Source organism: Streptomyces sp. NPDC050509 (assembly GCF_044457965.1).
Classification (GTDB): Bacteria; Actinomycetota; Actinomycetes; order Streptomycetales; family Streptomycetaceae; genus Streptomyces.
In genome coordinates, this window is the sequence record NZ_JBITHL010000009.1 from 1 (window position 1) to 57671 (window position 57671).

Sequence of the window (57671 nt, forward strand, 5' to 3'; positions counted from 1 at the left end):
GGCCTCCGCTGTCGATGGTCCGTCAGTACATCGAGCAGCAGAATCGCCCGCTCTAGCCTGCAAGTCAGAACACTTCTGAGAATCACTTCACCACCCGGCCAAAGCCCGGTGCCCTGCGATTAGTCCCGGTAGCGGAGCACGACGACCGCCCGCTGCCGCACCGGCAGGGACCGTACGGCCGCCGCCAGCGACTGCTCCAGGTCCACCCCCGCGTACGCGTCGGACGGCCCGGCCGCGTCCGGGAGTTCGCCGTACGGCAGCTCCCCGCGCCAGCGCCGCCGCCACCGGGAGGCGTGCAGGTGCACCATCGCCTTGCGTACGTACGCCTCCGGCTGTTCGGCCGCTATCCGGGGCCACTTGCCAGACCTTCGCGAGCGCGCTCTGGAGCAGGTCCTCCGCGAGATGCGCGTCCCCGGTGAGCAGCCACGCCACGCGCAGCAGCCGGGGCCCCCGGGCCGTGACGAACGCCTCGAAGTCGCCGTCGCCCGGATCCATCGGCCCGCCCTCGCCATCCTGTTCGATCCCTCACGTCAGTGGAACGCGATGGGACACCGATCAGGTTGCGTCCGTTCCTCTCGTCAGCCTCCGGCTGACCGTGCCGAGGCTGTCGGCGAGAGCGGCGAGCTGGTCGCGGTCGAGGACGTCGATGAGCAGTTCGCGGACGAGCGCGACATGCCCGGGGGCGGAGGCGCGCAGCCGCTCGCGGCCCGCGTCGGTGAGGGCGGCGACGACACCGCGTACGTCGGAGGAGCAGGCGCGGCGGCTGACGAGACCGGCCTTCTCCAGTTGTCCGACCTGGTAGGTGAGGCCGCTCTTCGAGGTGAGCAGCAGATCCGCCAGTCCGCTCATACGCAGCTCGCCGCCGGGCGCGTCGCCGAGGCGCGACAGGATCTCGTACTGCGGATGGGAGAGGCCCGCGTCCTCCTTGAGCTGCTGGTCGAGGCGGCGCTCCAGGAGGATGCCGGCGGCGATGAACCCGCGCCACGCGGCCATCTCGTGCTCGTCCAGCCAGCGGGGTTCGTCCATGGCGTTCATCCTAGGCTCCGGCGACCCCGGTTGTTCAAATTCAAATCACTGTGTACGGTCGAAAACGCGAGCCTTTGCTTAAACTTTCAAGAAAAACTCGTCGAGCTCATGCCTCCGGGTCCACGGCTCCACGGGCTCACGACTTACGACTCACGGGCTCACCGGAGCCAGGCACGGAACGGCCCCACCGAAGCGGCCCCCACCCCCTTCACCCCCTTCACCCGCCAGGAGAGAACGCACTCATGCCCTCCCCCACCAGCACCCCCACCCTCGCCCCGCTGTCCCGCCCCGGCTCCGCCCCCGGAGACCGGGCCCACGCCTCCACACCCCACGCCTACGACATCGGCCTCCTGCTGCTCCGCGTCGTCCTCGGCCTGACGATGGCCGCGCACGGCAGCCAGAAGCTCTTCGGCTGGTTCGGCGGCGGCGGCCTGGACGGCACCGGCGCGTTCTTCACGGCGAGCGGCTACCCCTCCGGCAAGGCGTTCGCCGTCGTCGCCGGAGTGACCGAGACCCTCGGCGGCCTCGGCCTGGCCATCGGCCTGCTCACGCCGCTGATGGGCGCGGCCGTGGTCGGCACGATGGTCAACGCCCTCGCCGTCAAGGGCACCGGCAGCTTCTTCGCCCCGACCGGCATCGAATACGAGATCCTGCTCACCGCGGGCGCCGCCGCCCTGGCCCTCACCGGCCCCGGCCGCATCGCCGTCGACCGCCTCCTCCCCGGCCTGAAGTCCCACCGCTTGGCCTACGGCGCATCGGCGGTGGCCCTGGGCCTGCTGGTGGCGGGCCTCACCCTGCTGCTGCGCAAGTAGGCAGCCGCGTTCGGCGTTCGGGCCGGAGATCTTGGGGCGCTAGGTTGGCCGCATGGTTGAGGGGGCGAAGGCCGAACTACGCGCTGTGGTGCCCGAGCAGCGGACAAAGGGGCGGCGTGCCGTCCGGGGGAAGAAGGACAAGGGCGGTCTGGCACGTTCGTCCCTGCTGATGGCTCTCGGCACGGTGGTGTCGCGGGCGACGGGCCTGATCCGTCAGGTGCTGCAGGCGGCAGCGCTGGGGACGGGCCTGCTGGCCAGTACGTACAACACGGCGAACACGGTGCCGACGAGCCTGTACACGCTGTTGATCGGCGGGGCGCTCAACGCCGTACTGGTACCGCAGTTGGTGCGCGCCCGCACGACGGAGCCCGACGGCGGGCGGGCCTACGAGCAGCGTCTGGTCACGCTCGTCGTCTGCGTGCTGGGGGTGGGTACGGCCCTGGCGGTCTGGGCGGCGCCGGGGATCGTCGGGCTGTACATGCGGGACACCCCGGGCAGCCATGAGGCGTTCGAGCTGACGGTGACGTTCGCGAGGTTTCTGCTGCCGCAGATCTTCTTCTACGGCCTGTTCGGCATCTACGGGCAGGTTCTGAACGCCCGTGAGAAATTCGGCGCGATGATGTGGACGCCGGTGCTGAACAACGTCGTCCTGGTCGGCATGTTCGCCGCCTATCTGGGGCTGATGACGATCCCCGCCCGGGTCGAGGACATCACGGCCGACCAGGTCCGCCTGCTGGGGATCGGAACCACGGCAGGCATCGCCTTGCAGGCCCTGGCGCTGATCCCCTTCGCGCGAGCGGCGGGTTTCCGGTTCCGGCCGCGGTTCGACTGGCGGGGCACCGGACTCGGCAGGAGCGTCCACGCGGCGAAGTGGACCCTGTTGTTCGTCCTGGCCAACCAGGTCGCCCTGACCGTCGTGACGAACTACGCCAACGCCGCCGACCAGAAGCTTCCCCACGCCGGAGCGGGCTACTCGGCGTACACCTACGCGCAGACCATCTGGCTGCTGCCGCAGTCGATCGTGACCGTGTCCCTGGTGACGGCGCTGCTGCCCCGCATGAGCCGGGCCGCCGCCGAAGGCCGGATGACGGATCTGCGCGCGGACCTCTCCCGGGCCCTGCGCGCCAGCGGCGTCGTCATCGTCCCCGCCGCCCTGTTCTTCGTCGCGTTCGGGCCGCAGATCGCCACTCTGGTGTTCGCGCACGGAGCGGCGGATGCCGCCTCGGTCCGTCCGATGGGCTACATGCTGCAGGCGTTCGGGCTGGGGCTCATTCCGTTCTCCGCCCAGTACCTGCTGCTGCGCGGCTTCTACGCCTTCGAGGACACGCGTACCCCGTTCCTCATGGCCTCCTGGATCGCCGGGGTGAACATCGCCCTGGCCACCGCCTGCCATCTGCTGCTGCCGACTCGCTGGGCCGTGGTCGGCATGGCGGGGGCCTACACCCTCTCCTACGTGGCCGGCCTCGCGCTCACCGCGTCTCTGCTGCGCAGGAGGGTGGGCGGCCGTATCGATGACGGAGCCCTGCGCCGTACGTACGGGAAACTGCTGTGCGCCGCCGTCCCGGCCGCGGGGCTGGGCTGGCTGGCCGCCCGTGCGTGCGCCGGGTCGGGGACCGGGACGTGGCCCACCGCCGTCGCGCTGGCAGCGGGGACGCTCACGACGGCGCTGGTCTACCTCCTCCTCGCCCGGTTGATGAAGATCAGCGAGCTGCGGCGCCTGCCCGGGATGCGGTAGACCGGTCGTCGGTCCGGCCGACGCCGACGTCCAGGGGTGGAAACACCGCGTCCCGCCCCTCGGCAGTGCGAAGGGCGGGACACGAGGCGGTACGCGGGGAGCGGGTGCCGTTACTCCGACGGCTTCGCCGACTTCGTCACCGGCTTGCGGAGCGCGATGTTCAGCTCGCGCAGCCGCGTCTCGTCCAGCTCCGTCGGCGCGCCCATCATCAGGTCCTGCGCGTTGCCGTTGAGCGGGAAGGCGATCGTCTCGCGGATGTTCGGCTCGTCCGCCAGCAGCATGACGATCCGGTCCACGCCCGGGGCGATGCCGCCGTGCGGCGGGGCGCCGAGGCGGAAGGCCTTGAGCATGCCCGCGAATTCGTGCTCCACGGTCTCCCGGTCGTAGCCCGCGATCTCGAACGCCTTGATCATCAGCTCCGGTTCGTGGTTACGGATCGCGCCGGACGACAGCTCGATGCCGTTGCAGACGATGTCGTACTGCCACGCCAGGATGTCCAGCGGGTCCTTCGACTCCAGGTCGTCCAGGCCGCCCTGGGGCATCGAGAACGGGTTGTGCGAGAAGTCGATCTTCCCGGTCTCCTCGTCCTTCTCGTACATCGGGAAGTCGACGATCCAACAGAACCGGAAGACGCCCTCCTCGAAGTGCCCCGCGCGCTTGGCGGCCTCGACGCGCACCGCGCTCATGATCTTGGAGACCTCGTCGAAGGCGCCCGCGCCGAAGAAGACCGCGTGTCCCGGGACCAGCGCCAGCCGCTCCGTGAGGACCTTGACGTCCGTCTCCGTCAGGAACTTGGCGATCGGGCCTGCCAGCGACCCGTCCTCGCCGACCCGGACCCAGGCGAGGCCCTTCGCGCCGTGCTCGACCGCGTACTCACCGAGGCCGTCGAAGAACTTCCGGGACTGTCCGGCGGTGTCCGGCACCGGCAGGGCCCGGACGTGTTTGCCCGCGAACGCCTTGAACTCGGAGCCCTCGAAGACGTCCGAGATGTCGACCAGTTCGAGCTGGGCGCGCAGGTCGGGCTTGTCGTTGCCGTACTTCAGCATGGACTCGCGGAACGGGATCCGCGGGAACGGCGAGGTGACGTGCCGGCCGCCGCCGAACTCCTCGAACAGCTCCGTCATGAGCTTCTCGATCGGCCGGAAGACGTCCTCCTGCTCGACGAAGCTCATCTCGACGTCGAGCTGGTAGAACTCGCCCGGCGAGCGGTCCGCGCGCGCGTCCTCGTCGCGGAAGCAGGGCGCGATCTGGAAGTAACGGTCGAAGCCCGAGATCATCAGGAGCTGCTTGAACTGCTGCGGCGCCTGCGGCAGCGCGTAGAACCTGCCCGGGTTCAGCCGCGAGGGGACGACGAAGTCGCGCGCGCCCTCGGGGGAGGTCGCGGTGAGGATCGGGGTCGCCATCTCGTTGAAGCCGAGGGCGGTCATCTTGTGCCGGATCGCGGAGACCACGGCCGTACGCAGCAGGATGTTGCGGTGCATGCGCTCGCGGCGCAGGTCGAGGAAGCGGTACTCCAGGCGCCGCTCCTCGTTGACGCCGTCCTCCGCGTTGACCGTGAACGGCAGGGGCCCGGCCGCGCCGAGGATCTCGACCTCGGAGACCTCGATCTCGATCTCGCCGGTCGGCAGCTCCGGGTTCACGTTCTCCGCACCGCGCGCGGAGACCTTGCCGTCGATACGGACGACGGTCTCCTTGGTGAGCTTGGACAGCTCCTCGTTGGCGGGCGTGCCGGGGCGGGCGACGAGCTGCACCAGACCGTAGTGGTCACGGAGATCGATGAAGAGGATGCCGCCCAGGTCTCGGCGATTGTGCAGCCAGCCGCTCAGCCGGACGTCGGCGCCGACGTCAGAGGCGCGGAGCTGGCCGCAGGTGTGGGACCTGTACCGGTGCATCGTCGTTTCATCCAGTCTTGGCAGTCGGAGTGGAGTGGGCGCCACCTGTTGGCCAACCCAATTCGGGAAAACTCGTTTGGCCATAACAGGCTACCGCCCGTGTCCGACACCGCCCTCAGTGGCGTTCGCTCCGCACATATTCATAAAGTGGGACAATGCGAACCGAGGATGTCCTGACCGCGATCGGCACCGGCCTGTGGCGCTGGGACCTGATCTCCGGATCGGTCACCCTCGACGCCGAGGCCGCCCGGCTCTTCGGCTGGCCCGCCGAGCCCCTGGAGACCACGAAGGCCGCCGTCCGCGCCCGGCTCCACCCCGTCGACTGGAACGAGATCGAGGGCGTCGTACGCCTCGCCGTCGCCGAGTCCACCCTCGCCGAGGTCCGGCTGCGCGTGATGGACGGCGACGGCCGGGTCGTCCGTACGGTACGGAGCCGCGCCAAGCCCGTCGTCACCAGCAGACCGGACGGCGACGAGGAATTCGAACTGTTCGGTACGGTCCAGGAGGTCAGCGAGCCCCGCCCCGGCACCGCCGTCGAGGGCAGCTCCATCACCGGCGACTGGCGCCGCTCCCGCGAGGCGTTCCTGCTGGACGCGGGGCGCGCGCTGGCCGAGGCGCGCTCCACCGCCGAGGTCCTGCGGGTCGCCGCGTCCCTCTCCATGCCCGGGTTCTCGCCGGACGGACTGGCGGTCTTCGGCGTCTCCGGGGGCCTCACCGGCGGCCCCTCGGGGCAGCGGCTGCGGATCATCGGGCACCACGGGCACGACGCCGGGGACGTGGGCCCCTTCGAGGAGATGTCGCTCGACACGGACTATCCGGCCGCCGAGGTCGTCAGGACCGGCCGCGCCGTCTATCTGCCGACACCCGAGGCGTACGAGCGGGAGTACCCCGCCACCTGGCAGTACGTCCAGCGCTTCGACCGCAGCTCCTGGGCGTTCGTCCCACTGGTCGTGGCGGGCCGCACCCTCGGCACCTGGATGGCGGCCTTCAAACACCGGGTCGCCTTCTCCCCGGACGAACGCTCCGTGCTGACCACGGTCGCGCGCATGCTCGCGCAGGCCCTGGCCCGCGCGGGCGTCGCCGAGTCCGAACGCGAACTGTCGATCGGCCTCCAGCGCTCGATGATGCCGCGGCTGGGGCCCGAGATCCCGGGGATGACGGTGGCGGCGCGGTACGTGCCGACCGGCGGCGGCCTCCAGGTGGGCGGCGACTGGTACGACATGATCCCGCTGCCGGACGGACGGGGCGGCGACCGGTCGGGCGGACGCTTCGCACTGGTCATCGGGGACGTGCAGGGCCATGACGTCCACGCGGCCGGCCTGATGGGCCAGCTCAGGATCGCGCTGCGGGCGTACGCCGCCGAGGGGCACCGCCCGGACGCGGTGCTCTCCCGCGCGTCCCGCTTCCTCGCCGGACTCCAGCACCACCCGGGGCAGGACGGCGCCTCCGGCGGCAGCCCGGCCGGCGAGCCCGGCGCCCCGGCCGGGCTGTTCCCGGGGACCGCGGGCTCCGACAGCGGTCCCGACGCCCTGGCCGGGCCCCGCTTCGCGACCTGCCTCTACCTGGAGGTCGACCCGGAGACGGGCACCCTCGACATCGCCCGCGCCGGCCATCCGGACCCGGTGATCCGTACCGCCGACGGCACGGCGGTCATCCGGCAGACCGCGGGCGGGCTGCCCCTCGGGATCGAGGCCGACTCCGACTATCCGACGACCCGGCTCCAGCTCGGCCCCGGCGAGCTGCTGATGCTCTGCACGGACGGGCTGATCGAGACGGGCGGACACGATCTCGCGACGGGCTGGGAGCGACTGCGCCCCGTACTGGAGGAGCCCCTGCGGGACGGCGTACGGCGCGCACCGGACGACGGCGAGTCGGATGACGGCGCGTCGGACGGCGGTGCGTCGGGAGAGGGCCGTACGGGAAAAGGCCGTACGGGAGAGGACCGCACCGGGGAGGGCCGTACGGAGGCGGGCGACCCGGCAGAAGCGCTCCCGGAAGCTCTCCCTGCGGGCATCGACGGCGCCGCCGCGCTGGAGAAGCTCGCGGACGCCCTGGTCCAGGCCGTGCACGGCCCCACCTCGTACTACACGACCGGGCCGCTCGCCGACCGCCGCGAGGACGACATCGCGCTCCTGCTGCTCTCCCGCGACCGGGACGGCGCGGCCTCCCGTACCGCCAGGACGCCCGCCCGCAGGACCGCGCTCACCATCGCGCAGGCCGAACCGGAGCGGATCGCGGGCGCCCGGCGCCAGCTCCGCGATCTGCTGCACGACTGGGCGGACCCCGAGCAGGTCGACTCGGCGGAGCTGATGGTCTCCGAGATACTGACCAACGTGCTCGTCCACACGGACGGGGACGCGCTGCTGGTCGCGGAGGCGCGGGGCGAGCACGGAGCGCGCCGGCTGCGGATCGAGGTCGCGGACACCAGCGACGACCTGCCGCACCGCCGGCGCCCCGGCGAGCTGGCGTCCAGCGGGCGGGGGCTGGTGCTGCTGGAGATCCTGGCGGACGCGTGGGGGGTGGACCCGCGGGGCGAGGGGAAGTGCACCTGGTTCGAGCTCTACGAGGACGGCGGAGGCGGGGCGGCGGTACCGTCCGGACCGTCGGATCCGGTGGAGGAGTCCGCGGCGTAACGTTTCCGCACCTCGGAGAGCACCCCGAACGCGGCGGCCGTCAGCGGTACGGCCAGCAGCATGCCCAGAATCCCGGCGACGCTCGCGCCCGCCGTGATCGCCAGCATCACCACGGCGGGATGCATCTGCACCGTACGGCTCTGGATCATCGGCTGGAGCAGATGCCCCTCCAGCACCTGGACGGCGAGCACCACCCCGAGCGCCCAGAGCCCGATCACCCACCCCCGGTCGACCAGGGCGACCAGCACGGCGACGGCGCCGGAGATCAGGGCACCGAGGTACGGGATGTACGCGCCGACGAAGACCAGCGCCCCCAGCCCGACCGCGCCGGGCACCCGCAGGATCAGCAGGCCGACGGTGATGCAGATCGCGTCGATGAGCGCGATCAGGGTCGTCCCGCGCATGAACCCCTCGACGGCCCCGAAGGCGCGGCGCCCCATCGCCTCGACGGCCCGCCCGGCCGCTCCCGGGGCGAACACCCGGAGCGCGCGGGCCGCCCGGGAGGAGTCCCGCAGGAAGAAGAAGACCAGCAGCAGGGCGAGGACGGCGGTGGCGATCAGCTCCCCGACCACGCTGATGCCGGTGAGCACCCCGGAGGCGGCGGTGGCACCGAACTTCCCGACGAGGTCCTTGGCGTTCTTCGCCAGGTCCTCCAGCGAGGTCCCGGCGGCCCCGCCGAAGTGCTTGCTCACCTCCTGGCCCGCCTGGCGCAGCGAGGCGACGATCTGGTCCCCGGTGTCGACGAGCGCGCTGACGACGATGTACGCGGCGCCGCCCACCACGCCCACGATGGCGACACAGGTCAGCGCGGAGGCGAGCGACGCGTTGAGCCGCAGCGCGATCAGCCGGCGGTAGAGCGGGCCGAGCAGCGCGGTGCCGAGAAGGGCGAGCAGGACGGGGGTGACGGCCGTCTTGAAGGTGACACACAGCCAGATCGCGACGGCCCCCACCCCGGAGACCAGCAGCGCGACCCCGCACCACGCGGCGAGGCGCCGGGCGCTCTCGGGGAGGAGGGGGTTCGGCGGCGTCTGCACGCTCCCAGCCGACCACGGCCGGGCGGGCTTGTCCTGCGCTGCCCACCGCCCGGGTGACGCACCGTCACCCGGGCGAACGGAAGAACCTACGCGCGTTCCGCCGGGACCGTACCGAGGCGGCCCGCCTGGAAGTCCTCGAAGGCCTGCTTCAGCTCGGCGTGACTGTTCATCACGAACGGGCCGTAGTGCGCCATCGGCTCCCTGATCGGCTGCCCGCCCAGGAGCACGACCTCCAGGTCCGGCGTGTGCGCGTCCTGCGTCGCGTCGGCCCGTACGGTGAGCGAGCCGCCCGCGCCGAAGACCGCCGTCTGCCCGGTGTGGACCGGACGGCGCTCCGCGCCGACCGTGCCGCGCCCGGCCAGGACGTACGCGAGACCGTTGAAGTCCTCGCGCCACGGCAGCGTCACCTCGGCGCCCGGCCGCAGCGTGGCGTGGATCATCGTGATCGGGGTGTGGGTGACGCCGGGGCCCTCGTGGCCGTCCAGGGCGCCCGCGATGACCCGCAGCAGCGCGCCGCCGTCGGGCGAGGTCAGAAGCTGGACCTGGCCGCCGCGGATGTCCTGGTAGCGCGGGTCCATCATCTTGTCGGAGGCCGGCAGGTTCACCCAGAGCTGGAGGCCGTGGAACAGCCCGCCGGAGGTGACCAGCGACTCCGGCGGCGCCTCGATGTGCAGCAGGCCCGAGCCCGCCGTCATCCACTGGGTGTCGCCGTTGGTGATGGTGCCGCCACCGCCCTGGCTGTCCTGGTGGTCGAATATCCCGTCGATGATGTACGTGACCGTCTCGAAGCCGCGGTGCGGGTGCCAGGGGGTCCCCTTCGGCTCTCCCGGCGCGTACTCCACCTCACCCATCTGATCCATCATGATGAAGGGGTCGAGGCGCTTGTAGTCGATCCCCGCGAACGCGCGGCGCACCGGGAATCCCTCGCCCTCGAAGCCGCCGGGCGCGGTCGTGACGGCGAGCACGGGACGGGCCACGGCGTCGGCCGGAGCCGCCACACGGGGCAGGGTCAGCGGGTTTTCGACGGTCACTGCGGGCATGACGGCCTCCTCAGGCTCTCCTGTACCAATTTAGTTGAACAGTGAACATCTCGCAAGGTGTGCCGCATTCCCGGATGCCTTCCAGATGCCTTCCAGATGCCTTCCGGACGGAAGAAGGGCCCGTACCGGTGCGGTACGGGCCCTCGTCAGGATCGGGAGACGGCGTGCTCAGCCGTACATGCGCCTCATCGCGAAGTCCACCATCTGCTCGACCGCCTTCGCGTCGAACACCATCCGGTGCTCGCCCTCCATGTCGAGCACGAAGCCGTACCCCGTCGGCAGCAGGTCGATCACCTCGGCCCCGGTGATCACGAAGTACTTCGACTCCTTGCCCGCGTAGCGCCGCAGCTCCTTGAGCGTGCTGAACATGGGGATCACCGGCTGCTGCGTGTTGTGCAGCGCCAGGAACCCGGGGTTGTCACCCCGCGGGCAGTAGACCTTCGACGTCGCGAAGATCTGCTGGAAGTCCTCGGCCTGGAGCGACCCCGTCGTGAACGCCCGCACGGCGTCGCCGAGCGACGGAGGCGACGGTTCCGGATACAGCGGCTGCTCGGCGTACCCGCCCGCGCCGGCGCCACCCATCGGCTGCTGCTGCGGGTGCGCGTACTGCTGCTGAGCGCCCATGTTCTGGTCGTAGCCGTACATGGACGCAAGAGTACTGAGGAATGGCGCCCCTGGGATCCCCGTCTACCACGTCACACATCGCCCGCGGGCCCCGGCGCGGGGTTGCATCTTATTACCGATGGGTAGCATCATCGGTAGCTACCAACCGGTACTGGCATACGCATGAGGGATCTGCCTCCTGCCTTTCCGCCTTCCCGATCCTTACGGAGTCGTCGCCATGGGGCACTACAAGTCGAATCTCCGCGACATCGAGTTCAACCTCTTCGAGGTCCTCGGGCGCGACAAGCTGTACGGGACGGGCCCGTTCGCGGAGATGGACGTCGAGACCGCCAGGAGCATCCTCGAAGAGGTCACCCGCCTCGCGGAGAACGACCTCGCCGAGTCGTTCGCCGAGGCCGACCGCACCCCGCCGGTGTTCGACCCGCAGACGAACACGGCGCCGGTCCCGGCCGCCTTCAAGAAGAGCTACCAGGCCTACATGGACTCCGAGTACTGGCGCCTGGGCCTGCCGGAGGAGATCGGCGGCACGACCTCCCCGCGCTCCCTGATCTGGGCCTACGCGGAGCTGCTGCTCGGCGCCAACCCCGCCGTGTGGATGTACTCCTCGGGCCCGGCCTTCGCCGGCGTCCTGCACGACGAGGGCAACGACGCGCAGAAGAAGGTCGCCGCGATCGCCGTCGAGCGCCGGTGGGGCTCCACGATGGTCCTCACCGAGCCGGACGCGGGCTCGGACGTCGGCGCGGGCCGCACGAAGGCCGTCGAGCAGGAGGACGGCACCTGGCACATCGAGGGCGTGAAGCGCTTCATCACCTCCGGTGAGCACGACATGTCGGAGAACATCCTCCACTACGTCCTCGCCCGCCCCGAGGGAGCCGGACCGGGCACCAAGGGCCTCTCGCTCTTCCTCGTGCCCAAGTACGAGTTCGACTGGGAGACCGGCGAGCCGGGCGAGCGCAACGGCGTCTACGCGACGAACGTCGAGCACAAGATGGGCCTCAAGGGGTCCAACACCTGCGAGCTGACCTTCGGCGACCGCCACCCCGCCAAGGGCTGGCTGATCGGCGACAAGCACGAGGGCATCCGCCAGATGTTCCGCATCATCGAGTTCGCGCGGATGATGGTCGGCACGAAGGCGATCGCCACCCTCTCCACCGGTTACCTGAACGCGCTGGAGTACGCCAAGGAGCGCGTCCAGGGCCCCGACCTGGCGCAGTTCATGGACAAGAACGCGCCCAAGGTCACCATCACGCACCACCCCGACGTACGCCGCTCGCTGATGACGCAGAAGGCGTACGCGGAGGGCATGCGCTCCCTGGTGATGTACACGGCTTCGGTGCAGGACGAGATCGCGTTCAAGGAGGCCGAGGGCGAGCCCACGAAGGCGCTGCACGGCCTCAACGACCTGCTGCTGCCCATCGTGAAGGGGTACGGCTCCGAGCGGTCGTACGAGCAGCTCGCGCAGGCGCTCCAGATCTTCGGCGGCTCCGGATACCTCCAGGAGTACCCGGTCGAGCAGTACATCCGGGACGCCAAGATCGACACCCTCTACGAGGGGACGACGGCGATCCAGGGCCAGGACTACTTCTTCCGGAAGATCGTCCGCGACCAGGGCCAGGCGCTGAACACCCTCTCCGAGGAGATCAAGACCTTCCTCGCGGTCGGCACGGGCGGTACGGAGCTGGCCCCGGCCCGCGAGGCGCTCGCCAAGGCCGCCGGTGACCTGGAGGCGATCGTCGGCGCGATGCTGGCCGACCTCACGGCCACCGGCGAGGACGTCAAGAACATCTACAAGGTCGGCCTCAACACCACTCGCCTGCTGATGGCTTCGGGCGACGTGGTCGTCGGCTACCTGCTGCTGCGCGGCGCCGCCGTGGCCGCGGAGAAGCTGGAGACGGCCGCGTCCAAGGACGTGGCGTTCTACCAGGGCAAGATCGCGGCGGCCAAGTTCTTCGCCGCGAACGTACTGCCGGGCGTCGCGACGGAGCGGGCGCTCGCCGAGTCGGTCGACAGCACGCTGATGGAGCTGGACGAGGCGGCGTTCTGAGCCCGGGGCTCCGGGCCACGGGCCCTGGGCTCCGGGTCACGGGCCCTGGGCTCCGGGTCACGGGCCCTGGGCTCCGGGTCACGGGCCCCGGGCGACGCCGCCCGCCCCCATCGACAGGGCACCTCCGCGCACACCACGCGGGAGGTGCCCTGCGCGCGGCGCTCCCGGCCACTGCCAGGGCCGGTGTCGGACCTCGTCGTTAGGGTTGGGCCCATGAGCACTTCCACCCGCTTCGACCGCGGCCTCACCGACGACCTCATGTCCTACCTCGCGGCCAGCCCGTCGCCGTACCACGCGGTGGCGAACGCCGCGGCGCGCCTGGAGAAGGCCGGCTTCCGGCAGGTGCGGGAGACGGACGCCTGGGACGGGTCGAAGGGCGGCCGGTACGTCGTGCGCGGCGGTGCGCTCATCGCCTGGTTCGTGCCGGAGGGCGCCGAGCCGCACACCCCGTTCCGGATCGTCGGCGCGCACACCGACTCGCCGAACCTGCGGGTGAAGCCCCTGCCGGACACCGGCTCGTACGGCTGGCGCCAGATCGCCGTCGAGGTGTACGGCGGGACGCTGCTCAACACCTGGCTCGACCGCGATCTGGGGCTCGCCGGCCGGGTCACCCTGCGCGACGGTTCGCACCGGCTGGTCAACGTCGACCGCGCGCTGCTGCGCGTCCCGCAGCTCGCCGTCCACCTCGACCGTTCGGTCAACACGGACGGCCTGAAGCTGGACAGACAGCGGCACATGCAGCCGATCTGGGGCCTCGGGGAGCCCGAGGAGGGCGATCTGATCCGCTTCGTCGCGGAGGAACTGGGCGTCGAGGCCGACGAGATCACCGGCTGGGACCTGATGCCGCACGCCATCGAGGCGCCCTCGTACCTCGGCAGGGACCGCGAGCTGGTGGCAGGACCGCGGATGGACAACCTGCTGTCGGTGCACGCGGGGACGGCGGCGCTGGCCGCGGTCTCGACGGACTCCGGCACGCCCCTGGCGTACATCCCGGTCCTCGCCGCCTTCGACCACGAGGAGAACGGCTCGCAGTCGGACACCGGCGCCGAAGGCCCCCTGCTCGGTACGGTCCTGGAGCGCTCGGTGCTCGCCCGCGGGGGCACGTACGAGGACCGCGCGCGGGCCTTCGCCGGCACGGTCTGCCTGTCGTCGGACACGGGACACGCCGTCCACCCCAACTACGGCGAGCGCCACGACCCGACGCACCACCCGCGTGCCAACGGCGGCCCGATCCTCAAGGTCAACGTGAACATGCGGTACGCGACGGACGGCAGCGGCCGGGCCGTGTTCGCCGAGGCCTGCGAGAAGGCGGGCGTGCCGTGGCAGACGTTCGTCTCCAACAACGCGATGCCGTGCGGTACGACGATCGGCCCGATCACCGCGGCCCGGCACGGTATCCAGACCGTCGACATCGGCGTCGCCATCCTGTCGATGCACAGCGCGCGCGAGCTGTGCGGCGCGGACGACCCGTACCACCTGGCGAACGCGCTGGTGGCGTTCCTGGCGGGCTGATCAGCGGCCCGATCAGGGGGCGTATCTGCCGGAGCGCCCCGCCGAGGCCGGCGCCGAGGCCGCGACCGGAGCGCCCCACGGACCGAACCGCCGCCGCCCGCATGCCTGTTCCGGTCAGGGGTACCCGATGCATGACCGACACCCGGCACGACACGACTCCTGTGAAGAGGCGGGCCCCATGGGCATAGGCGGATGCATCACCCTCATCGCGGTCGGCGCGATCCTCACGTTCGCGACCGACTGGGAACTCGACAGCGTCAACCTCGACCTGGTCGGCGTGATCATGATGGCCGTCGGCATCATCGGCACGGCCGTCATGACCAGCATCGCGCGCCGGCGCAGGGCGATCGTCACCCCGGTCGCACCGACGGTGGTGGACCGGAACGAGCGCTTCTGACGGGACGACGTGCGCCCGTACGACGCCCGCCCGAACGGCCTGCGCCCGTACGGGCTCCGGCCGGCGCTACGCGTCGAGACCGGCGAGCACGAGCCCGAGCCGGGACGTCCCCGCGTCACCGACCACGACCGGAACGCCCCAGTCCTGCTGGTGGACATGGCAGGCCGGGTACTCGTTCAGCGGGTCGTCGTCGCACGAGGCGGCCATCGCGGACACGTGCAGCACGCCCTCGGTGACATCCGGCGCCAGCACCAGGTCGCGGCCCAGATCCGTACCGGCGCCGCCGCCCTCCAGCAGCAGCTCCGGCGGGGTCGCCGAGACCAGCAGCCGGGTGGACGGGCCGTACCGCGTGTCCAGCTTCTGCCCGGTCGGCGCCGTGAAGACGACGTCCAGCCGCAGCGCGCCCGGCGCGACCTCGGTCGCGGCCCGCTGCGTGCGGTGGGCGACGGACTCCACGCGCACCGCCTCCTCGGGCAGCCGCAGCCGCGTCAGCCGGTGCCGCGCGGACTCGACGACGACGATGTCCTCGCCCACCAGGACGGCGTCGCTCGGCTCGCGCAGATCGGTGGCGAGCGTCGTCACCTCGCCGGTCGCCGGGTCGTAGCGGCGCAGCGCGTGGTTGTACGTGTCGCAGACGGCGACGGAGCCGTCGGGCAGCGCGGTGACCCCCAGCGGGTGCTGGAGCAGGGCCTGGGCGGCGGGGCCGTCGCGGTGCCCGAAGTCGAAGAGCCCGCTGCCGACGGCCGTACGGATCACGAACCCGCTACCGTCCGCGCCAGGGCCGCGCTCGACGTACCGCAGCGCGCTGGTCTCGGAGTCCGCGATCCACAGCCGGTCCCCGGCCGCCGCGAGCCCGGACGGCTGCGCGAACCACGCCTCGGCGGCGTCCCCGTCCACCAGCCCCTCGTTGGTCGTGCCGGCCGCGGCCTCGACGGTCCCGGTGACCGGGTCGTACGTCCAGAGCTGATGCACCCCGGCCATCGCGATCCACACCCGGTCCGCCCACCAGGCGACGTCCCACGGCGAGGAGAGGGCCACCTCCAGGGCGGGGCCCGAGGTCGGCGCCCCCTGCCACCACTGCCGGCCGGTCCCGGCGACGGTCTCGATCGCACCGCTGACCGGGTCGTACGTACGCAGCGCGTGGTTCACGGTGTCCGCGACGATCACCCGCCCGTCGGGCAGCGACGCCAGCCCCTGCGGCTCGCTGAACGCGTCGGGGCCGAAGCCGCGCTGCCCACTGCCGATCCGCCGTACGACCGTCTCCGCGTCGGCGTCCAGCTCCACGAGCTGGTGCCGGGTCGAGTCCGAGACGAGGAGACGGCCGCCGGGCAGCTCCAGCGCCTTGCCCGGGAAGCGCAGATCGGTCGCGACGGGCTCCGGCGGCACATACGGCCCGTCCCCGCGCCGCAGCGTCCCCTTGGCCGCGTGCTCGGCCTCCAGCTCCTCCACGAGCTTCGCGAGGGCGTGCGCGTGCCCCTCACCGGCGTGCTGCGCGACGACGTACCCCTCGGGGTCGATCACGACGAGCGTGGGCCAGGCCCGTACGGCGTACTGCTTCCAGGTGGCCAGCTCGGGGTCGTCCAGGACCGGGTGGTGCACCTCGTACCGCTCGACGGCGTCGACGACGGCCTGGTGCTCGGCCTCGTGCACGAACTTCGGCGAGTGGACGCCGATGATCACGACGGTGTCCCGGTGCTTCTCCTCCAGCTCCCGCAGCTCGTCCAGGACGTGCAGGCAGTTGATGCAGCAGAACGTCCAGAAGTCGAGAATGACGATGCGTCCCCGCAGGTCGGCGAGGGTGTACGAGGTGTCGCCGGTATTGAGCCAGCCGCCCTTGCCGATCAGTTCGGGGGCGCGCACGCGCGCGCGGCGGGAGGGGGCGGGGGTCGCGTCGTTCATGATTCAAGGGTGCCACTCCCGGACCGGCGCGCACGACCCGCACACCCGCACCACCCGCAGCAGAGGACGGGCCGTCGCTCAGCGGCGCGGCGAGGGCGGTGATGACGAGGACGGGGGCGGCGGCGGGGACGGCGGCGCGAGTCCGAGCCGCCGGTCCTTCAGCGCCGGGAACTGCTCGCGCGTCCGGGCGACCTTCGCCGGGTCGACCTCCACGACCAGCACCTCCTCCCCCGTGCCCGCCTCGGCCAGCACCTCGCCCCAGGGGTCCACGACGATGCTGTGCCCCGACTGCTCCACCCCGGCGTGCGTTCCGGCGGTGGCGCAGGCCAGGACGTACGCCTGGTTCTCCACGGCGCGCGCCCGCGCGAGCAGCGTCCAGTGCGCACGCCGGCGCGCGGGCCAGCCCGCCGGTACGACGAGCACCTCGGCGCCCGCGTCGATCAGCCCGCGGAACAGCTCGGGGAAGCGGAGGTCGTAACAGGTGGCGAGGCCGAGGGTGGTCTCCGGCAGCCGTACGGTGACGAGTTCGCCGCCCGCGTCCATCAGCGTCGCCTCGCCCCTGTCGAAGCCGAAGCGGTGGATCTTGCGGTACGTACGGACCAGTTCACCGGCGGGGGAGAGGACGAGCGAGGTGTTGAAGAGTTCACCCGAGGCGGCGGCCTCCACCACGGACCCGGCGTGCAGCCAGACCCCCGCGTCGCGCGCCGCCCCGGATATCGCCGCGAAGGTCGGCCCGTCCACCGGCTCCGCCGCCGCCGCGAAGGACTCGTACGCGAACGCCCCGACCGGCCAGAGCTCCGGGAGGACGACGAGATCAGCGCCACGTTGTTCCCGTACCAGGGTGGCAACGCGCCGCCTACGGGATTCGGCCGATTCGTCCGGGTCTACTGCGATCTGGATCAGCGAAGCGCGCACAGTACCACCGTCCTGGCATTCGAGCCGTCAACACGGGCCTACGATCGTCACACGAAAGCACTGCCGGGGTGCCATCGGGCAGCGTAACTTAGCTGCCGAACCTCCCACGCAGCCCGCAGCCGCCCGCCAGCAAGCCAGCCCGCGTACCGCAGAACCGCCGAGGGGTCCCGTGACCGTCCATCCCAGCCTTCAGAACTACGCCGATGCCTGGACCCACTCCATCGAGGCCATAGCCGAGCTGGTGCAGCCGCTCGTCGAGGGCGAATGGAACCGGCGCACCCCGTGCCCCGGCTGGTCCGTGCGGGACATCGTCTCGCATGTCATCGGTCTGGACTGCGAGATGCTCGGGGACCCGCGGCCGATCCACTCACTGCCCCGCGATCTCTATCACGTACGGGACGAGCACACCCGCTACATGGAGATGCAGGTCGATGTGCGGCGCCACCACACCGCGCCGGAGATGACCGCCGAGCTGGAGTACACGGTCATCCGCCGCAACCGGCAGTTGCGGAACGAGACGCGCGCGCCCGACACCATGGTCCGCGCGCCGCTCGGCGCCGAGCAGACCCTGGAAACCGCCATGCGGATGCGGGCGTTCGACATCTGGGTGCACGAACAGGACCTGCGCTCCGCGCTGAACCGGCCCGGGAACCTGGACTCCCCCGGCGCCCTGGTCGCCCGTGACGTGCTGCTGGCCGCGCTGCCGAAGGTCGTCGCCAAGGACGCGGGCGCGCCGCCGAGTTCGGCGGTCGTCATCGACGTGAACGGCCCGCTGGAGTTCCTCCGTACGGTACGGGTGAACGCGGAGGGGCGCGGTTCGGTCGACGGCTCGCCCTCGCTCGGCCCGGTCGTCACGCTCGCGACGGACTGGGAGACGTACTTCCGGCTGGCGTGCGGACGGGTGCGGCCCGCGGCGGTGGAGGACCGGCTGAAGGTGGACGGCGACCAGGAGCTGGCGGAGGCGATCCTGCGGAACTTCGCCGTCACCCCGTAGGCCCCGGGCCCCCGTAGGCCCCGGCCCGGCCCGTCAGGTTCGTTCAGACAGGAACGTGCACGGCCTCCACCCGGCTCGCCACCAGCCGCTCCCGCTCCCGCCGCGCGGTGCGCGAGCGCAGCCGCAGGATCTGGACGATCCCGATCGCCTGGAGGACGAAGACGGACGAGAACGCGATCCGGTAGTTGTCGCCCGTCGCGTCCAGCAGGACACCGACCGCGAAGAGCGTCGTCATCGAGGCCGTGAAACCACCCATGTTGACGATTCCGGAGGCCGTGCCCTGACGCCCGGGCGGGTTGGCGGGCCGGGCGAAGTCGAAGCCGATCATCGACGCGGGCCCGCAGGCGCCGAGGACCGCGCAGAGCGTGATCAGCAGCGACATGGGGGCGTGGTCGCCGGGATACGTGACGATCGTCGCCCAGACCAGCGCGGTCGCCCCGACCGTACCGAGGGCGAGCGGCACCCTGGCCGCGTGGTGCCGGGCGATGACCTGGCCGTACACCAGCCCGACGACCATGTTGGAGAGCACGATCAGGGTGAGCAGCTCCCCCGCGACGGCGCGGGACAGGCCCTGCGCCTCGACGAGGAACGGCATCCCCCAGAGCAGCAGGAAGAACATCGCCGGGAACTGGGTGGTGAAGTGCACCCACATCCCCAGCCGGGTACCGGGCTCGCGCCAGGACGCGGCGATCTGCTTCCGCACGTACGCGGCGCCCGCGTGCTCGGCGGGCGGCGGCTCGTGCCCCTCCGGGTGGTCCTTGAGGAAGAGCAGCAGCAGGACGAGGACGACGACCCCGGCCAGCGCACTGCCGGCGAACGTCGCGGCCCAGCCGAGGGAGCCGAGGGCGCGGGAGATGAAGATGGTGGAGACGAGGTTGCCCGCCATCCCGAACAGGGCGGCGACCTGGGCGATCATCGGCACGCGCCGGGCCGGGAACCAGCGGGTGCCGAGCCGCAGCACGCTGATGAAGGTCATCGCGTCGCCGCAGCCGAGGAGCGCGCGGGCGGCGAGCGCCGTGCCGTACGAGGGGGAGAGCGCGAAGCCGAGCTGCCCGACCGTGAAGAGCACGACGCCGAGGGTGAGCACCTTCTTCGTGCCCAGCCGGTCGACCATCAGGCCGACGGGTATCTGCATGCCCGCGTACACGAGCACCTGGAGGATCGAGAACGTCGACAGGGCCGAGGCGTTGATGTGGAAGCGCTCGACGGCGTCGAGACCGGCCACGCCCAGGCTCGTACGGAAGATGACGGCGACGAAGTAGACGGCGACGCCGATGCCCCACATCCAGGTGGCGCGCCGACCGCCGGGTGGATCACCGGGCAGGGTGACGGAGATGGCGCTCACCGGTCCGTACCCCGGACCAGCACCTGGACGCGGCTGACGTGGCGGCGCACGCAGGCGGCGGCGCCGTCGGCGTCGCCCGCCCTGATGGCTTCGAGCATCTCGGCGTGCTCGGTGACGTTCTTGGCGATCCGGTCGGGATGCGCCTCCAGCACGGCGACGCCCATCCGCAACTGCCGGTCCCTGAGCTGGTCGTACAGCTTGGAGAGGATCTGGTTGCCCGCGTTGCGCACGATCTCGGCGTGGAAGCACCGGTCGGACACGGCGACCGCCCCGAGATCCCCCTCCTCGGCCCGCTGCCGCTGCTCCTCCAGCAACTCCTCCAGCCGCGCGAGGAACGCCGCGGACGCGGGCACGGCCTTCCGTACGGCGAACTCCTCGACCAGCAGCCGGGTCTCGACGACATCCGCGATCTCCTGCGCGGAGACGGCGAGCACGAGCGCGCCCTTCTTCGGGTAGAGCTTGATCAGCCCCTCGACCTCCAGCTTGAGCAGCGCCTCGCGCACGGGGGTACGGGACACCCCGACGGCCTCGGCCAGCTCCCCTTCGGTGAGCAGCGTCCCGCCCTCGTAACGGCGGTCGAGTACGGCTTGCTTCACATGGCTGTAGACACGGTCGGCGGCGGGAGGTTGCTTGAGGGGTTGCTTCGGAGCTTGCTTCACAGGAGCGGCAGGGGCAGGGACGGGCGGCATGCACGCATCATAGATACAACAGAGGTGCAACAGAAAATCCATTCCGCCATACGGACGTACACCCCCGCCGAAGACCGGCGACGCGCCCGCCGCACGCCGGAGGAGCCCCCAAGCTCCGACCAGGACCGAGGCTCCACCAGGACCGAGCGCGAGGAGAACACACGTGACCTATGCCCCACAGCCGACACCGGACAGCACGGCGGTACGGGTGGCCCTCTGGCGGGCGATGCACGTACAGGTGGACCCGCCGCCCCACGTGTTCGAGGACGAGATCGGCCTGCGCCTGGCCGCCCCCGACGACGGATGGCGGCGCCGCCCGGACATGGACCCGGACGCCACCAGAGGGTTCCGGGCTGCCATCGTGGCCCGCGCCCGCTTCATCGAGGACCTGGTCGAGGAGCAGGCCCGCCACGGCGTCACCCAGTACGTCGTCCTGGGGGCCGGCCTCGACACCTTCGCCCAGCGCAGGCCGGAACTCGCCGCCCGCCTGCGCGTCTTCGAGATCGACCGGCCGGGCCCCCAGGCCTGGAAGCGGCACCGCCTGACCGAGCTGGGTTACGGGGTCCCCGACCGGCTGCGCCTGGTACCGGTCGACTTCGAGACGCAGGAGGACTGGTGGAGCCACCTGTCCACCGCCGGCTTCGACCCCGGCCGGCCGGCGGTCGTCGTCTCCACCGGCGTCACCCAGTACCTCACCGAGGAAGCCACCACGGCCACCCTGCGCCGACTCGCCGGACTCGCCCCCGGCTCGACGCTCGCCCAGACCTTCCTGCTGCCGGCCGAACTCCTCGACCCCGCCGACCGCCCCGCCCTGGAGGCGACCGCACCGCGGGCGCGGGCGTCCGGAACGCCGTTCGTCAGCTTCTACCCCCCGCGGGAGATGCTGGCCCTGGCCCGCGACGCCGGCTTCCGTAACGTCCAGCACGTACCGGGAACGGCCCTGGCCGACCGCTACTTCGCCGACCGCGCCGACGGCCTCCGCCCGTCGAGCGGCGAGGACCTGCTGGTGGCCACCGTCCGACGCGCCGGGCCGGGGACCGCGCCCAAATGAGATGCGACGAAGACCCCACGCTGCCAGGCTGCGCGCCATGGACCGCGAAAAGATCTCCCGCCTGTCGCACGCCGATCACCCCATCAACAGCCCCCTCGACGACGAGTCGGTGCGCCGGCTGCTCCACCGGACCGTGGTCCGGGGCGACGAACGCGTGCTGGACCTCGGCTGTGGTGAGGCGGCCTGGCTGCTGCGGACCCTGGCCGCCCATCCGGAGGTGACCGCCGAGGGCGTCGACACCTCGGCCCAGCTCCTGGCCAAGGCCCGGAAGGAGGCGGCGGCTCTGGGCGTTGACGACCGCCTCGTACTCCACCAGCGGGACGCCACGGAGTTCACGTCCCCGCGCCCCTTCGACGCGGTGCTCAGCGTCGGCGCCACCCACGCCTTCGGCGGCCTCCTGCCCACCCTCGACGCCGCCCACCAGCACCTCGCCCCCGGTGGCCGCGTCCTGGTCGGCGACGCCTACTGGGAGCGCGAACCCAGCGCCGCGGCCCGCGAGATGCTGGGCGAGTACGAGGACCTGGCGACCACCGTGGACCGCGTCACCGCCCACGGCTGGACCCCGGTCTTCGGGCACATCAGCACACGCCAGGAACTCGACGACTTCGAATGGTGCTGGACCGGCTCCCTGGCGACCTGGGCCCTGGACCACCCCGAGGACCCCGACAGCGCCGAGATCCTCACCGTCGCCTCCACCCACCGCTCGGAATGGCTGAGCTCCTACCGCGACAGCTTCGGCTTCCTCACTCTGGTCCTTCGCCGGTCCTCGGAGTGACCGGAGCGCTCCGGTCACTCCGAGGACCGGCGAAAACGCCTACCGCAGCGCCGGATGTCGATGACGGGCGGGGCGGGCCCCAGGACAGAGCCACCGTGCACCGGAGGCGTGCCTTCGCTTCGGGGACACCCCGCCTCACGACGAAGGGGCACCCCGTTTCCGGAGTACCCCTTGTGACCAGCACGTTCGCTGACCTGGGCGGTGGGTGTGGGATTTGAACCCACGGTGACATCGCTGCCACGACGGTTTTCAAGACCGTTCCCTTAGGCCGCTCGGGCAACCCACCCTCGCCCCGCCCATCAGCGGCGGAGCCACCAGCAGCGGAGCGGCTACAGCCTACCGGCTGACCGGCTCGGGCGCGTAAGCCCTGGCGGGCAGGGGGCGGCCCGGCCGGTGCGGACTAGCGCATATGGCTTGTGGGTACAGGTTGGGAGTGCTGCTGGACGAGCGTGTCTTGCTGCGGCCGTCTGGGGACCTCCGCGATGACGCATGAGCTTGCCCACCACAGGGGGAATGTCCACAACGGGGGGAATGTATGGAGCCGACAGAGTTAGTGGCCGCGGCGGTCCGGCTGGTGGCGTCGTCCGCGGCCGGTGGTGCGGCCTCGGCCGTGGGGACGCGTGTCGGAGAGGTGATCACGCAGCGGTTGGGGCAGTCACCGCAGGGTCGGCGCGCCCTGGCCGAGTTGGAGTCGGCGGACGCCTCGGATGATGACAGAGCGTCCGAACCGGCGCGGGCGGCGGTCAGCAGCGCGTTGCTCGATGAGGTGCTGGAGGATCCCGAGTTCAGGCGGCGACTGGACGAAGCCGTGGCCGAGGCCATGTCGGGGACCCACCAGCCGGTGTCCGCGGGGCAGCCGGGCATCAACATCGGTGGTACCCGTAACAAGGTCAAGGGGAACCTTTCCCTCGGCCCGCTCACGATCCACAACACGCGCACCAATCAGGCGGCAGCCCTTGCCATCCTGCTGATCTTCGCGGTGGCCGCAGTGCTGATCTTCCGCACGAGCGGGGAAGAGAGAGCGTCGGCGCCGTTGAACGATCCCGCCCTGGTGCGGACCGTCGTGCCCGACGAGGGCAGTGTGCCGTCGGGCTGGACCGTGACGGAGCAGCCCAAGGCCGAGCGGTGTGGCGGGCAGGCCGATTGCGCGAAGTTGCTCGGCGGCGCCACAGCCAGTTGGAAGGAGGCCGAACTCGTCGTGTACGCCGCGTCGTCCGAAGGCGCTGCCTCCGATCTCTACTCCGAGTTGCGCACCTCCGTGTCGGAGGAGGACTCCGCGACATCCATGGATGTGGGCGGCTTCGGGGACGACCGCAGTGGATGGCGGCACGGTGAGATCAGCGAGGTGATCGCGCGCAGCGGGACGGTGCTGGTGAGGGCCGCCAGTGGCAAGGACTCCGGTGCCGATGCGGAGAGGCTGGCTCAGGTGGTCGTGGAGCGCGCCGATCAGGCGCAACGTGGCGACACCCCGAGCGCGTCCATGCGTGATTAGGCCTGGTCCGGATGGTGATTCCGCGCCCACGTGGCCGTTGCCCCGGCGCTGCGGTTCGCGGAGAAACTGGCGGGCGTCGAGGCGGCGCCGAAAGGTCCGTCGTCCGGGGCATGGTGCCGCTGGTCGACACGTTGTGGGCTGACGCGTCGCGGTCAGGGCTGAGAGGCTGGAGCCTCCGGGCCCTTCACCGACGAGGTACACGTGACACCTTCACGCGATACGCATGCCACCGGGCGCCGCCATCCCCGCCTGGGTCGCTGGTTCACACCGCGCGGCTCTCGTACCTTCATTCTCGGGATATGCGTGGCCGTCGGGGGAATCTCGGGCTCGATACGGGGCGCGATGGACGGTATGGGGATCCTCGAAGTCGCCGGACTGCTCGGACTGGGGATCCTCGGGGTGGTACTGACCGTCAGTTACGTCGTGCTGTACGCCAAGGAGAAATGACCGCCCGTGTGTCCGGGCGGGGCTCAATCGGCGGGCGGGGCCGGCGCGCGCGGTGCTCGGTCGGCGGGCGGGGAGCTCCACCGGAGGCCCGACAGGGCCCGCGCCCGCGCCTCCACCACCGCCATCCGCGCGTCGCGTTCGGCCGGATCGGTGTGGGCCGGCCGGCTCGTCGACTGGCCGGGCCACTTGCGGTACAGGAGGCCCACATCGGACGTGAACCAGCCCCGGCTGACGGCGTTCAGCGCGAGCAGCAGTCCGGTGTCCACGGAGGCCGGCAGCGCCATCCAGCCGCCGAGCGCGAGGACGAGATGGCGGCGGGCGAAGAGGGTGCCCGGGACGACCTGGGGCCGGTAGTCGTTCGCCGACCAGTGATCAAACAGGGCGCCCTGCTCGATCACTCCCTCGTCGGGGTCCCCCAGGAAGCCCGCCGTGGAGCCGTCGGGCAGCAGATCCAGCGCCCGCGACGTCGCCCAGCCGATCGTGGGGTCCCCCTCCAGCGCGGCCAGGTCACGGGCGGGCGTGCCCGCCGTCAACTGGTCGTCGGCGTCCAGGACCTTGACGTACTCGCCGTCCGCCAGCGCGAGCGCGAGCGTACGCGCCGTACCCGGGCCGCCGGGCCGCTCCTGGGTGAAGGTCACCCGCGGATCGTCGGGCACGTACGGGGCGACCTCGTCGCTCCGGCCGTCCTCCTGGATCAGCCAGTGCCACTCCCACCCCTCGGGCAACTCCTGTGCGAGCAGCGACGTGTACGCGTCCGGCAGGAAGTGCGCGGACGGGGCGTGTACGGCGGTAATGACGATGATGCGCCGGCGCACGGCACTCACCACCTTTCAGAGGCGTGACGAAGAGCATTTCCGTGCGGTCACCGGACAACGTGACCTCGGACCTCTCCACCACACGGCCACCGATGTCGTACGACGTCTTCCGGAGCAGCAGGACCGACGTCCCCGGCGGCAGCTCCAGCTCCGCCGCCTCCTCGGGCGTCGGCGGCCGGGCGGTCAGCCGCTCCTCGATGCGGTCCAGTTCGATGCCGACGGAGAGAAGCTGGTTCTGCGTGCCGCCCGGCCAGGGTTCGTTGGCCGCGTCCAGGAGATCGGGGTTCGACTCGACCAGCGCGCGGACGAGGTACGAGGTGACCAGCGCGAACGGCGCGGTCTCGGCCGCGTACCGCGTCCGGTACGTACGCTCCACCAGGGCGCTGTCCTTCAGGAACGCCGAGCACCTCGGCCAGCCGCTCGTCCGCCTTGGTCTCCCGATAGGCCGCCTGAAAGACGAGATCGTCGACACGGAGGCCGGTGGCATGCTCGGTGGAGCCCGTCGCCAGCCGCTCGGCCTCCGGCCGACGCGCCCGGTCCTTCTCCCACTGATGACGGTCGCTGCTGCGCAGCACTTTCGTACGGGCGTGGCGGACGAAGTTGCCCCGTCCGTGCCGCTTTTCGACCAGCCCCTCGTCCTGGAGCACCCGGAGAGCGTCACGGATCGTGGGGACGCTCCGGCGGTAGCGCTCCGCGAGCTTCGTCTCTGAAGGCAGCCGGTCACCGGGTCGCGGCTCACCCTCGCGGGATGGACTCCCGCAGGTCGCCCGCGATCCGCTCGTACGCCTTGGGCATGTGTGCTCACCGCCCTCTCGTACGACGGCGCCAGGAACGACTCCTCAAGAGGTCCTGACGACTCGTGGAACTCCCTCCCTCACACCACCCGAAACAGTCATCGGCGAAAAGATTCAGACATAAGAATCTAGGACCTGGATACAAAATGCCCATTATCGAAGTAATTAACGAAATGGATTGATTCACCCCGCGACGGGAATACCATCCCTGGGTACCACTTACACCATGTGAGCATCAGTCGTCCCCTCGCCACACAGGCCCCAGAACGATCAACCCGCGCCGGCCGACATCTTCCGCGCCGCCGGGCATTGCGGACCTCCCCGATTCTCACGTGGTGTCGTACGCGCAACACAAAGCGCCCCGTCGGGGCGAAATGGGGGAAGTACATGTCGTATTCACGCGGCATAACGGAAGTCCAGGTCAGCAGAGGAATCCTCTGGGTGGGAGCGGAGACCTATCCGCTGCGCAACATCGCCCGGACGTCGATGAAGGTAGTGACGCCCAATCGTCGTGGGGCGAAGATCCAGTTCGCGAAAAGACTCGTGCGTGAGCTCATCCTGATGTCCATCGCGTTCGGGATCATGCAGGCATCCACGCTTTTCGGCACCGTGATCCTGCTTCTCGCTCTCGGACTGATCGCCCGCAGCATCCACGAGCTGTACAGGACGCTGACCGCTCCCACCCTTCACGTTCTTGAACTGACTACTTCGGGAACTCCGCAGACCGCGCTCGTCAGTGACGACAAGAAAGAGATGGACAACGTCTTCCAGCAGGTCATGGCAGCGATGGACAACCCTGAGGTCCAGTTCCATTACCAGATGCAGACCTACAACATCAACGGCGACAGCATCTACCAGGTCGGCGACAAAAACGTAGGCAAGGTGACCACGTGAGCGGCGACAGCGTCACACAGTTCGGCAACTTCAACATCGGCATCGTCAAGAGCCAGGGACCGCTGGACGCGCGAACGGCCCACGCGCAGATGGTCAACGCGGCGCTGGCCCTTCGCGGTCAGGTGCAGGGAGCGGACCAGGCGGTCATCGACGACTCCCTGAGCGTCATCAACCATGACGGCCCGGTGGACCGGCAGAGGTTCCGTCAGGCACTGGCCAACATCGGCGGAATCGCCGCGCTGGTCGGTGGAGTGGGCGTACCGGTGATCGAGGCCATCAGCCGGCTGATGGAGGCTTTCGGGCTGCAATAGGCATGAGGCCAGACCAGACCAGGCCAGGCCCTGCGCGCAACCGGCCACGGCGGTGGGACAGGACGTGGTGGGACGCGAGGAGGCGGGGCACCGGAATGGTCCGGTGCCCCGCCTCACCTGCTCTTACATGGCCTTACGGGGAAGCCTGCGGGGAGCTGGGGAAGCTCCCCGCAAGGCCGCGGCGGCCCGCTGGCGCCGCGGACGGCTCAGCTTTCGCCCTCGCGTTCGCCCAGGGTGACCTGGGCCGTGGACTCCTTGCCGGCGCGCTTGTAGGTGATGGTGACCTTGTCGCCCGGCTTGTGGGTCCAGATCAGGCCGATCAGGGTCGGGCCGCTGTCGATCGGGAGGTTGTTGAACTTCGTGATGACGTCGCCCGCCTTCAGGCCGGCCTTGGCCGCAGGGCCGTTCGGGGAGACGGCGGGGCTGCCCCCCTCGCCGTTCGCCGCGATCGTGGCGCCCTCACTCGTCTCGCTCATCGTGACCGTCGCGCCGATCACCGGGTAGACCGGCTTGCCGGTCCTGATGAGCTGCTCCGCGACGTTCTTCGCCTGGTTGACCGGGATGGCGAAGCCGAGGCCGATCGAGCCCGCCTGGGACTGACCCAGGCCGCCGCTTCCCGCCGACTGGATGGCCGAGTTGATGCCGATGACCGCGCCCCGCGCGTCCAGCAGCGGGCCGCCGGAGTTGCCGGGGTTGATCGACGCGTCGGTCTGGAGGGCGCTCATGTACGAGCTGCTGGAGCCCGAGCCGTCACCGGAGGCGACCGGACGGTTCTTGGCGCTGATGATGCCCGTCGTCACCGTGTTGGAGAGGCCGAAGGGCGCGCCGATCGCGATCGTCGTGTCGCCGACCGCCACCTGATCCGAGTTGGCGAGGGGAAGGGGGGAGAGGCCGGCGGGCGCGTTCTTCAGCTTCACGACCGCGACGTCGTACCCCTCGGCCCGGCCCACGACCTCGGCGTTGTACTTCTTGCCGTTGGAGAAGGTCGCGGTGAGGTCACCGCCGTCGGCCGCGGAGGCCACCACATGGTTGTTGGTGAGGATGTGGCCTTCCTTGTCGTAGACGAAGCCGGTGCCCGTACCGCCCTCTCCGTTGCCGCCCTTCGCGTCGATCGTGACGACGCTCGGCAGCGACTTGGCGGCCACCGAGGCGACCGTACCCGCGTCACGCTTGGCTTCCTTCGGCGTGTCCGCCGCGGAGACGGTCGTGGAACCCGCGCCGCCGCTGTCGTTGTTCTCCGCCGCCCAGTAACCGATCCCGCCGCCGACCCCGCCCGCGACGAGCGCGGCCACCAGTACGGCGGCGATGAGCCCGCCCCCGCGTCCGCGCGGCGGCTTCGGCGGCTCGTGCCCCGGCACCGGCGCGCCCCAGGAGCCGCCGTCACCGCCGCCTCCGTAGGAGGGGAGTACGGGCGGGGGCGGCGGCCAGCCGGCCCCCACGGGCTGCGCCGCGGTGGGCGTACCCACGGACGCGCCCGCCGGGACGGGCCCGTGGGGCGGCGTGGGAGCCGCGTACTGCGGCGCGGGGTAGGCGGGGGCCGCGTACGGGGACGGCGGTGCCTGGCCCGGCTGCTGCGGCGCGCCCGCGGGCTGCTCCGGCGCGGCGCCCGTCGGCTGGGAGGCCGTCGGGTGCGGGGGCGTCGGGTGCGGGGGCGTCGGGGCCGGGCCCGGCTGCGCGTCTGTGGGCGTCCGGTCCGGCTGCTGGTCCATGGGCTCGGGCGCGGCCTCTCGTGCGACCTCTCGCGGAGCGGACGCGGGTGTGCCCGCGGGAGCGGCATCCGGTACGGGAGGTACGGACGGGACGGCGGGGCCCGCGGTGCCCTCGTTCTCGGTGCTCACAGCTCTTTCTCCTCGGTTCCACTCGGTCTTCGGCAAGAGTCCGCTGTGCAAGTGTCTGCGGTCAGCTTTTCCCACAGCACGTCAGACCACTGTAAGCAGGACCTGTGTATCTGCCTGCCAACCTTTACTCCGGACATTACGGACAGCTCTGGAGAAGACCCCGGAACGGCCCCCGTCGAACACCCGTCTACCCCGTCACGATGACACCATGACGCGGTGACCCAAGCACGACAGCACAGCATCCAGGTCGTCGCCCACCGCGGAGCCTCGGAGGACGCCCCCGAGCACACCCTGGCCGCGTACACGAGAGCCATCGAGGACGGCGCGGACGCCCTTGAGTGCGACGTACGGCTCACCGCCGACGGCCATCTCGTCTGCGTCCACGACCGTCGCGTCAACCGCACCTCCAACGGACGCGGCGCGGTCTCCGCCCTGGAACTGGCCGATCTCGCGACGCTCGACTTCGGCTCCTGGAAGGACAGCGAGGAGAGCCCGGACTGGCGGGACCCGGAGTTCACCTCCGTACTGACGCTGGAACGCCTCCTCGAACTCGTCGCGGACGCCGGCCGCCCCCTCCAGCTCGCCATCGAGACCAAACATCCCACCCGCTGGGCCGGCCAGGTGGAGGACCGGCTGCTGCACCTGCTGCGCCGCTTCGGCCTGGACACTCCGGGCGACACGGACTCCGGCGTACGGATCATGAGCTTCTCGGCGCGCTCGCTGCACCGGATCGCGAACGCCGCGCCCCAGCTCCCGACCGTGTACCTGATGCAGTTCGTCTCGCCCAGGCTGCGCGACGGACGGCTGCCCGCCGGCGCGCGCATCGCCGGGCCCGGGATGCGCATCGTCCGTAACCATCCCGGCTACATCACCCGGCTGCAGCAGGCGGGCCACCGCGTCCACGTATGGACGGTGAACGAACCGGAGGACGTCGACCTCTGTGTACGTCTCGGAGTCGACGCGATCATCACCAACCGGCCCCGTCAGGTGCTGTCCCAGCTCGGCCGGCCCGTCTGACGCCTCCCGTACGCGACCGCCTGTGGGATACGGACGGTTACGGGGTGTGCACCGGCGCGTTCGTCGTAAAGGCGATCGGTACGAGTGCGTCAAAGGCTCTCGTCCGGCCGGTTTCCGGCTCAGGCCGTTGGGGCATTCACACCGTGGCGTGGGGCAAAGGAGGTCTCGGGGGTGGCGTTTGTGGTGACACAGGAAGTACCCACGTCGTCTTGCATGGCCGTTCCCCATGGCCCTGCGGGCGTGGGTAAGGCGCGACACCGTATGCGGGAGCAGTTGAGCCGCAGCGGAGTGTCGGAGTCGGTCGTCGACGATGCCGTACTGATCCTTTCCGAACTGGTCAGCAACGCGTGCCGGCACGGCAGGCCGCTGGGGCATTCGGAGATCGGCGACGGCGACATCCGCGCGGAGTGGCGCGTCGACAAGGCGGGGCGGCTGACGGTCGAGGTGACGGACGGCGGCGGCCCGACCCGGCCCATTCCGGCCACACCCTCGGTCACGGCCCGCGGCGGCCGCGGACTGAACATCATCTCGGCCCTGGCACAGGAGTGGGGCGTACGGGACAGCGCGACCGGTGAGGTCACCGTCTGGGTGATCGTCACCGAAGGGCACCGCCGCGAGGACTTCGCCACGCGCGTCACGGCCCCCGCCCTGACGGGGCTCGGCGATCTCGACGACCTCGACGGGCTGGAGAGCCTGGAAGGTATGGGCGGCCTGGACGGCTTCGAGGGGCTGGACGGGCTCGACGGCCTCGGCCGGATCGACGATCTCGGCGGGCTGGATTTCGCGGACTCCCGCGACGACAAGGACTGACGCGCCGCGAAGGACTGACGCGCCCCGGCCCTGGCCCCGGCCCCGGCCCTGGACACACCGTCCCGGACGCCGTCCCCCGTCCGTGGCGCCGTATCCCTTCCGTATCCCTTCCGTATCCCTTCCGTACCCCTCGTCCGTACGTGTCCGTACGTGTCCGTACGTGTCCGTACGCCCGGACGAGGGGGTACGGACGGCGCTCGGGCCGCCCCCGCGCTCCCCCCGTCAGCCCCGTAAGCCCCGTACGGCCGGGCCCTGTCCGAGCGGGACGCTAGGCTCGCGGCGACACCGCATCGCCGTTCCCGGGAGAAAGCCACCATGGCCAAGAAGCGCCCCCAGACGAAGGCCGCGAAGGCTCAGCTCAAGGACGGCCCCGTCCCGGTGGTGGGGGCCCGCGAGCCCTGCCCGTGCGATTCGGGCCGCCGCTACAAGGCGTGTCACGGCCGCGCCGCCGCGCACGCCGTCACCGAGCTGGTCCAGCGCCCCTTCGAGGGCCTGGCCGGTGAGTGCGACTGGGTCGCGCTGCGCGAACTGGTGCCCGCCGCCACCGTCGAGCTGACCCTCAAGGACGGGCTGCCCGAGGGCGTGCCCTCCGTGACGCTCGCGACCGTCCTGCCGATGGCCTGGCCCGCGCTGCGCCGCGACGACGGCTCCGTCCTGCTCGCCCTCCAGAACGACACGTCGTCCGGCGATCTGAGCCGCGACCTCGCCGACACCCTGCTGCGCGCCCTGGCCTCCGAGCCGGGCCAGCCGGTGGCCGCCCACCGGGTGCCCGCCGACGGCCCCCGCCTCCAGGACCTGCTGGACCCCGCGGCGCCGTTCACCCCGGTCGTGCACTCCGGGTTCGAGTTCTGGGTGCCGGACGCGGAGAACAGCTCGGCGGAGGTGACCGCCTCCCTGGAGCGCGCCAACGCCGCCGCCATCCCGACCTCCCTGCTCTCCGGCACGGACGCCGCGTACTGGTGCGAGACGCCGGAGAAGAACCACCTCCGCTGGGTCATGCCGCACCCCGAGGAGAAGCTGCTGGACGCGCTCGCGCGGCTGCACGCGGCGGGCACGTCGAGCCTCGGCGAGGGGACCCGGCTGGTCGGCTCCTTCCGGGCGCACGGCCTCACCGTCCCGGTGTGGGACCTGCCGAGCGCGATGGGCGCGGAGGAGTGCGAGAAGCCCGCGGCGGAGTTCGCGGAGCGGCTGGCGGCGGCCCTCGCCGACGACGCGCCGCTGACGGGCGAAGAGCGCCGGGCGCGCGGCGGCCTCACCAACCGCCAGGTGACGCTGAGCTGAACGGAGCCGCGCGGAGGTGAGCGGAGCCCGCCGGACCATGGTTCGGCGGGCTGATGCGCGCCGGGGCGATCAGCGCCCGAAGGAGGCCGCGTACCCCCGAGGGGTTGCGATCCCAAAGGGTTCCACGGAAGTCCACAGAAGTTCACAAGAGTTCGGTGATACCAGTCACACTTTGCCGTACTGGCAAGTAATTCGTTGTCCGAATACGCCGGATCGAATTTGCTAACCGCCGATCTCTTGTTACCGTTCTAGAAGCCCGGTCGCTGGTGCATCCCCCGTCGCCAGCGACCGGGCGTTCGCGTTCCCGGTTCCGTCCGCCGCTGTCGGCCGTCGGGTCAATCGGCCGCGGGGCCGGGGGAGTTGCTTCCCGAACGCAACAGCAGGGGCCCCTCGTGCGCCCCGCTCCCGCTCTTCCCCGGCGCCGCGAACTCCGCCATCGCCAGATAGCCGGAACGCTTTCCCCGGGACGGCTCACGCGGCGTTTCACAGGTCGCCGGTTCGTCGTCCGCCGCGATCGCGCAATGCGTCTGTACGGTGCGCCCGCCCGGGCCCATCAGGCTGAGTACGGCGAGCAGTTCACCGCCCGTCGCATTGCGATAGTAAGTACGGCCCCAGGTGTCGCCGCCCGCGGCGGGACCATCGGCCAGGACGCATGTCTGCGCCTCGACGCCTTCGGGAGAGACGACTTCAGGCCCGCACAGCTCGACGGTCCGCACCGGCGTGTCCGTGCGCGACTCGTTGTCCGCACCCGGTCCGGTGTCCGTGCGCGAGCCGGTGTCCGTACCCGACCCGGTGTCCGTACGGGCCGTCGCGTCGGTGGCGCCCGTACGCGACCGTTCGTCCTCGGTGACCGGCGCGGCGGCCGGTTCGGGGGCGGCGGGCCCTGGGCCGGCCTCGGGGCCGAGGGAGCTCAGAGAGCCCAAGGAGTCCAGGGAAGGGCCCAGGGAGCCCGCGGAGGCCACCAGCGGCACCAGTGCGGCGCACACCACGGCGGCCGAGAGCCCGATCATGCGGAGATTCATGGTGGGCCGAAGATAACGGCGGAACAGGCCGCTCAGGGACACCGCGCGGCCACTTCCCGGACAACTCGGCCCGGCTCACACCCGTACGAGTGACACCGCTGCCGTACGCGCCGAAGCGGGAGCCGCCGCACGACAGGACGACCCGGGCGAGCCGGCCCTTCCGGGCACTCCCGGATCCGGGCCGTCCGAGCCTCCCGGATCCGGTCTGTCCGGGCCCTCCCGGAGCCGGGCCGTCCACGCGTCGCCGGGCGCCTGTCTCAGTAGGCGAGCCTGCTGCCGCCGTCCGGCGCTCCTGTGCTCGCCTCCACCAGCGCGTCCACGACCGCCTCGACATCCGGCAGCCAGGGCGCGGCGGACCCCGCCATGGGCTCCCGCTCCCAGCGGACCTGCCCGCCGGCCGCCTCGGACGGCGGCAGGACGAGATAGCCGCCCTCTCCGTGGAACCGCAGCGAACTGGGCACCCAGTCCTTCGCGTACAGCAGCTCGCCGAGCTGTTCGAGGGTGTACGGGGCCACCAGCAGCGACCAGCGCGTGGGCGTCGCCACGACCGGGCCGAGCCGCATGCCCATCCGGTCCAGCTCCACCAGCGCCCGCGCTCCGGCGACGGCCGGCAGGCTCACCCCGCACGGCGCGGCGCCACCGGTGGCCAGCACGATCGGGGCCGTGGGGCGGTTGTTCCACCACCAGCGCACCATGCGCGCGTCGGTGGTCGCCGCGAGCAGTCCGGGATCGAAGGGGTGGGCGCCGGGTACGACGCATTCGGGGTCGGGGCAGGCACAGCCCGGGCCGCGGGTCCCCCGTCCGCCGGCCGCTTTGAGGCCGACGCCGGGAAGTACCGGCCAACCCCACTCCGAGGCGCAGATGAGCGCCGCGTCGAGCTGGGCAGGACTCTTCTTGCTCCCCTTGCGCCGGAGCCGGAGCCTGCGTCGCCTTCCGAGGATCTCGCGCATGAGCGCTCGTTCCTTTCCGTTGAACGCCGAGGTCCACATGACACTGACACCCTGCGTGTGCATGTGTGTGCATCACTTCACCGTGCGTACATCCAACGCTCGGCCGCCCCCTGCCCGAGGCGCCGACCGTCCTTCCTGGTCCGCGGCGCGTCGCACCGTACCTGGACCGATCACGGACGGTCGTCGTTACTTCTTCGGTTCGTCGCTTCGTCGCGTGGTGCGAACGGGGTGGAACGTGTGGCGAGGGGTGGCGTGCGCATGGCGCTTGCTGTTCCGCTGTCGCGTGTCGCGCTTGGTAGGGCGCTTGGTTTCCCGCTGTCCCGCTGTGCTTTTCTCGCCACTCCGGGGGATGGGCTGTGGCCTACGGCGGTTAAGACGCCAAGGCCCGCCGCCAGGTTCCGGGGCGGTCCCAACTGCCCCTGTCCGTCACCGTTTACGTACCCCGCATGTTCGGAATGACGCTCACGTTCGGAATGACGCTCCATGGCGCTCCACCAGGGTCGTTGTGGAACTCAGCCCTGGCAGGCCCCCTGTTGAACACCCTCAGTCGATCGCAAAACATGGTCAGGGGGGTCATTTTTTGGACAACTTCAGGATCCCACAGAAACCCACCACTGCGCCAGGACAATGCTGGACATTGCATCTGCTGTGCGTGTACATGTGGATGCAATGCCAGCCGCGCAGAATGACATGGGGGTTTGCGATGCTATTGAGCGAAACGCACCCATCGGGGAGCGACCGCCATGGGCGCCCCTAACCTGCCGAAAGTGGCTGGAATCGATTCAGCGATCACCGCTTCCGCGCACACTGCCGCGCCGCGCGACGTCATTCCGGCCCCGCCGGGCGCGCTGATCCAGGACCGGCTGGCCGGCTGGGTCTCGGATCTGACCACGCTCCACGAACTCGTGGAGCGTCTGTCCAGAACCGGTTCGCGGGAGGCCGCGCTCGACGAACTGCTGCGCGCCGGGGCCGCCCTGGTCGGCGCCCCACGCGGCCTGGTGGTACTGGAACCGGCCGACGGGCTCGGCCCCGTCACCACCGTCGGCCTCGGCCTCTCGCACGCCGAACTCGGCCATCTGGAGACCGTGCCGCGCCACGCGAGTGCGTACGGCAGGCTGCTCCTCGACGGCGCCGGATCCGACTCCGGGTCCGGGTGCGGGTCCGACTCCGGGTCCGGGGCCCCCACCGGGTCCGGCTCCGGGGCCGTCGCCGGATCCGAGTCCGCCCGGTCGGCCGACGGCGTGGCCGAACCCGATCTGTTCGCGGACCCGGCAACGGACCCGCGCCGACGCGAGGTCGCCACCCGCCTCGGCTACGGGGCGAGTTACGCCGTACCCCTGCGCACGGATTCGGCCACGGAGGCGACCCCGGCGCGCTCAGGACAGCTCGGCGTGGCCGTCTGGTTGTACGACGAGCCCGCCGAACCGGCGGAGCGCCGCCGCCATCTCATCGGCCTCTACGCCCGCCACGCCGCCGCCCACCTCGCCCGGCTGCTGGAGCTGGAACGGACCCGCGCCCGGGCCACCGCCCTCGCCGAGGAGTTGCGGCCCGGCCGGCTGCCCCGGATCCCCGGCGTACGGCTGGCCGCGCGCCACGCCGGCTTCGGCGCGTACGGGCACGATCACGGGCGCGGATACGGCGGCGACTGGTACGACGCGCTGCCGCTCCCCGAGGGCGCCCTGAGCCTGTCCGTCGGCTCGGTCAGCGGCTCGGGGCCCGGCGCGCTGGCCGCCGCGGCGCGACTGCGCGCCGCCCTGCGCGCGTACGCCGTGATGGAGGGCGAGGACCCCGTCGCCGTACTCTCCGACCTGGAACTGCTCCTCCGGCTCACCGAACCCGCCCGTACGGCCACCGCGCTGTTCGCCTACGCCGAGCCCGGGCCACGCAAGATCGTGTTCGCCGGGGCGGGACACGCGCCACCGCTGGTCGTCGGGGGCCGGCGTACCGAATACGTCGAGACGACCCTGTCCGCGCCGCTCGGAATGCTCTCCTGCTGGCAGGCTCCGAGCGTGGAACTGTGGGCGGCGTCGGGCGAAACGTTGCTGCTTTACACAGATGGGCTGCTGCGCCGTACCGGAGCTCCTATGGACCGCGCCTTCGCGCGGCTGCACGCGGCGGCGGCGAGCGTACCCGCGTCCGCGCGGAACGATCCGGGGGACGTCGCGGACCATATCCTGCGGACCCTGTTCCCCGAAGGCCGACAGGAAGGCCGGCGCGAGGGCCGACAAGAAGGCCGGCACAAAGAACTGCGTGAAGGACCGCGGGAAGGCCGACACGAAGGACCGCGGGAAGAAGACGACGGGGACGTCGTGCTGCTCGCTGCCCGCTTCGACTGATTCCTCACAGAAACCCGCCCCTCTTCCCGTCACACATACGATGGAAAAAATGGGCTTTCGTACGAGGAGAAGACGTGGCTGAAGAGCTCACCCCGGAGACACCCGACCCGGAAGCGGAGACCTCCGGATCGGCGGAAGAACCCATCAAGCAGCGGAAGAACGGTCTGTACCCCGGCGTGTCCGACGAGCTCGCAGAGAACATGAAGTCCGGCTGGGCCGACACCGCGCTGCACGGCCTGCGCCCCATCCCGCAGGCGGCCGAGACCGCCGCCCGCCGCGCCGCCCTCTCCGCGCGCTTCCCCGGCGAGCGCCTGGTGGTCCCCGCGGGGAACCTGAAGACCCGCTCGAACGACACCGAGTACGCGTTCCGCGCGTCCACGGAGTACGCGTACCTCACCGGCGACCAGACCCAGGACGGCGTCCTCGTCCTGGAGCCGCACGACGGAGGGCACCGGGCGACCGTCTACCTGCTGCCGCGCTCCAACCGCGAGAACGGCGAGTTCTGGCTCGACGGCCAGGGCGAGCTGTGGGTCGGCCGCCGCCACTCGCTCGACGAGGCGGAGCAGCTTCTCGGCCTGCCCGCCAAGGACGTACGGGAGCTGCCAGCGGCGCTCACGGCGGCCACGGGGCCCGTCCGTGCCGTCCGTGGACACGACGCGGGGATCGAGGCGGCGCTGGCCGACAAGGTCACCGCCGAGCGCGACGAGGAGCTGCGCGCCCATCTCTCCGAGGCGCGCGCCGTGAAGGACGCCTTCGAGATCGGCGAGCTGCAGAAGGCCGTCGACTCGACCGTCCGGGGCTTCGAGGACGTCGTACGGACCCTCGACAAGGCCGAGGCGACCAGCGAGCGCTACATCGAGGGAACCTTCTTCCTGCGCGCCCGCGTCGAGGGCAACGACATCGGTTACGGCTCGATCTGCGCGGCGGGCCCGCACGCGACCACCCTGCACTGGGTGCGGAACGACGGCGACGTACGCTCCGGCGACCTGCTGCTGCTCGACGCCGGTGTGGAGACGCACACCCTCTACACCGCCGACGTCACGCGCACGCTGCCGATCAACGGCAGCTACAGCGAGATCCAGCGGAAGATCTACGACGCGGTGTACGAGTCCCAGGAGGCGGGCATCGCGGCGGTCAGGCCCGGTGCGAAGTACCGGGACTTCCACGACGCCTCGCAGCGCGTCCTCGCCGAGAAGCTGGTCGAGTGGGGGCTGCTGGAGGGCCCGGTCGAGCGGGCCCTCGAACTGGGGCTCCAGCGCCGCTGGACCCTGCACGGCACCGGCCACATGCTCGGCCTCGACGTCCACGACTGCGCCGCCGCGCGGCGGGAGGCGTACGTGGACGGGACGCTGGAGCCGGGCATGTGCCTGACCGTCGAGCCGGGCCTCTACTTCCAGGCCGATGATCTGACCGTGCCGGAGGAGTACCGGGGGATCGGCGTCCGGATCGAGGACGACATCCTCGTCACGGAGGACGGGAACCGGAACCTGTCGGCCGGTCTGCCGCGCCGGGCGGACGAGGTCGAGGCCTGGATGGCGGCCCTCAAGCAGTCCTGACCCGCCGCGGCCCGCTCCTGGTGGGCCGCTCCCGGCCGGCCTCTTCGGTCGGCCGGAAGCGGCCTACGGGGACCGGGCCGCCGCCGGGATCCGGTTCGCGGGCGTCAGCCCACGCTCAGCAGGGCGTCCCCGCGCCATTTGAGGACCTTGTCGAAGCTGACGACGGCGCCGTGCCCCGGCCGGTTACGGACGTGCACGTGGTCGGCGAGCTGCTCGATCATGTGGAGCCCGCGGCCGTTCTCGGCGGTCGCCGCGGTCGCGGCTGTCGCGGCGGTACGGCGCACCACCCGCCGGGCCGGGAAACCGGGGCCGGAATCGGCCACCTCGATACGGCAACGCTCGCCGTCGAGATACGCGGTCACCCGGTACGCGCCGGGCGCGTCCCCGGAGGAACGTTCATCCCCGCCGTGCTCGACGGCGTTCGCGCATGCCTCGGTGAGGGCGACCGACAGGTCGAACGAGATGTCCGGGTCGACCCCCGCGGTCCGCATGGCGTCGAGCAGAAGGCGCCGGGCGAGCGGAACGCTCGCGGCTTCACGTCGCAAGTGGAGAGACCACCAGATGCTCATGTGTCAGCCTCCTGGCTGCGGCTGTTCAGGCTGCTGCGGCTCGACATACCGATACGTATTGCCCCACCGGCCGCCCTGTAAGCACACGATTGACGTGATAGCCCTCATTCGGCGGATGCGAGGCGGATGCACGGCGTGTATAGGGCGAGCCATGCATGGAAAGGGCTGACATGGGGCAGACGCTGACCTTCCGGACCTGCCCTACGGAGCCGGGTGCCGCAGTGCGATGATGACCCGGCCATGTCCAGTCCCGTCCGCATACATGCCGGAGCCGCGCCGCGGCTGCTGAGGGCCGCGGTGTTCACCGCGGTCTGCGTCCTGCTGTCGGCGACGGGACACGCCGTGGCGGCCTGTGCGCCCGTCCCCTGGTGGACCCTGCTCGTGGGATTCCTGGGGGTCTTCGCGGTCGCGGCGCCGCTGGCCGGACGCGCCCGCTCCACAGGGGCCGTCGTCATCGCCCTGGCGGGCGGTCAGCTCGGTCTGCACACTCTGTTCGGCATCGGCCAGCACCAGATCCGTGTCCCGGCCGGCAGCGACGAGGTACTGATCCGGATGGCCGCGCGATTCGTCTGCGGGGCGGGCTCCGGCCCGCTGAGTCCCGTCGACGCGCAGCGCATCCTGGCCGACGCGGGCGTCGCCGCACCGGGCCCGACGGGCGCGGCAGGGTCGGCGGCGGGCGGCGCCCATCACCACATGGCGACGGTCGGATCCGCGGCCACCGGCCCGCTCACCGCCTCGGGCGAGGGGCTGCTGCCCTCCGTACCGATGATGCTCGCGCACCTGCTGGCCGCCCTCGCGGCCGGCTGGCTGCTGCGCCGCGGTGACCTGGCGCTGCTCCGGCTCGGCAAGCTCTCGGCGGACGGCATCGGCGAGGTCGCGGACAGTGCGCCGCTCCGCGCCCTGCGCGCCGCTCTCGCGCTCGTACGGGCCCTGCGCGCCGGGCTCCCCGGCGTGCCCAGGCCCGAGACCCGCGCCGCGCACGCCTCCTCGCACGGCGCTCACCCGGTGCCGGCCGGGGAAACGCTCCAGCACACGGTGATCAGGCGCGGCCCGCCGGCCGTCTGCGCTCTCGCGGCCTGACGCGACAGACCCCGCCCCACGCACCCACGCACGGCCCGCGCTTTCGCGCGCTCCATCGAGCCGTTCCCGTCGATTCCAGTCGTTTCCGACGGCTTCAGACGTCTTCTGGCAGCTTCAGACGGCTTCAGACGGAGCTCCGTGTGGTCGGGGGAGTGTCGCCGTGCCGTCGCGCTCGCATCTGCGTGCGCCTCGGCCGGTCCTGGGCCGGGTGAGCTTCCGGCACGCCCACCGACCGATCACCGCTTCCCTCATCCTGTGGAGTGTCCCGTGTTCCGAGCCTTCTCCTCACTGCCCCTCGGCTCCCCCGCCGTCGGCCGTCTCGCCGTCGTCGGCGGTGTCGCCGCCTCCGCCCTGTTCCTGCTGGCCGGACCTGCCTCCGCGCATGTCGGCGTGCAGCCCCAGGGCGAGGCGGCCCAGGGCGGCTACGCCGTCATCAACTTCAAGGTGCCCAACGAGCGGGACGACGCCTCCACCACCAAAGTCGAGGTGAACTTCCCGGCCGACCACCCGCTGGCCTCCGTGATGCCGCAGCCCGTGCCCGGCTGGAAGGCCACCGTCGCCAAGGAAAAGCTCACCAAGCCGCTGAAGATGCACGGCAACACCATCACCGAGGCCGTCTCCAAGGTCACCTGGACCTCGGCGGGCGGCAAGATCGGCCCCGGCGAGTTCCAGCAGTTCCCGCTCTCCGTCGGGCAGCTCCCCGAGGACACCGACCAACTGGTCTTCAAGGCCCTCCAGACGTACGACAACAAGGAAGTCGTCCGGTGGATCGAGGAGCCCAAGGAGGGCGAGGAGGAACCCCAGAGCCCCGCACCGGTGCTGAAGCTCACCGCGGCCACGGGTGACGGGCACGACGGCTCCGGCTCCAGCTCCGACCACGACTCCGCCTCGGACGCCGACGCCGACAAGGCCACGGCCAAGACCGGCGCCCAGCGGAACGGCACCACCGAGACGGCCTCCGCCGACAGCAGCGACACGACCGCCCGTGTCCTCGGCGTCGTCGGCATCGTCGTCGGCGCCGCGGGGGTGGCCTTCGGCGTCCTGGCCGGCCGGCGCCGTACCACCGCCTGACCCGCGGCCCCGACCCGCGGTCCTGACACGCCGTACCCACCGCACCACGTACGACGCGGCCGTGGCGGGCGAGGCTGGGACTCCCCCGGCCCGCTCGTCCGGCCGCCACCGCACTCACACCAGGAAACAGCCCTATGCGCACCAAGAAGACCGTGACCACCGCCGCCGCTCTCGCGGCCGTGGCAGCACTCACCCTCACCGCCTGCGGCAGCGGCGACGACTCCGCGAAGCCGGTCGCCGATGTCTCCACCCAGGCCAAGACCCAGGCCGCGACGGTGCTCGACCAGCCGTTCAAGAAGCCGAACCTCGTCCTCAAGGACACCCAGGGCAAGGAGTACGACCTCCGCGAGGCCACCAAGGGCAAGCCGACGCTGATCTACTTCGGCTACACCAACTGCCCGGACGTCTGTCCGCTGACGATGAGCAACATCGCCATCGCCAGGAAGTCGCTCTCCAAGGCGGACCAGGAAAAGCTCCAGGTCGTCTTCGTCACCACCGACCCCGAGCGGGACACCTCCGCCGAGCTCGCCAAGTGGCTGCCCAGCGCGGGCGACCCGTCCTTCGTCGGACTGACCGGCGACTTCCCCACCATCCAGGCGGGCGCACGCCAGCTCGGCATCGGCATCGACGCCACCAAGAAGGAGAAGGACGGCACCACCGTCTCCATGCACGGCACCCAGGTCATCGCGTTCTCACCGAAGACCGACGCCGGATACGTCCTGTACGGCGAGGACGCCACCTCGGACGACTACGCCAAGGACCTCCCGAAGATCATCAAGGGCGAGAACCCGTGAACCGGCGCACCACCTCCCTCGTACTCACCATCGGCCTCACCACCACGCTCACCCTGACCGCCTGCTCCTCTCCGAACGTCCCCGAACTCAAGGTCAGCGACAGCTACATGCCCCGCCCCGTCAGCGACCTCGGCGCGGGGTTCCTCACCGTCACCAACAGCGGCGGCGCCGACGACAAACTCACCTCCGTCACCAGCGACATCTCCGACGACGTCACCATCCACCGGACCGAGAACCAGAAGATGCAGGAGGTGAAGTCCTTCGACATCCCCGCCGGCGGCGCACTGGATCTCGAACGCGGCGGCAGCCATCTCATGTTCATGAATCTCAAGTCCCGCCCCGCGCAGGGCCAGAAGGTCGGCATCGAACTGCACTTCGAGAAGGCCGACCCCATCAAGGTCGAGCTTCCCGTGAAGGAGACCACCTACAACCCCGCCCGCCACTGAGGCGGAGATCCCGCCCCAGACCGAGGGACTGAGAGACCTATGACAGCCACCGCCCCGCGCTTCGGAGCCGTATCCCTGGTGCGGCTGCTTCTCGTCACCACGGTGCTCCTCGGCACCGTCCTCACCGTGCTCTCCGGCACGGCATCGGCGCACGCAGCACTCACCGGGAGCACTCCCGAGGACGGGGCGGTGGTCGCCACCGCCCCTCAGGACATCACCCTCACTTTCTCCGAGCAGATCGCCATGGGCGACGACTCGATCCGCGTACTCGATCCGGACAACAAGCGCGCCGACACCGCGAAGATCCGCGATCTGGGCACGGGCTCCACCGTCAAATACGGGGTCGGCCTGAAACCCGGCCTGCCCGACGGCACCTACACCGTCGCGTGGCGCGCCGTCTCCGCCGACAGCCACCCCATCTCCGGTGCCTTCACCTTCTCCATCGGAGCACCCTCCAAGACCACCGCAGCCGTCCCCGACGAGAAGGTCGGCGGCGGGCTCGTGGGCACCCTGTACGACATCACCCGCTACATCGCGTACACCGGCTTCATCCTGCTCGTCGGCGGCACGGCCTTCATCCTCGTCTGCTGGCAGCGCGGCGCGTCCGTACGGCCCCTGCAACGGCTTGTCGTCCAGGGCTGGCTCGCCCTGACCGCCGCCACCCTCGTCATGCTGCTCCTGCGCACCCCGTACACCGGCTCGGGCAAGCTGGCCGACGCCTTCGACCTCGGCGGGCTCCAGGACGTCCTGACCACCAAGACCGGCGCGGCCCTCGTCTCCCGGCTGCTGCTGCTCGGCGCCGCCGCCCTGTTCATCGCCGTTCTCTTCGGCACGTACGCCAGGCGCGAGGCGCCGGAGGAGAAGGGGGAGGAGGCGAACCCAGGGGAAGGCACGGAGGAGAGCACGGGGACGACGGAGAGCACGGGGACGAGGGAGAGCACCGGAACGGCGGACAGGACGGGGGGCACGGAGAAGAACGACCTCGCTTTCGGACTGGGGATGGGCGGCACCGTCGTCGCCGCCGGGATCGCCGCCACCTGGGCTCTCGCCGAACATGCCTCGACCGGGATCCAGCCCGGTGTCGCCATGCCTGTGGACGTCCTGCACCTGCTGGCGGTGGCCACCTGGCTCGGCGGTCTGACCGCGCTGCTCATCGCTCTCTACAAGGCGCCTTTCATGGAAAGCGCGGCGATACGGCGCTTCTCCCGCATCGCTTTCGTCAGCGTCGTCGTCCTCGCCGCGACCGGGCTCTACCAGTCCTGGCGGCAGGTCGGATCGTGGTCGGCGCTCGGGGGAACGTCATACGGGCGGCTCCTTCTGGTCAAGGTCGGGCTGGTGGCCGTCCTGGTCGTGATCGCCTGGTTCTCACGACGGTGGACAGGACGGCTCGCGGAAGGGACAGGGACGGACTCGGGAACAGGCTCGGAGGCAGAGACAGAGACGAAGGCAGGGACAGAGGGGACATCGGAAGGGACAGGGGCAGGAGCGAAGGCCGAAGCCGCGGCGGAACCGGAGACTGGGAGTGGACCCGAGACCCCCGCGGCGACAACCGTCGTTGGTGACGCTGAGAGAGCTACCCAGCTCACACGCCAGAAAGCCGCGATGGCGAGCGCACGCCAGAAACGTCTGCGCGACGCCGATCCCGAGCGGGCCGGACTGCGCCGCTCCGTTTTCGCCGAGGCCGGCGTGGCCGTCGTACTCCTCGCCGTCACGACCGTGCTGACCTCGACCGAGCCGGCCCGCACCGCCGAGCAGGAGAGCGGCCGGGCCGGTGCCGCGGCAGCCGCCGAGCCCGAGAAAACGGGCCCCACCACCGTCACCCTGCCCTTCGACACCGGCGGCGAGAACGGCCAGGGCACCGTCAGGCTCGCCCTCGACCCGGCACGCTCCGGCGTCAACGTCATGGACATCTACCTCGACGACGCCGAAGGAAAGGCCATGGACGTGCCCGAGGTGAAGATCGCGTTCACCCTCACGGCCGAGAAGATCGGACCGCTGCCGATCGTGCCCGTACGCGCCGCCGCCGGAAAATGGACCGCGGACCCCGTCCTGCTCCCGATGCCCGGTGACTGGAAGCTCCAGGTGACCGTGCGGACCTCGGACATCGACCAGACGACCGTCGACAAGAACGTGAAGATCGGCTGACTCACCGTGAGCGACACGCGACAGACCCCGACCACCCCGGCCGGCCCGAACGCCTCCTCGGATCCCTCGGATCCCTCGGCCGCCTCGGACCTGCCTGACGACGCGAGGACGGCCGGCACCTCCACCGTCTCCAGACGGCGGCTGCTCGGTACCGCGGGCGCCGCCGGAGCCGCCGGGCTGGCACTCGGCGCCGCGGGCGGAGCCGGCTATGTGACGGCCCGCCGCCCCGAACCGGTCACCGCGCTGACCACCGTCGGCACCGAGACCGTCCCCTTCCACGGCGCACACCAGTCCGGCATCACCACCCCGGCGCACGCCCGCGGCCACCTGGTCGCCTTCGACCTGGCCCCCGGCGCGGGCCGGAAGGAGGCCGCAGCGCTGCTCCGCCGCTGGTCGGCCTCGGCCCAGGCGCTGATGGCCGGCGAACCGTCCACCGGCCGGACCGGAAGCCTCAAGAGCGGCGGCCATGACACCGGGATCGCCCTGGACGCCGGCCCGTCCTCCCTCACCGTGACCTTCGGCTTCGGCCGCACCTTCTTCGACCGTACGGAACTCACCGCCCGCCGCCCCGCCGCCCTCGACCCCCTGCCCGCCTTCTCCTCCGACCATCTCGACGCCGCACGCAGCAACGGCGACCTGTGGATCCAGATCGGCTCCGACGACGCGCTGGTCGCCTTCCACGCCCTGCGCGCGCTCCAGAAGGACGCGGGCTCCGCGGCCCGGGTGCGCTGGCAGATGAACGGGTTCAACCGCTCCCCCGGCGCGACCGCGCAGCCCATGACCGCCCGCAATCTGATGGGCCAGGTCGACGGCACCCGTAACCCGAAGCCGTCCGACCCGGACTTCGACCAGCGGATCTTCGTACCGGCGAAGGTGCCGACGGGCACCCCGGAGTGGATGGCCGGCGGCTCCTACGCCGTCATACGGCGCATCCGCATGCTCCTCGACGACTGGGAGGAGCTGACGGTCGCCGGGCAGGAGCAGGTCATCGGGCGCCGCAAGGCCGACGGAGCCCCGCTCACCGGCGGTACGGAGACGACCGAGCCGGATCTCGACAAGCGCGGGCCCGACGGCGATCTCGTGATCCCCAGCAACGCGCACGCCCGGATCTCCCGGCCGGACGCGAACGGCGGGGCCGCCATGCTGCGCCGCCCTTTCTCCTTCCACGACGGCATCGGCGCCGACGGAACACCGGACGCCGGGCTCCTCTTCGTCTGCTGGCAGGCCGACCCGCTCAAGGGGTTCGTACCCGTGCAGCGCAAGCTCGACCGCGGGGACGCGCTGTCGGCGTTCATCCGCCACGAGTCGAGCGGGCTGTTCGCGGTGCCGGGAGGCGCGGGCCGGGGGGAGTACGTCGGCCAGCGGCTGCTGGAGTCCTGAGCCTGCCCTACCCCCTACCCCCTGCCCTGCCCTGCCCTGCCCTGCCCTGCCACGGGAACCATCGGTGCGGCCGGGCCATTAGGGTGACCGTATGTCGGCCACGCGCTATACGTATCTCGGCCCCGAGGGCACCTTCACGGAAGCCGCCCTCCGTACTCTCCCCGAAGCCGCCACGCGGGAGCTGGTCCCGATGGTGTCGGTTCCGGCGGCTCTCGACGCCGTACGGAGCGGAGAGGCCGCGGCGGCCCTCGTACCGATCGAGAACTCGGTGGAGGGCGGGGTCACCTCGACCCTCGACGAACTGGCCTCCGGCGAGCCCCTGATGATCTACCGCGAGGTGCTGCTGCCGATCGCCTTCGCCCTGCTCGTACGGCCGGGTACGAAGCTCTCCGACGTGAAGACGGTGACCGGGCACCCGGTGGCCCAGCCGCAGGTGCGCAACTGGCTGCGGGCCCAGCTCCCGGACGCGCTGTGGGAGTCGGCCGCGTCGAACGCGGACGGGGCGCGGCTGGTGCAGGAGGGCCGCTTCGACGCGGCCTTCGCGGGCGCGTTCGCGGCGGCGACGTACGGCCTCGAACCCCTGGTCAGCGAGATCCACGACGCGGAGAACGCGGAGACGCGCTTCGTCCTGGTGGGCCGGCCCGCGCGCCCCGCGTCGCCGACGGGAGCGGACAAGACCTCGGTGGTCATCTGGCTGGGCGACGACCACCCGGGCGCGCTGCTCGAACTCCTTCAGGAGTTCGCGGTGCGCGGCGTCAACCTGATGCTGATCCAGTCGCGGCCCACCGGCGCCGGCATCGGCAACTACTGCTTCGCCGTGGACGCCGAGGGCCACATCTCGGACCGCCGGGTGGGGGAAGCGCTGATGGGGCTGAAGCGGATCTGCCCCAAGGTGCGGTTCCTCGGTTCGTATCCGCGGGCCGGGGTGTCGGCGGCGGACGTACGGACGCTGCGTCCCGGAACCTCGGACTCCGAGTTCATCGACGCGGCGGACTGGCTGGCCCGCAGCCAGGACGGCCGGGCCTGAGGTCGATCCGCTCGCCCTGTGCCATGGCACAGGGCCTGTGGACAGAGACCCGAGTTATCCACAGGGTCGGTTCTCGACCTGGGGACAAGTCGACAACCCGCATCGACTCAGTCGACAAATCTCCGCACTCATCCCCCTTTCGTCCACAGCCCCTCCGGCGGCCCGGCGTCACCCCCATTCCCGTGATCAACTCGTTGGAGCGAGCAATTCCCACCCGAATGAGTGTGTGAAGTGGGTTTGAGCGGCGCTCTTTCCATCCTCTCCCCGGCTTTCGCAGGGGCCTTTCCTCTGATCCACAGATCTCCCGCACAGCCTGTGGATAACTTTGGGGAAGCCCGCCTTTCTGTGGACAACAGGCGGCCCGCACCCCGCCACCGCTCCCCCAAGTCCCGCCCCACACAAGGGAAGTGGGTCAAGGCGACGACGCGCGAATGCCTCGTTCCGGCGAATTCAATCCCCTTTATTGACGAACGGCGGGAGACCCGCAAAGGACTTCCCGACAGTTTTACCAAATGCGGCAATTCGGACGGCGGGTGTGCCTGTCGACAATCGAGTGGGGCGTTGTCAGTGCGCACCGGTAGCCTGGTGGGGTGATTGACCTTCGCCTGCTTCGTGAGGACCCCGACCGTGTTCGCGCCTCCCAGCGCGCCCGTGGAGAGGACGTCGGCCTTGTCGACGCCCTGCTCTCCGCCGACGAGCGGCGCAGGTCGTCCGGCGTCCGCTTCGACGAGCTGCGCTCCGAGCAGAAGGCGCTCGGCAAGCTGATCCCCAAGGCGTCCGCCGAGGAGCGCGCCGAGCTGCTCAAGAAGGCCGAGCAGCTCAAGGGCGACGTCAAGGCCGCCGACGCCGAGCAGCACGAGGCCGACGAGGAGGCCAAGCGGCTCCTCCTCCAGCTCGGCAACGTCGTCCACCCCGACGTCCCGGTGGGCGGCGAGGAGGACTTCGTCGTCCTGGAGACGCACGGCACGATCCGTGACTTCGCGGCGGAGGGCTTCGCCCCGAAGGACCACCTCGAACTGGGCGAGTCGCTGGGCGCCATCGACGTCGAGCGCGGCGCCAAGGTGTCGGGCTCGCGCTTCTACTACCTGACCGGGGTCGGCGCCCTGCTGGAGCTGGCGCTGGTCAACGCGGCGATCGCGCAGGCCACCGAGGCCGGCTTCATCCCGATGCTGACCCCGGCGCTGGTCCGCCCGCGCGCCATGGAGGGCACGGGCTTCCTCGGCCAGGCGTCCGAGAACGTGTACCACCTGGAGAAGGACGACTACTACCTGGTGGGTACGTCGGAGGTGCCCCTCGCCGCGTACCACATGGACGAGATCATCGAGGCCGACAAGCTGCCCCTGCGGTACGCGGGCTACTCGCCGTGCTTCCGCCGCGAGGCCGGTACGTACGGCAAGGACACCCGGGGCATCTTCCGGGTCCACCAGTTCGACAAGGTCGAGATGTTCTCGTACGTCGACCCGGCGGACGCCCAGTCCGAGCACCAGCGGCTCCTGGAGTGGGAGAAGCAGTGGCTGACCGCCCTTGAGCTGCCCTTCCAGGTGATCGATGTGGCGACGGGCGACCTGGGCGCGTCGGCCTCGCGCAAGTTCGACTGCGAGGCGTGGATCCCGACGCAGGGCAAGTACCGCGAGCTGACCTCGGCGTCCAACTGTGACGGCTTCCAGGCCCGCAGGCTCTCGGTCCGGATGCGCGAGGGCAAGCAGGTCAAGCCGCTCTCGACGCTGAACGGCACGCTGTGCGCCGTGCCGCGCACGATCGTGGCGATCCTGGAGAACCACCAGCAGGCCGACGGTACGGTCAGGGTGCCCGAGATGCTCCGTCCGTACCTGGGCGGCCGTGAGGTGCTGGAGCCGATCGCCAAGTGACCACCGACCCGGCTGCCGCGCCGTTCCCGTACAAGCTGGTCGCGACCGATCTCGACGGCACACTGCTGCGGGACGACGGCACGGTCTCCGGGCGTACCCGCGAAGCGCTCGCCGCGGCCACCGCGGCGGGCGCGGCGCACATCATCGTCACCGGACGGTCCGTGCCCTGGACGCGCCATGTCCTGGACGACCTGGGGTACGAGGGCCTCGCGGTGTGCGGGCAGGGCTCGCAGGTCTACCACGCCGGTGAGCACCGGCTGCTGACCTCCCTGACGCTGGACCGGCAGCTCGCCGGGCTGGCGCTCGCCAAGGTCGAGAGCGAGGTCGGCCCGCTCGCCCTGGCCGTGAGCCGGGACGGGCTCGACGGCGAGGTCCTGGTCACCTCCGGCTTCCGACTGCAGGAGGGCCCGCTGCGGACCACGCTCGTCGCGGACCCGGCGGAGCTGTGGGCGGCGCCGCTGAACAAGGTCTACATCCAGCATCCGGGGCTGGACGACGACGCGCTGGCACAGGCCGCGCGGGCGACGGTCGGCAGTCTGGTCGACGTGGTGATGGCGGGCGAGGGGATAGTGGAGATCCTTCCCCTGGGCCTGACGAAGGCCACGGGCCTCTCGCTGGCCGCGCGCCGGCTCGGCGTGAAGGCGGCGGACACGATCGCGTTCGGCGACATGCCCAACGACATCCCGATGTTCGGCTGGGCGCGGCACGGCGTGGCGATGGCGAACGCGCACGCGGAGCTGAAGGCCGTGGCGGACGAGATCACGGACTCCAACGCGGACGACGGCATCGCGGTGGTGCTGGAGAAGCTGCTGCTCGGCTGAGCCGGCCGCGTGGCGACGGACACGGCGCGGGGAGCGAGGGAGTACGGGAGGGGCGGCCCGCGCGGATGCGCGCTCGAAGCGGCCGCCCCCGGGCGGCACTCGTGCGGCTGCGCGGAGGGGTGATGGCTTCTCCGGTACCGGCGCGGTGCCGTCCTGTTCGGAACGCGACAGATCTCGACGGACTCGTCAGCCGGTCATCGCCGTGCTCCGCTCCCGGTCGGTGGTGCGCCCCGGCAGATCGGCTGCCGTGACACCACCTACTGTGCTCCCGGCGCACCACGGCCCGCCACTGATTATCCGTAGGGGCCCGGCCCGGTCCGCCGGGAACGGATCAGCGGCGCTTACGGCCGCGCCGCAACTCCCCCACCTGCTGGACCACGTGATCCACCTTGGCGTCCACCCGGTCGATACGGTCCGACATCTCGCACAGCCGGTTGCTGATCGCGGCGACCACCTGGTTGGTGGCGTCGAGCCTCCGGTCGAGGCTGTCGAGCCGGTACGACATCCGGTTCAGCACCGGTCCCAGCTCCTGGAGCGCCACCCCGACCCCGCCGAGGCAGGACTCGACATCCGTCACCCGACGGTCGAGTGCGGCGTACCCCTCGCGCCAGCCCTCCTCGGCGTCGAGAAGGTACGTACGGACGCACCGCGCGATGTCGCTGTCGCGAAGAAGCATCGCGATGTTGAGGACGGCACGGCGGGTGTGGAGGGTGAGCTGAGTGGCGGCCTGTGGATAACTTTCGGCATAGCGCCCGCCCCATAGTGACACCATGTCACTATGAAATTTCCGCAGTTCAGAGCCTCGGAGTACCCGCATACCGCTTTCTGCGAGCTCGGCTCGATGCCTCGCCGTCACCTGCCTGATCACATCTGTGGATACTTCGAAGTACCGGGAGATGTCTTCTGTGCGGATGTGAATACCATCCGGGAGCATGACAAGGGCCTTGATCTTGTCGAGCGCGTCGACGCGCCCCAAATACTCAACACGCATCGCGCGCGATTCGAGCAGAGCACCTTCAGGTGGCATGAGCATGCCTTCCATTCGTGAACCGATGATGGTCGGCCCTCTCCCCGGGCTTCAGGGGCGGAGGTCGGCTCACGGTGGCTACTCACTCAATGACCGGTGCGGCGGCTCCCTTGAGCCGCCACCGGCAATCCCCAGATTCACGAACGCTCGACGCTACGAACTCCAGTTGCCTCCACGCTCACGGAACAACGAGCCGATAAACGTACAGTTACGCGGCCTCTCAGGACCCTCGGGACCTTCAGGCCCTCAGGGCCTTCAGGGGCCCTTCAGGGTTCCTCACTCCTCGCCCGCGAGCGTCAGCGTCCGCAGCTTCTGGCCCGCATACCAGGTCGCCGCCACCGAGACGCCCACCAGCAGGCTCACCGCCAGGGGCAGCCCGACGTCCGAGGTGATCGTGGAGCCCTCGCCGATCTTCTGGGCGAGCGCCAGCGCCCACTGCTGGACGCTGAGCGTCCGCGCGCCGGACACCAGGCTGCCGAACAGGGTCTCCCAGACCAGCGCGTAGACGAGGCCGATGACCACGGCGTGCCGGCTGACCGTACCGAGCAGCAGGAAGAGCGCGCTGTACGCGATCGAGGCGACGAGCGCCGCGACCGTGTAGGCGATCGCGATCTGCTGGCCGTTGCCGTTGAGGATCCATCCGGCGATGAAGGTGGGGATCGCGGAGAAGGCCATGGTGACGGCGATCGCCACGATCAGTTTGGTGAAGATGATCGCCGACCGCTTCACCGGCTTGGAGAGCAGATAGACGATCGACCCGTCGTCGATCTCGGGGCCGATCGCGCCCGTACCGGCGATCACGCCGATGAGCGGGACCATCGTCGCGAGGGCGAAGCCGCCCAGCACCTCCGAGGCGATCTGGTCGTCGACCCCGTTGAACGTACGGACGGCGACCGCCATCAGGATCAGCAGCGCGGGCAGTACGAAGAGGATCGCGGCCCGGCGCCTGCCGAGCAGGGCCCGGTAGGTGAGCCGGGCGACTGTGGGGTTGTACATGACGTCACAGCTCCTTTCAGGCCGCTCAGGCCGCTACGAGGTAGGAGAAGACCGACTCAAGGGATTCGTCCGACGGCGAGACCGTGAGCAGCCGGATGGAGTGCTCGCGGGCGACCTTCGGAAGCAGTTCGGTGAAGCGGCCGAAGTCGACGGCCTGGATACGCAGGGCGCCCTCGGCGAGGTCGACCTCGATGCCGGCCGTCGACGGGTCGGCGATCAGGGCGGCGGCGAGCGCGCGGTCGTCGCTGGACCGTACGAGATAGCGGTGCGGCCGGTCGGTCATCAGCCTGCGGATCTTGCGGAAGTCACCGGAGGCGGCGTGCCGGCCCGCCACGATCACCTCGATGTGCGAGGCGAGTTGCTCGACCTCCTCCAGGATGTGGGAGGAGAACAGCACCGTGCGGCCCGCGGCGCCCATCCGCCGCAGCAGTTCCATGAGCTGCATGCGCTGGCGCGGGTCCATGCCGTTGAACGGCTCGTCGAGCAGCAGCACCGACGGATCGTGGACCAGCGCGGACGCCATCTTCACCCGCTGGCGCATGCCCTTGCTGTACGTCCCGATCCTGCGGTCCTGCGCGTACTCCATCTCGACCGTGGCGAGCGCGGCACGGGCCTCCTTGGCGCCCAGGCCGTGCAGTTCGGCGTTGGCGACGACGAATTCGAGGCCGGTGAGGAAGTCGTACATCCCCTCCCGCTCCGGCACGATGCCGATCTGGCGGTAGACGGACTCGTTGCGCCAGATCTTCTCGCCGTCGAGGGTGACGGTGCCTGTGGAGGGGGCGAGGAAGCCCGCCATCATGTTGATGAGGGTGGACTTGCCGGCGCCGTTGGGGCCGAGCAGGCCGGTCACGCCGGGGCCGATGGACATGGTCACGTCGTTGACGGCGACCACGTTCCCGAACCAGCGCGAGGTGTGCTCGATGTTGATGGTGGTCACAGCCCGACCTTCCGGTAACGGCTCATGAGGACGGCGTACGCGCCGGAGATGAGCGCGAGTACGGCCAGCAGGTAGACCACGCCGACCCCGGCCGAGGGGCCCGCGCCCCCGGGGAAGGACGACGTGGCGCCGAGGAACGCGGTCTGGAGGCCGTCGATCAGCGTGATAGGGGAAAAGAGGCCGATCCATTGGACGGCGCCGCCCTGGTCCGTGGTGGAGGCGATCGCCTGGAGGACGGAGACGGCCCCGTAGGAGATGGTCAGCATCGCGATCACTCCGGCGACACCGAACCCGCGGCGCGGCGTCAGCGCGGCCACCACGAGGCCGAGCCCGCCGAAGAGGAGCGAGAGCACCGTCACCGACACCAGCCCCTGGCCGAACCCCTTGGTCTGCTCGACGAAGTCCATCGAGGCCAGCAGCGAGCCGACGTAGAGGATGAGAAGCGGCACGCCGGTCAGGATGAGCAGGGCGGAGGCCATCGCGCCGTACTTCGCGAGGACGTAGTCGCCGCGCTCGATGGGGCGCGAGAAGTAGAGCGGAATGGACTTGAAGCGCAGATCGCGGGAGACGGACTGGGGCGCCTGCGCGGCGAGGTAGAGGCCGATGACCGCCTGGGTGAAGATCGCGTAGCGCGTGTAGTCCATGGGCAGGCTCTTGAGGTCCGTCGCGACGGCGACCGCCACGATGATCGCCGCGGGCAGGCACATCACCGCGAGGAGGATCATCGGCAGGACCTTGGACTTGGCCGACCGGCCGAGTCCGTACGCGCCGCGCAGGGTCTGCGAGTAGAGGGAGCGGCGGGCGTAGGCGCGGCCGAGCCGCGACCCTTCGTACGCGCGGTATCCGATGTTGTGGATCCGGCTGGACCCGGGGTCGATACCGCTGTGGGTACCGGTACGGGCGTCGGTCTCAGCGCTCATCGCGGGCGCCTCCCTTCTGCAGTGCGTACGCCGCCCGGTCCGCGCCCTGGCCCTGGTCGGCGCTCCGGCCCTGGGCCGGGCCCTGGCCTTGGGCGGGCCCCTGGGCCTGGTCCGACTCGGCGGCCGATCGCGGACTGAAGACCTCCGCGATGTGGTGGCGGCGCTGTTCCATCCGTACGAGTCCGAGGCCGAGCCCGGCGACGGTGTCGCGGACGACGTCGTACGTCTCCTCGCCCGTGGCCTCGATCAGCAGGATGTGACCCGCGCCCGGCAGCCCCTCCTCCGTGCCCGAGTGGAGCATGACCCCGGCGGCGGTGAGGGAGTCGCGCAGGGCCCCCGTTCCGTCGGGGTGCGCGTCCGTGTCGGTGACCTCGACCGCGAGGGTCGTGGTGATCTGCGTGAAGTCGCTGGTGGAACTGGAGCGCAGCAGCCGGCCGCCGTCGATGACGACGACATGGTCACAGGTGCGTTCGAGTTCGCCCAGGAGGTGCGAGGTGACCAGGACGGAGATGCCGAAGTCGGTGTGGACACGTCGGATCAGGCCCAGCATCTCGTCACGGCCGACCGGGTCGAGACCGTTGGTCGGCTCGTCGAGAAGGACGAGCTGCGGGTCGTGGACCAGCGCCTGCGCGAGTTTGACGCGCTGCTTCATGCCGGTGGAGTAACCGCCGATGGGGCGGTAGCGCTCTTCGTAGAGGCCGACATGGCGCAGGGTGTCGGCGGTCCGCTCACGGGCCGCGGTCGGGGGCAGCCCGGACATGCGCGCCATGTGGACGACGAACTCGGTGGCCGAGACGTCCGGCGGCAGGCAGTCGTGCTCGGGCATGTACCCGACCCGCTCGCGGATGGCGCTGCCACTGGTGGCGACGTCGAGCCCGAGCACGGCGGCCCGGCCCTCCGTCGCACGGGACAGGCCGAGCAGAATCTTGATCATCGTGGATTTACCGGCTCCGTTGGCACCCACCAGGCCGGTCACACCGGGCCCGATGTCCAGGGAGAGCCGGTCGAGCGCGGTCACCCGGGGGTACCGCATGCTCAGGCTTTCGGTCGCGATCACAGTCGTCACAGTCCGAAGGTAGTGGCGCGGGCCACAGACGACGTCAGACCTGGCGCCTGTATCCGTGTCCGTCTCCAGTCGTACGGACCCGTAGGGGGCATGCCCCAAGGAGGAGGGGAGGCGAGGGGGTGCGGCGGCGCGGCCGGGGAGCGTGGCCCCGGGCCGAGTTATCCACAGGGACAGCGGCTCGCTTGACGCAGCCGCCGCCGGTTGCCACATTCGTCGTGTCACGTGACGATCACGTAGCGCACACAGAACGGGGGGCGGCAGGGTGTCGATCCATGAACAGGCCGCTGAGCTGCGGGGGTTCAGGGAGGTCCAGCGCCTGGCGTACGCGTGCGCGGAGGAGGTCGCCGCGCGGCTGCGGCCGGGGGTGACGGAGCGCGAGGCGGCGCGGATGCAGCGCGGGTGGCTGCGCAGACGCGGGGTGCGGGACTGGTTCCATCTGCCCTTCGCCTGGTTCGGGGACCGTACGGCGTTCGCCGGCTTCCGGATACCGCTCCAGTTCTTCCCCACCGGTCGGCGGCTGGAGCCGGGGATGCCGTTCATCCTCGATCTGGCGCCGGTGCACCGCGGCTTCCCCGCCGATGTGGGCTACTCCGGTTCCCTGGGGCCCAATCCCTTGCAGGACAGGCTCCGCGCGGATCTGGAGGCGCACCGCGAGCTGATCCTGCGGGAGGTGCGCGAGCGGCGCTCGCTGCGGGAGATCTACCAGGATGTGGACCGGCTGATGGCCAGCCAGGGGTGCGCCAACCGGCACCGGGCCTATCCCTTCGGCGTGATCGCGCACAAGGTCGGCCGTCTGAGGGAACGCCGCTGGTCGCCGCATGTGCTCGGGTTCGGTACGCAGGCGGTCAAGGGCCTGGCGGGCGATGTGCTGCACGGACACCGGGACGGCTGGTCGCCGCTGTGGAGCCCGTACAGATCCTCCGACCACCCGCCCCGGCCGGGGCTGTGGGCGGTCGAGCCCCATCTCGGGTTCCGGGGTACGGGCGCGAAGTTCGAGGAGATTCTGGTGGTCACCGACTCCCGGGACCCGGTGGAGAGCGCGTTCTGGCTGGATGACGATCTGCCGCATGTGCGGCGCTGGGCGGAGGCCGCATGAAGGACGACGACCGCATGACCAGCGGGGACCGTGGGCCGGGCCGGGACCGTGAGGCGGGCGGAGAGCCCGGAAGCGACGGGGAACGCGCGGGGGCCGAAGGGCCGGCGGACCGCGCCGCGGCGGCGGGGGCGCGCGAGCGCTGGGTGCGGGCCGGCGGGGTCGACCTGTGCGTCGCCGAGCTGGGCGACCCGGCCCGGCCGACGGTGCTGTTCGTGCACGGCTACCCGGACAGCAAGGAGGTCTGGTCGGAGGTGGCCCGGCGGCTCACGGACCGCTTCCACGTGGTGCTGTACGACGTACGGGGCCACGGCAGGTCTACGGCGCCGGTCCCGCTCCGCGGCGGCTTCACCCTGGAGAAGCTGACGGACGACTTCCTGGCGGTCGCGGACGCGGTGAGCCCGGACCGGCCGGTCCATCTCGTGGGCCACGACTGGGGTTCCGTGCAGTCCTGGGAGTTCGTCACCGTGGCCAGGACCGCGGGCCGTATCGCCTCGTTCACCTCCGTGTCGGGCCCGTCCCTGGACCATCTCGGCCACTGGTTCAAGGAGCGGGCGGGGCGCCCCACCCCCCGCCGGGCGGCGCAGCTTCTCGGCCAGAGCGCCAAGTCCTGGTACATCTACGCGCTGCACACCCCCGTCCTGCCGGAGCTGGCCTGGCGCGGACCGCTCGGCAGACGGTGGCCCACGATGGTCCGGCGGATCGAGAAGATGCCCGGAGACAGCTATCCGACCTCCTCACTGCCACGGGACGCGGCACACGGGGTCTGGCTCTACCGGGACAACATCCGCGCCCGGCTGCGCCGGCCGCGTACGGACGCCACCGCGCACGCACCGGTCCAGCTCATCACGCCGACGGACGACGTCTTCCTCTCCGAGCGGCTCTACGACGATCTGGACCGGTGGGTGCCCCGGCTCGTACGGCGCTCGCTGCCCGCCAAGCACTGGGTGCCCCGCACCCGCCCCGACCAACTGGCCACTTGGATCGCGGACTTCGTCCTCGCCCAGGAGGACGGCGAACCACGGGCCGCCGCCGCCGCGCCGAGCGGCCCGTATGCCGAGCGTTTCGGCGGACAGCTCGTCCTGGTCACGGGCGCGGCCGGCGGGATCGGCCGGGCGGTGGCCTTCGCGTTCGCCGAGGCGGGCGCCCGGGTGGTGGCGGTGGACCGGGACGGGGACGGCGCGGCCAGAACCGCGGAGCTGGCCAGGATGATCGGCGCCCCGGACGCCTGGAGCGAGACCGTCGACGTCGGCGACGGACCGGCCATGGAGCGGCTCGCCGAGAAGGTCGCGGCGCGGTACGGCACGGTCGACGTCCTGGTCAACAACGCGGGCATCGGGCTGTCCGGGGCCTTCCTGGACACCACCGCCGAGGAGTGGAAGGACGTCCTGGACACCAACCTGTGGGGCGTGATCCACGGTTGCCGGCTCTTCGGCAGACAGATGGTGGAGCGCGGACAGGGCGGCCATATCGTCAACACCGCCTCCGCCGCGGCCTATCAGCCCTCCCGCGCGCTGAGCGCGTACGGCACGTCCAAGGCGGCCGTGCTGATGCTCAGCGAGTGCCTGCGCGCCGAACTGGCCGGGAAGTCCATCGGGGTGACCGCGATCTGCCCCGGCTTCGTCAACACCGGCATCACCTCCACCGCGCACTTCGCCGGCGCCTCCGCCGAGGAGGAGGACCGCCTCAGGAAGAAGACCGCCCGGCTGTACGGGATGCGCGGCTACCCGCCCGAGAAGGTCGCCGACGCCGTGCTGCGCGCCGTCGTCCGCAATCAGGCCGTCGTGCCCGTCACCGCGGAGGCCCGTGGCGCGCGGTTCCTGTCGCGGATCGCACCCCGGACGCGGCGCGCCGTCGCCCGGGTGGAGCCGCCGCTGTGAGCACCGAGGAGCGGAAGCAACAGGGGCAACAGGGTTATCAGCAGCGGGAGGAGCGGGAGGAGCGGCAAGAACAGCAGAAACGGCCGGACCGGCAGGAACAGCGGGGGCAGCACGCGATCGTGCCGCGCCGGGTCTCCTTCGACTGGCGTGCGACGCCGCTTCATTGGATACCGGACGAGCCGATCGCCACCCATGTCATCAATGTGCTGCATCTGCTGCTGCCCGCGGGAGAGCGATGGTTCGTCAAGGTCTTCAAGGAGGCCCTGCCGCTGATCACCGACCCCGAACTGCTCAAGGACGTCAAGGGGTTCATGGGCCAGGAGGCCACCCACAGCGTGCAGCACACCTATGTGCTGAACCATCTCGCCGAGCAGAAGCTGGACACGGCGGCGTACACGCGCCATGTCGACTTCGTCTTCGAGCGGCTGCTCGGCGACAAGCCGCCCTGGGGAATACCCTTCCCGGCCGGGCGGTGGCCGCTGTACCGGCTGGCGTTCGTCGCCGCGATCGAGCAGTTCACGGCCGTCCTCGGCGACTGGGTGCTGCGCGCGGGGGCGTTGGACCGTGCGGG

Annotated in this window: 48 protein-coding genes, 1 tRNA gene and 2 pseudogenes (1 of these 51 running past the window's edge); 29 read left to right on the forward strand and 22 right to left on the reverse strand. The window is 70.9% G+C overall.

Features of this window, described 5'->3' with window-relative positions:
- Window positions 1-128: 128 nt before the first annotated feature.
- Together ACIBJC_RS24965 and ACIBJC_RS24970 are read right to left on the reverse strand one after the other, a co-directional pair.
- A pseudogene (locus ACIBJC_RS24965) lies at window positions 129-495 on the reverse strand (SigE family RNA polymerase sigma factor); the annotation flags it as partial.
- A gap of 60 nt (window positions 496-555) precedes the next feature.
- A complete protein-coding gene (locus tag ACIBJC_RS24970) occupies window positions 556-1026 on the reverse strand; it encodes a MarR family winged helix-turn-helix transcriptional regulator (protein ID WP_399296063.1) in 471 nt (156 codons plus the stop codon).
- Between the two features lie 242 nt (window positions 1027-1268).
- Here ACIBJC_RS24970 and ACIBJC_RS24975 point away from each other — a divergent pair, with 242 nt between their 5' ends.
- Both ACIBJC_RS24975 and murJ read left to right on the forward strand, forming a co-directional pair.
- Window positions 1269-1838: a DoxX family membrane protein gene (locus ACIBJC_RS24975; protein ID WP_399296065.1), complete on the forward strand. Its 570-nt coding sequence runs from the start codon at window positions 1269-1271 to the stop codon at window positions 1836-1838.
- A gap of 52 nt (window positions 1839-1890) precedes the next feature.
- Window positions 1891-3573: a murein biosynthesis integral membrane protein MurJ gene (murJ, locus tag ACIBJC_RS24980; protein WP_399296067.1), complete on the forward strand. Its 1683-nt coding sequence runs from the start codon at window positions 1891-1893 to the stop codon at window positions 3571-3573.
- 110 nt (window positions 3574-3683) lie between these two features.
- On the opposite strand, the gene aspS is transcribed toward murJ, so the two are convergent.
- Window positions 3684-5465, reverse strand: coding sequence for an aspartate--tRNA ligase (gene aspS, locus ACIBJC_RS24985; RefSeq protein ID WP_399296069.1), 1782 nt, complete (start codon window positions 5463-5465; stop codon window positions 3684-3686).
- Between the two features lie 155 nt (window positions 5466-5620).
- On the opposite strand from aspS, the gene ACIBJC_RS24990 reads away from it, so the two are divergent.
- A complete protein-coding gene (locus tag ACIBJC_RS24990) occupies window positions 5621-8098 on the forward strand; it encodes a SpoIIE family protein phosphatase (RefSeq protein ID WP_399296071.1) in 2478 nt (825 codons plus the stop codon).
- On the opposite strand, the gene ACIBJC_RS24995 is transcribed toward ACIBJC_RS24990, so the two are convergent.
- The 3 genes from ACIBJC_RS24995 to ACIBJC_RS25005 all read right to left on the reverse strand — a co-directional run bounded on the left by ACIBJC_RS24995 (window position 8026) and on the right by ACIBJC_RS25005 (window position 10817).
- Window positions 8026-9132 (reverse strand): AI-2E family transporter, encoded by a 1107-nt coding sequence (locus ACIBJC_RS24995; RefSeq protein WP_399296073.1) that lies wholly within the window; start codon window positions 9130-9132, stop codon window positions 8026-8028. The genes ACIBJC_RS24990 and ACIBJC_RS24995 overlap by 73 nt on opposite strands.
- 86 nt (window positions 9133-9218) lie before the next feature.
- Window positions 9219-10172: a pirin family protein gene (locus tag ACIBJC_RS25000; RefSeq protein ID WP_399296075.1), complete on the reverse strand. Its 954-nt coding sequence runs from the start codon at window positions 10170-10172 to the stop codon at window positions 9219-9221.
- A 168-nt stretch (window positions 10173-10340) separates the two neighbouring features.
- The gene (locus tag ACIBJC_RS25005) at window positions 10341-10817 is read right to left on the reverse strand and encodes an SseB family protein (RefSeq protein WP_329822904.1); all 477 of its coding nucleotides are present in this window, start codon (window positions 10815-10817) and stop codon (window positions 10341-10343) included.
- A gap of 196 nt (window positions 10818-11013) precedes the next feature.
- On the opposite strand from ACIBJC_RS25005, the gene ACIBJC_RS25010 reads away from it, so the two are divergent.
- The 3 genes from ACIBJC_RS25010 (at window position 11014) to ACIBJC_RS25020 (ending at window position 14749) form a co-directional block, all read left to right on the forward strand.
- Window positions 11014-12840 (forward strand): acyl-CoA dehydrogenase, encoded by a 1827-nt coding sequence (locus ACIBJC_RS25010; RefSeq protein ID WP_399296077.1) that lies wholly within the window; start codon window positions 11014-11016, stop codon window positions 12838-12840.
- 213 nt (window positions 12841-13053) lie between these two features.
- Window positions 13054-14352 carry a M18 family aminopeptidase gene (locus ACIBJC_RS25015; protein ID WP_399296079.1) on the forward strand — a complete coding sequence of 433 codons (1299 nt, stop codon included), beginning with the start codon at window positions 13054-13056 and terminating at the stop codon, window positions 14350-14352.
- A gap of 178 nt (window positions 14353-14530) precedes the next feature.
- On the forward strand, window positions 14531-14749 hold the full coding sequence (locus ACIBJC_RS25020) for a DUF6458 family protein (RefSeq protein ID WP_329822901.1): 219 nt from the start codon (window positions 14531-14533) through the stop codon (window positions 14747-14749).
- Window positions 14750-14815: 66 nt separating this feature from the next.
- On the opposite strand, the gene ACIBJC_RS25025 is transcribed toward ACIBJC_RS25020, so the two are convergent.
- Window positions 14816-16648 carry an NHL domain-containing thioredoxin family protein gene (locus tag ACIBJC_RS25025; RefSeq protein ID WP_399296081.1) on the reverse strand — a complete coding sequence of 611 codons (1833 nt, stop codon included), beginning with the start codon at window positions 16646-16648 and terminating at the stop codon, window positions 14816-14818.
- Between the two features lie 78 nt (window positions 16649-16726).
- Window positions 16727-17563, reverse strand: coding sequence for a carbon-nitrogen family hydrolase (locus tag ACIBJC_RS25030; protein ID WP_399296083.1), 837 nt, complete (start codon window positions 17561-17563; stop codon window positions 16727-16729).
- A 169-nt stretch (window positions 17564-17732) separates the two neighbouring features.
- Between ACIBJC_RS25030 and ACIBJC_RS25035 the strand changes: the two genes are divergently transcribed.
- Window positions 17733-18557, forward strand: a complete 825-nt coding sequence (locus tag ACIBJC_RS25035; protein WP_399296084.1) for a maleylpyruvate isomerase family mycothiol-dependent enzyme — start codon at window positions 17733-17735, stop codon at window positions 18555-18557.
- 43 nt (window positions 18558-18600) lie between these two features.
- On the opposite strand, the gene ACIBJC_RS25040 is transcribed toward ACIBJC_RS25035, so the two are convergent.
- Together ACIBJC_RS25040 and ACIBJC_RS25045 are read right to left on the reverse strand one after the other, a co-directional pair.
- Complete coding sequence (locus tag ACIBJC_RS25040) at window positions 18601-19842, reverse strand: nitrate/nitrite transporter (RefSeq protein ID WP_399296773.1); 1242 nt, start codon at window positions 19840-19842, stop codon at window positions 18601-18603.
- Between the two features lie 56 nt (window positions 19843-19898).
- Window positions 19899-20591 (reverse strand): GntR family transcriptional regulator, encoded by a 693-nt coding sequence (locus ACIBJC_RS25045; RefSeq protein WP_399296086.1) that lies wholly within the window; start codon window positions 20589-20591, stop codon window positions 19899-19901.
- A gap of 163 nt (window positions 20592-20754) precedes the next feature.
- Between ACIBJC_RS25045 and ACIBJC_RS25050 the strand changes: the two genes are divergently transcribed.
- Window positions 20755-21642: a class I SAM-dependent methyltransferase gene (locus tag ACIBJC_RS25050; RefSeq protein WP_399296088.1), complete on the forward strand. Its 888-nt coding sequence runs from the start codon at window positions 20755-20757 to the stop codon at window positions 21640-21642.
- A gap of 37 nt (window positions 21643-21679) precedes the next feature.
- A complete protein-coding gene (locus tag ACIBJC_RS25055) occupies window positions 21680-22417 on the forward strand; it encodes an SAM-dependent methyltransferase (RefSeq protein WP_399296090.1) in 738 nt (245 codons plus the stop codon).
- Between the two features lie 199 nt (window positions 22418-22616).
- On the opposite strand, the gene ACIBJC_RS25060 is transcribed toward ACIBJC_RS25055, so the two are convergent.
- Window positions 22617-22703, reverse strand: a tRNA-Ser gene (locus ACIBJC_RS25060).
- Window positions 22704-22970: 267 nt separating this feature from the next.
- On the opposite strand from ACIBJC_RS25060, the gene ACIBJC_RS25065 reads away from it, so the two are divergent.
- Window positions 22971-23909, forward strand: a complete 939-nt coding sequence (locus tag ACIBJC_RS25065) for a hypothetical protein (RefSeq protein WP_399296092.1) — start codon at window positions 22971-22973, stop codon at window positions 23907-23909.
- Between the two features lie 470 nt (window positions 23910-24379).
- On the opposite strand, the gene ACIBJC_RS25070 is transcribed toward ACIBJC_RS25065, so the two are convergent.
- Together ACIBJC_RS25070 and ACIBJC_RS25075 are read right to left on the reverse strand one after the other, a co-directional pair.
- Window positions 24380-25171: a glycosyltransferase family 2 protein gene (locus tag ACIBJC_RS25070; RefSeq protein WP_399296094.1), complete on the reverse strand. Its 792-nt coding sequence runs from the start codon at window positions 25169-25171 to the stop codon at window positions 24380-24382.
- A 13-nt stretch (window positions 25172-25184) separates the two neighbouring features.
- Window positions 25185-25966: pseudogene (locus ACIBJC_RS25075) on the reverse strand (GntR family transcriptional regulator); the annotation flags it as partial.
- Window positions 25967-26352: 386 nt separating this feature from the next.
- Between ACIBJC_RS25075 and ACIBJC_RS25080 the strand changes: the two are divergent.
- Window positions 26353-26859 carry a DUF6232 family protein gene (locus tag ACIBJC_RS25080; protein WP_399296096.1) on the forward strand — a complete coding sequence of 169 codons (507 nt, stop codon included), beginning with the start codon at window positions 26353-26355 and terminating at the stop codon, window positions 26857-26859.
- Complete coding sequence (locus ACIBJC_RS25085; protein ID WP_399296098.1) at window positions 26856-27170, forward strand: hypothetical protein; 315 nt, start codon at window positions 26856-26858, stop codon at window positions 27168-27170. The genes ACIBJC_RS25080 and ACIBJC_RS25085 overlap by 4 nt, the downstream gene beginning before the upstream one ends.
- Before the next feature lie 206 nt (window positions 27171-27376).
- On the opposite strand, the gene ACIBJC_RS25090 is transcribed toward ACIBJC_RS25085, so the two are convergent.
- On the reverse strand, window positions 27377-29008 hold the full coding sequence (locus tag ACIBJC_RS25090; protein ID WP_399296100.1) for a trypsin-like peptidase domain-containing protein: 1632 nt from the start codon (window positions 29006-29008) through the stop codon (window positions 27377-27379).
- Between the two features lie 216 nt (window positions 29009-29224).
- Here ACIBJC_RS25090 and ACIBJC_RS25095 point away from each other — a divergent pair, with 216 nt between their 5' ends.
- The 3 genes from ACIBJC_RS25095 to ACIBJC_RS25105 all read left to right on the forward strand — a co-directional run bounded on the left by ACIBJC_RS25095 (window position 29225) and on the right by ACIBJC_RS25105 (window position 32116).
- Window positions 29225-30025 carry a glycerophosphodiester phosphodiesterase gene (locus ACIBJC_RS25095; RefSeq protein WP_399296102.1) on the forward strand — a complete coding sequence of 267 codons (801 nt, stop codon included), beginning with the start codon at window positions 29225-29227 and terminating at the stop codon, window positions 30023-30025.
- An 84-nt stretch (window positions 30026-30109) separates the two neighbouring features.
- A complete protein-coding gene (locus tag ACIBJC_RS25100; protein ID WP_399296104.1) occupies window positions 30110-30835 on the forward strand; it encodes an ATP-binding protein in 726 nt (241 codons plus the stop codon).
- 315 nt (window positions 30836-31150) lie between these two features.
- Window positions 31151-32116, forward strand: coding sequence for a DUF5926 family protein (locus tag ACIBJC_RS25105; RefSeq protein ID WP_399296106.1), 966 nt, complete (start codon window positions 31151-31153; stop codon window positions 32114-32116).
- A gap of 335 nt (window positions 32117-32451) precedes the next feature.
- On the opposite strand, the gene ACIBJC_RS25110 is transcribed toward ACIBJC_RS25105, so the two are convergent.
- Both ACIBJC_RS25110 and ACIBJC_RS25115 read right to left on the reverse strand, forming a co-directional pair.
- The gene (locus ACIBJC_RS25110) at window positions 32452-33138 is read right to left on the reverse strand and encodes a hypothetical protein (protein WP_399296108.1); all 687 of its coding nucleotides are present in this window, start codon (window positions 33136-33138) and stop codon (window positions 32452-32454) included.
- A gap of 257 nt (window positions 33139-33395) precedes the next feature.
- A complete protein-coding gene (locus ACIBJC_RS25115) occupies window positions 33396-34088 on the reverse strand; it encodes a bifunctional DNA primase/polymerase (protein ID WP_399296110.1) in 693 nt (230 codons plus the stop codon).
- A gap of 743 nt (window positions 34089-34831) precedes the next feature.
- Here ACIBJC_RS25115 and ACIBJC_RS25120 point away from each other — a divergent pair.
- Both ACIBJC_RS25120 and ACIBJC_RS25125 read left to right on the forward strand, forming a co-directional pair.
- Window positions 34832-36424, forward strand: coding sequence for a SpoIIE family protein phosphatase (locus ACIBJC_RS25120; RefSeq protein ID WP_399296112.1), 1593 nt, complete (start codon window positions 34832-34834; stop codon window positions 36422-36424).
- A gap of 74 nt (window positions 36425-36498) precedes the next feature.
- On the forward strand, window positions 36499-37980 hold the full coding sequence (locus ACIBJC_RS25125; RefSeq protein WP_399296114.1) for an aminopeptidase P family protein: 1482 nt from the start codon (window positions 36499-36501) through the stop codon (window positions 37978-37980).
- A 104-nt stretch (window positions 37981-38084) separates the two neighbouring features.
- Here ACIBJC_RS25125 and ACIBJC_RS25130 read toward each other — a convergent pair whose 3' ends face one another.
- Window positions 38085-38549: an ATP-binding protein gene (locus tag ACIBJC_RS25130; protein ID WP_399296116.1), complete on the reverse strand. Its 465-nt coding sequence runs from the start codon at window positions 38547-38549 to the stop codon at window positions 38085-38087.
- Between the two features lie 240 nt (window positions 38550-38789).
- Between ACIBJC_RS25130 and ACIBJC_RS25135 the strand changes: the two genes are divergently transcribed.
- From ACIBJC_RS25135 to ACIBJC_RS25175, 9 genes are all read left to right on the forward strand, one after another.
- Window positions 38790-39629 (forward strand): hypothetical protein, encoded by an 840-nt coding sequence (locus ACIBJC_RS25135; RefSeq protein ID WP_399296118.1) that lies wholly within the window; start codon window positions 38790-38792, stop codon window positions 39627-39629.
- A gap of 267 nt (window positions 39630-39896) precedes the next feature.
- The gene (locus ACIBJC_RS25140) at window positions 39897-40700 is read left to right on the forward strand and encodes a YcnI family protein (RefSeq protein WP_399296120.1); all 804 of its coding nucleotides are present in this window, start codon (window positions 39897-39899) and stop codon (window positions 40698-40700) included.
- 134 nt (window positions 40701-40834) lie between these two features.
- Complete coding sequence (locus ACIBJC_RS25145) at window positions 40835-41494, forward strand: SCO family protein (protein WP_399296122.1); 660 nt, start codon at window positions 40835-40837, stop codon at window positions 41492-41494.
- Window positions 41491-41940, forward strand: coding sequence for a copper chaperone PCu(A)C (locus ACIBJC_RS25150; protein ID WP_399296124.1), 450 nt, complete (start codon window positions 41491-41493; stop codon window positions 41938-41940). The genes ACIBJC_RS25145 and ACIBJC_RS25150 overlap by 4 nt, the downstream gene beginning before the upstream one ends.
- Before the next feature lie 39 nt (window positions 41941-41979).
- The gene (locus ACIBJC_RS25155; RefSeq protein WP_399296126.1) at window positions 41980-44085 is read left to right on the forward strand and encodes a copper resistance CopC/CopD family protein; all 2106 of its coding nucleotides are present in this window, start codon (window positions 41980-41982) and stop codon (window positions 44083-44085) included.
- 90 nt (window positions 44086-44175) lie between these two features.
- Complete coding sequence (gene efeB / locus ACIBJC_RS25160; protein ID WP_399296775.1) at window positions 44176-45465, forward strand: iron uptake transporter deferrochelatase/peroxidase subunit; 1290 nt, start codon at window positions 44176-44178, stop codon at window positions 45463-45465.
- 91 nt (window positions 45466-45556) lie between these two features.
- Window positions 45557-46492, forward strand: coding sequence for a prephenate dehydratase (gene pheA, locus ACIBJC_RS25165; RefSeq protein ID WP_399296128.1), 936 nt, complete (start codon window positions 45557-45559; stop codon window positions 46490-46492).
- A 590-nt stretch (window positions 46493-47082) separates the two neighbouring features.
- A complete protein-coding gene (serS, locus tag ACIBJC_RS25170; protein ID WP_399296130.1) occupies window positions 47083-48360 on the forward strand; it encodes a serine--tRNA ligase in 1278 nt (425 codons plus the stop codon).
- Window positions 48357-49181 carry an HAD family hydrolase gene (locus ACIBJC_RS25175; protein WP_399296132.1) on the forward strand — a complete coding sequence of 275 codons (825 nt, stop codon included), beginning with the start codon at window positions 48357-48359 and terminating at the stop codon, window positions 49179-49181. Before serS ends, ACIBJC_RS25175 begins: the two co-directional genes overlap by 4 nt.
- Window positions 49182-49512: 331 nt before the next feature.
- On the opposite strand, the gene ACIBJC_RS25180 is transcribed toward ACIBJC_RS25175, so the two are convergent.
- The 5 genes from ACIBJC_RS25180 to ACIBJC_RS25200 form a co-directional block, all read right to left on the reverse strand.
- Window positions 49513-50208, reverse strand: coding sequence for a hypothetical protein (locus ACIBJC_RS25180; RefSeq protein WP_399296777.1), 696 nt, complete (start codon window positions 50206-50208; stop codon window positions 49513-49515).
- A gap of 276 nt (window positions 50209-50484) precedes the next feature.
- The gene (locus ACIBJC_RS25185) at window positions 50485-51204 is read right to left on the reverse strand and encodes an ABC transporter permease (protein WP_399296134.1); all 720 of its coding nucleotides are present in this window, start codon (window positions 51202-51204) and stop codon (window positions 50485-50487) included.
- A 25-nt stretch (window positions 51205-51229) separates the two neighbouring features.
- Window positions 51230-52141, reverse strand: a complete 912-nt coding sequence (locus ACIBJC_RS25190; protein ID WP_399296136.1) for an ABC transporter ATP-binding protein — start codon at window positions 52139-52141, stop codon at window positions 51230-51232.
- Window positions 52138-53061, reverse strand: coding sequence for an ABC transporter permease subunit (locus ACIBJC_RS25195; protein WP_399296138.1), 924 nt, complete (start codon window positions 53059-53061; stop codon window positions 52138-52140). Before ACIBJC_RS25195 ends, ACIBJC_RS25190 begins: the two co-directional genes overlap by 4 nt.
- The gene (locus ACIBJC_RS25200; protein WP_399296779.1) at window positions 53051-54094 is read right to left on the reverse strand and encodes an ABC transporter ATP-binding protein; all 1044 of its coding nucleotides are present in this window, start codon (window positions 54092-54094) and stop codon (window positions 53051-53053) included. The genes ACIBJC_RS25195 and ACIBJC_RS25200 overlap by 11 nt, the downstream gene beginning before the upstream one ends.
- Window positions 54095-54389: 295 nt before the next feature.
- On the opposite strand from ACIBJC_RS25200, the gene ACIBJC_RS25205 reads away from it, so the two are divergent.
- The 3 genes from ACIBJC_RS25205 to ACIBJC_RS25215 all read left to right on the forward strand — a co-directional run.
- Entirely contained in the window at window positions 54390-55223 is an 834-nt protein-coding gene (locus ACIBJC_RS25205) for a M24 family metallopeptidase (protein WP_399296140.1), read from the forward strand.
- Complete coding sequence (locus ACIBJC_RS25210) at window positions 55220-57100, forward strand: SDR family oxidoreductase (protein ID WP_399296142.1); 1881 nt, start codon at window positions 55220-55222, stop codon at window positions 57098-57100. The genes ACIBJC_RS25205 and ACIBJC_RS25210 overlap by 4 nt, the downstream gene beginning before the upstream one ends.
- A gap of 116 nt (window positions 57101-57216) precedes the next feature.
- A protein-coding gene (locus ACIBJC_RS25215) for a metal-dependent hydrolase (protein WP_399296781.1) crosses the window boundary here: on the forward strand, window positions 57217-57671 show its 5' end (the start). The gene runs 487 nt beyond the window's last position; 455 of the gene's 942 nt are visible here — the first part of the coding sequence; its start codon is at window positions 57217-57219; its stop codon lies off the right edge, out of view.

Bases quoted from the DNA above. Each gene is read 5' to 3' on its own strand.
- ACIBJC_RS24970 (WP_399296063.1), bottom strand. From the start codon at position 1,026: ATGGACGAACCCCGCTGGCTGGACGAGCACGAGATGGCCGCGTGGCGC.
- ACIBJC_RS24975 (WP_399296065.1), top strand. From the start codon at position 1,269: ATGCCCTCCCCCACCAGCACCCCCACCCTCGCCCCGCTGTCCCGCCCC.
- murJ (WP_399296067.1), top strand. From the start codon at position 1,891: ATGGTTGAGGGGGCGAAGGCCGAACTACGCGCTGTGGTGCCCGAGCAG.
- aspS (WP_399296069.1), bottom strand. From the start codon at position 5,465: ATGCACCGGTACAGGTCCCACACCTGCGGCCAGCTCCGCGCCTCTGAC.
- ACIBJC_RS24990 (WP_399296071.1), top strand. From the start codon at position 5,621: ATGCGAACCGAGGATGTCCTGACCGCGATCGGCACCGGCCTGTGGCGC.
- ACIBJC_RS25000 (WP_399296075.1), bottom strand. From the start codon at position 10,172: ATGCCCGCAGTGACCGTCGAAAACCCGCTGACCCTGCCCCGTGTGGCG.
- ACIBJC_RS25005 (WP_329822904.1), bottom strand. From the start codon at position 10,817: ATGTACGGCTACGACCAGAACATGGGCGCTCAGCAGCAGTACGCGCAC.
- ACIBJC_RS25010 (WP_399296077.1), top strand. From the start codon at position 11,014: ATGGGGCACTACAAGTCGAATCTCCGCGACATCGAGTTCAACCTCTTC.
- ACIBJC_RS25015 (WP_399296079.1), top strand. From the start codon at position 13,054: ATGAGCACTTCCACCCGCTTCGACCGCGGCCTCACCGACGACCTCATG.
- ACIBJC_RS25020 (WP_329822901.1), top strand. From the start codon at position 14,531: ATGGGCATAGGCGGATGCATCACCCTCATCGCGGTCGGCGCGATCCTC.
- ACIBJC_RS25025 (WP_399296081.1), bottom strand. From the start codon at position 16,648: ATGAACGACGCGACCCCCGCCCCCTCCCGCCGCGCGCGCGTGCGCGCC.
- ACIBJC_RS25040 (WP_399296773.1), bottom strand. From the start codon at position 19,842: ATGTGGGGCATCGGCGTCGCCGTCTACTTCGTCGCCGTCATCTTCCGT.
- ACIBJC_RS25045 (WP_399296086.1), bottom strand. From the start codon at position 20,591: ATGCCGCCCGTCCCTGCCCCTGCCGCTCCTGTGAAGCAAGCTCCGAAG.
- ACIBJC_RS25055 (WP_399296090.1), top strand. From the start codon at position 21,680: ATGGACCGCGAAAAGATCTCCCGCCTGTCGCACGCCGATCACCCCATC.
- ACIBJC_RS25080 (WP_399296096.1), top strand. From the start codon at position 26,353: ATGTCGTATTCACGCGGCATAACGGAAGTCCAGGTCAGCAGAGGAATC.
- ACIBJC_RS25105 (WP_399296106.1), top strand. From the start codon at position 31,151: ATGGCCAAGAAGCGCCCCCAGACGAAGGCCGCGAAGGCTCAGCTCAAG.
- ACIBJC_RS25110 (WP_399296108.1), bottom strand. From the start codon at position 33,138: ATGAATCTCCGCATGATCGGGCTCTCGGCCGCCGTGGTGTGCGCCGCA.
- ACIBJC_RS25115 (WP_399296110.1), bottom strand. From the start codon at position 34,088: ATGCGCGAGATCCTCGGAAGGCGACGCAGGCTCCGGCTCCGGCGCAAG.
- ACIBJC_RS25120 (WP_399296112.1), top strand. From the start codon at position 34,832: ATGGGCGCCCCTAACCTGCCGAAAGTGGCTGGAATCGATTCAGCGATC.
- ACIBJC_RS25130 (WP_399296116.1), bottom strand. From the start codon at position 38,549: ATGAGCATCTGGTGGTCTCTCCACTTGCGACGTGAAGCCGCGAGCGTT.
- ACIBJC_RS25135 (WP_399296118.1), top strand. From the start codon at position 38,790: ATGTCCAGTCCCGTCCGCATACATGCCGGAGCCGCGCCGCGGCTGCTG.
- ACIBJC_RS25145 (WP_399296122.1), top strand. From the start codon at position 40,835: ATGCGCACCAAGAAGACCGTGACCACCGCCGCCGCTCTCGCGGCCGTG.
- ACIBJC_RS25155 (WP_399296126.1), top strand. From the start codon at position 41,980: ATGACAGCCACCGCCCCGCGCTTCGGAGCCGTATCCCTGGTGCGGCTG.
- pheA (WP_399296128.1), top strand. From the start codon at position 45,557: ATGTCGGCCACGCGCTATACGTATCTCGGCCCCGAGGGCACCTTCACG.
- ACIBJC_RS25180 (WP_399296777.1), bottom strand. From the start codon at position 50,208: ATGCCACCTGAAGGTGCTCTGCTCGAATCGCGCGCGATGCGTGTTGAG.
- ACIBJC_RS25185 (WP_399296134.1), bottom strand. From the start codon at position 51,204: ATGTACAACCCCACAGTCGCCCGGCTCACCTACCGGGCCCTGCTCGGC.
- ACIBJC_RS25195 (WP_399296138.1), bottom strand. From the start codon at position 53,061: ATGAGCGCTGAGACCGACGCCCGTACCGGTACCCACAGCGGTATCGAC.
- ACIBJC_RS25200 (WP_399296779.1), bottom strand. From the start codon at position 54,094: ATGCGGTACCCCCGGGTGACCGCGCTCGACCGGCTCTCCCTGGACATC.
- ACIBJC_RS25210 (WP_399296142.1), top strand. From the start codon at position 55,220: ATGAAGGACGACGACCGCATGACCAGCGGGGACCGTGGGCCGGGCCGG.